The organism is Nocardia terrae, assembly GCF_009760405.1.
GTDB lineage: Bacteria > Actinomycetota > Actinomycetes > Mycobacteriales > Mycobacteriaceae > Nocardia > Nocardia terrae.
On sequence record NZ_WRPP01000001.1, the window covers coordinates 966697 to 1022422 of the forward strand.

Genomic DNA, 55726 nt, shown 5'->3' on the forward strand with positions numbered 1-55726 from the left:
CGCTGCCCTTGCGGTTGCGGGCCGGTGGCAGCTCGATTCCGTCCTCGGCGGCCCACCAGTCGAGCAGATCCGGAATCACCTTGCCCTGACTGCAGATCACCGGCACCGAGTCGGCGGAGACGAGGTCGCGGGCGCGTTTGCGGGCGGCGTCGGGGTCTGCCGCGTAACCGGATTCGGAGAACAGCGGTTCGAGTTCCACGTCCACACCGAGGTTTTCCGCCAGCGGGGTCACGGTTTGGACACAGCGGGCCGGTGGGGCGGAGACGATTTCGCTCGCGCCGAAGGCGAGCAGGTTGGGTACGAGCGCGCGAGCCTGTGCGCGACCGGCCTTTTCGAGCGGGCGGGCGTCGTCGTCACCGGCGAAACGGTCGCTGCGACCGGCCTTCCCGTGCCGCACCACCAGCAGATGCGAGGTCTCGGGCGGCTGGCGCAGGAAGTTCCGGACGATGGTGCGGTCCATCGGGTAGGACAGGGCGTCCATGACCCGGTCGAGCGGACACCACTCCAGCACATCGACTTCGGTATTGGACTGGAAGTCGCCGTCGAGGATGTGGGCGGCCCAGTAGTCCACCCGCTTGAGTTTGCGATGTCCGGTCACCGGATAGGTCACGTGGCCCAGATAGCGGCCCAGGCGCGTGTTCAGCCCGGTCTCCTCGGCCACCTCGCGCACGGTCGTGATCACCGGCGTCTCACCGGGATCCAATTTCCCCTTGGGCAGCGACCAGTCGTCGTATTTGGGCCGGTGCACGAGCGCGATCTCGATGGATCCGTCCGCGGACCCCGGTGCGGGGCGCCACAACACGGCCCCCGCCGCGAGGATGTTGGCCTTGACCGGTGGATCGGCGTAGTCGGCGGCGGAGTCGTTATCGAGTGGGCTCACTGGCGATCCGGACGTCGCAGTCGCATCAGGTACTCCTGGTGGTCGCGAATCTCCTCGGCCGGGATGTCGGGCCCCGGCTGCGCCTCCCAGCTGCCGTCGGCCCGCAGCACCCAGCATCGGGTCGCGGGGTGGGTGGCGGAATCGAACACCTGGCCCAGCTGGTCGGCCAGTTTGGGATCCTTGACCTGCGCCAGGACTTCCACACGCCGGTCGAGGTTGCGGTGCATCATGTCGGCCGAGCCGATCCAGTATTCGTTCTGGGCCTGGAAGTGCAGGATCCGTGAATGTTCCAGGTAGCGGCCGAGAATCGAGCGCACCTCGATGTTCTCGCTCATGCCGGGGACGCCGGGGCGCAGCCCGCAGATGCCGCGCACCACGATCTCCACCGGGACACCCGCCTGGGAGGCCCGGTACAGCGCGTCGATCACCTGTTCGTCAACGATGGCGTTGGCCTTCAGCCGGATTCGCGCCTTCTCGCCCTGGCGCGCCAGTTCGATCTCGCGTTCGATGCGCTCGATGATCCCGGCTCGCACTCCGACCGGGGCCACCAGCAGATTGCGGTAGTTGGCCTTTCGGGAGTATCCGGTCAGCGAGTTGAACAGGTCGGTGAGGTCCGCGCCGATCTCCGGTGCGGCCGTGAGCAATCCGACGTCCTCGTACAGGCGGGCGGTCTTGGGGTTGTAATTACCGGTGCCAATGTGACAGTAGCGACGGATGGTGGCACCCTCGCGCCGCACCACGAGGCAGGTCTTGCAGTGGGTCTTCAGACCGACCAGGCCGTAGACCACGTGCACGCCCGCTTGCTCCAGTGCCCGAGCCCATTTGATGTTGGCCTGCTCGTCGAAGCGGGCCTTGATCTCGACCAGCGCCACCACCTGCTTGCCCGCCTCGGCGGCGTCGATGAGGGCGTTGACGATGGGGGAGTCACCGGAGGTGCGATACAGGGTCTGCTTGATGGCCAGCACCTGCGGGTCGGCGGCGGCCTGTTCGATGAACCGCTGCACGCTGGTGGAGAAGGAGTCGTAGGGGTGGTGCACCAGCACGTCGCCCTCGCGCAGGGCGGCGAAAACGTTTCGGGGCGTTTCGCGTTCGCCGAAGGCCGGCGGGGTGGCCGGGACGTAGGGGGCGTCCTTGAGGTTGGGGCGGTCCACACCGTAGACCTGCCACAGGCAGGACAGGTCGAGCAGGCCGGGCACCTGGATGACGTCGGCGGGGTCGACGTCGAGTTCGCGCAGCAGCAGATCGAGCATGTGCTCGGTCATGTCGTCGGAGACTTCCAGCCGCACCGGGGAGCCGAAGCGGCGGCGCGCCAGTTCGCGCTCGAGGGCCTGCAGCAGGTCCTCGTCGCGGTCCTCCTCGACCTCCAGGTCGGCATTGCGGGTGATGCGGAACGAATGCTGTTCCACCACTTCCATTCCCGGGAACAGCTGATCCAGGTGCGCGGCGATCAGCTCCTCCATGGGCAGGAACGCGGCGGTGGAGGGAGCCTGCGTGGTGGCCGGGGTACGCCGGACCCGGACGAAACGATCGACGTTGTCGGGCACCTTGACTCGGGCGAAGTGCTCGCCGCCGGTCACCGAATCCTTCACCGTCACGGCCAGATTCAGGCTCAGGCCGCTGATGTAGGGGAACGGGTGGGCCGGGTCGACGGCCAGCGGGGTCAGCACCGGGAAGACCTGGTCCTGGAAATACCCGGACAGGCGCTGCTTTTCGCTGTCCTCGAGCTCGGACCAGCGGATGATGGCGATGCCCTCCGCGGTCAGGGCGGGCAGCACCTGGTCCAGGAAGACGCGCGCGTGGCGCTCGGCGAGCACCTGGGTGCGGGCGGCGATCATCTCGAGCTGCTCGGTGGGCGACAGGCCGTCGGCGGAGCGTACCGACAGTCCGGTCTCCGCGCGGCGCTTCAGTCCCGCGACGCGGACCATGTAGAACTCGTCCAGATTCGAGGAGAAAATGGCGAGGAATTTGGCGCGCTCGAGCAGCGGCTGGGAATGGTCCTCGGCGGCGGCCAGCACACGCGCATTGAAATCGAGCCAGCTCAGTTCCCGGTTCACGTACCGGTCCGCAGGGAGGGGCGCGGCAGCAGTGGGCGGAGGGGTTGCCGCTGGCGGCGCCGCCGGTAGTAGCGGCGATTGCTTGACGGTATCCGTATCGCTCACTCTCACGATCATTCCTTATGTCGCGGGTGGGGTGCCGAACTGACACCGTCCATTGCAGCGGAGATCACGCCGCGTCAGCACAGTGACGACCCGGCTCTGCGCATCTCTTCGGTTGCCCGACATGCCTGAGACACGCCGATTTCACGCAGTAGCGCGCCGGTGGCGGTTCCGACCCCGAGTGCGGCGGCGCGCTCGAGGTCCGCGGCGGTGTCGACGTCCTGCCGCAGTCCGGGCCACTCGCCCAGTAGCTCCACCGCGCCGTCGGCGATGTGGCGGCGGGCGGAGTCCGGACCGAAAAGCGGGTTGAGCGCGGCACTCAGTGGATTGTCACGGTCGCCGCGTACGAGCAGGGCTACCGTGCCGCTGCCCTCGTGATCGGCGACCACCGAGCGGCGATGGCCCGTGCTCGCGAGCATGTCGCAGAGTTCCGCCGGGCGCAGCGCGGGCAGATCCGCTTGCAGGGCAAGCAGATCGACCGGGCCGTGCCGGTGCCGGACCGCGGCCGCGCCCGCCGAGAGCGCGGCATTGAGGCCACTGGTGTGCGGCTCGGTGATCTCGGGCTCGGGATGCACGTGCGCGCCGAGGCCGTGCACGAGTTCCTTGACGGTCGGATCGGGCGTCACCACCGTCACCGACGCGATCCCCCGGGTAGCAGCCGTCGCCGTCACGGTGTCGGCCAGCATGGCCAACACCAGCCGCGGCCGGTGTTCGGCAGGCAACCCATCGGACAGCCGAGACTTGGCGAGTCCGAGACTCTTGACCGCGATGACCGCGTGCACGGACGGGTGCATGCCCGAATCCTCCCACTCCAAGATGACGCGCGTGTGAGCGGCGTCGGATTCTTCGTGATGCCACAACCGGCATGGCTGGTTTAGCGCGCGCATATATTGGGCAGATGGCTAGGGCAGCGGTGTTGGGAGCGGGGTCGTGGGGGACCGCGTTCGCGAAGGTGTTGGCGGAAGCGGGAACCGAGACCACCATGTGGGCTCGACGGCCCGAAGTGGCGAAGGTGTTGGCCACCGAGCATCGCAATCCCTGGTATCTGCCCGATGTCGTGCTGCCGCCGATCGGGGCCACCGATGATCCCGCCGTCGCTCTCGCCGGCGCCGACATCGTCGTGCTGGCCGTGCCGTCGCAGTCGTTGCGCGTCAATCTCGCGGCCTGGAAGGACCTGATTCCCGCCGACGCCACGCTGCTGAGCCTGGCCAAGGGCATCGAGACCGGAACCCTGCTGCGCATGAGCCAGGTCATCGCGGAGGTCAGCGGCGCGGATCCGAGCCGGGTGGCGGTGCTGTCGGGGCCGAACCTGTCGCACGAGATCGCCGCCGGGCAGCCTGCCGCCACCGTGGTGGCGTGCACGGACATGGCGCGGGCGGAAGCGGTCCAGCACGCCTGTGCCACCGGCTATTTCCGGCCGTACACCAATTCCGACGTGATCGGCTGCGAGATCGGCGGGGCCTGCAAGAACGTCATCGCGCTCGCCTGCGGTATCGCCTCGGGAATGGGGCTGGGCGACAACTCGATCGCCACCCTCATCACGCGCGGGCTGGCCGAGATCATCCGGCTGGGCGTCGCGGTGGGCGCGGAGCCGGTCACCTTCGCGGGACTGGCGGGGGTCGGCGATCTGGTGGCCACCTGCACCTCGCCGCTGTCGCGCAACCGCTCCTTCGGGCACGCGCTGGGCGCGGGCGGGACCATGGAGTCGGCGTTGGAGGCCACTCATGGCCAGGTCGTGGAGGGTGTGAAGTCCTGCACATCGGTGCGGGCGCTGGCCGCCGCGCACGGGGTGGAGATGCCGCTGACCAATGCGGTGCACCAGGTGTGCCACGAGGGCATGTCGGCCGTCGAGGCGATGGGCCAGCTGCAGGGGCGACGCCTGAAGTCGGAGTGAATCACCGCTGAGTCGACAGCGACCGGTCGCCGAGCCGAGGCGACCCCGGGGCGACCACGTAACACCGCGGCCACATTCGACCGGGTACGGTTCCGGGCATGACCAACAGGACCAGGGTGGCGGTGGTGTTCGGCGGCCGCAGCAATGAGCACGGGGTGTCGTGTGTTTCGGCGCGCACCGTGCTGGCGAGCCTCGATCCCGAACGGTACGAGGCGGTTCCGATCGGGATCACGCGCGACGGCACCTGGGTGCTCGGCGACACGGACCCGCGGGCGCTGACGGCCGGCGATCGCGCGCTACCCACGGTCGACGAGACGGGCACCGCGCTGGCGCTGACCGCCGACCCGTCGCGGGCCGGCGCGCTGGTGCCGCTGGACGGCGCGGACACGGTGCTGGGCACCGTGGACGTGGTGTTCCCGGTGCTGCACGGCGCGTTCGGCGAGGACGGCACCCTGCAGGGTCTGCTGGAGCTGGCCGAGCTGCCCTACGTCGGTCCGGGTGTGCTGGCCAGCGCGGCCGGGATGGACAAGGAGTTCACCAAGAAACTCCTTGCCGCCGAGGGGCTTCCGATCGGCGTGCAGGTGGTGCTGCGGCCGGGCGTGGCCACCGTGGCCGAGGCCGACCGCGAGCGGCTGGGCCTGCCGGTGTTCGTGAAGCCGGCCCGCGGCGGGTCCTCCATCGGCATCACCAAGGTGGACAGCTGGGACGAGCTCGACGCCGCCATCGCCGTTGCGCGCCAGCATGATCCGAAGGTCATCGTGGAGGCGGGCATCGTCGGGCGCGAAGTCGAGTGCGGCGTACTGGAATTCCCGGACGGCCGGGTGGAAGCCAGTGTGGTGGCGGAGATCCGGATGCCCGAGGACGACACCGAGGCGCCCGATTTCTACGATTTCGACACCAAGTACCTCGACGACGTCTGCGAGTTCGACGTCCCCGCCAAGCTGGACGACGATGTGTCCCAGGAGATCCGGGAGCTGGCCGTGCGCGCCTTCCGGGCGCTGGACTGCCAGGGCCTGGCCCGCGTCGACTTCTTCGTGACCGCCGACGGGCCGGTCATCAACGAGATCAACACCATGCCCGGATTCACCTCCATCTCCATGTACCCGCGCATGTGGGAGGCCACCGGCATCGACAACCGGACCCTGGTGAGCACCCTGGTCGAGACCGCCCGGGCACGTGGCACCGGCCTGCGCTGAGCTGATTTCGAAAGGACCCCGCCCGCGTGTTCGTCGCGGACGGGGTCCTTTTCTGTCGGCCTCGAAGAGATATCGGGCCTCGAAAGATATATCTGTCAGTTCGGGATCGGGTTCGGGTCGATCGGCTTGGCCGGGATCGCCTTGGCGATGGCCTCCGAAACATCCTGCAGCGGGCCCGATCCGACATTGTCGGGCACGGTCAGCGCGATGTAGGTGCCGCGATCGACCGCCCACCAGGTGCCCTGGCTGACGCCGCTGGTCTGATCCCGCACCTCGAACCAGTCCACCTCCGCGCCGCCCGCGACCTTGTTCTTCAGCAGGGGAGAGGTGACATTGAATTCCTGCGGGCGGTCCAGGCCGCAGCGCACCACGATGGGGTCGCCGCCGTCGGGCAGCTGCCAGGCGTGGGTGGCCGGGGGCGCGGGCTCCACCAGCGTGGAAGTGGTGTAATCGCCGATCTTCTCGGGCAGGGCCGACATGAGCGCCGCGCATTCCGCACTGGACGCGGTCGGTGCGGGCACCGCCCCCAGGACCAGCGCGTCCCGGCTGTGGTGCCGGTTGGCCAGCACACCCATGACGAGGATGCCGACGACGAGCGCGACCGGCAGCGCGACCGCGGTGGCGATGAGCGCGGGCGAGCGGCGAACCCCGTAGTCCTCCGAGTCCTCGGCTGTCGCAGCCCCTTCGGTCTGCTCGGTATCCGTGGGTTCCGCGGTGTCGGCGGCTGCCGCGTCGGTCGCTTCCGCCTGCGTGGCGTCCGGCTCGGTGCCGCGGGTGTCGTTGCTCATCCGGTCGTCGGTCCCCGATCGTGCCGTGCCGGGCACGCAGGTCGTGCACTGCCCGGCTGGTGGTCGTCGATTGCGGATTCGAGGGTACCGTCGAGCGGTCAGCCGCCCGCATCACACTCGCCCCGAAGGAGACCGTCATCACCGCCAGCAGCAGGCCGCAGCCCGACCAGCCCGCCCGGACCGTGGGTGAGCTCGGGGAATTCGGGCTCATCGCGCTGGTGAACCAGGGGCGGACGCAGACGCGGTCGGTCCTGCTCGGCCCCGGCGACGACGCCGCGGTGATCGCCGCGCCCGAGGGCCGGTTCGTGGTGACCACCGACATGCTGGTGCAGGACCGGCACTTCCGGACCGACTGGTCCAGCCCCCACGACATCGGGCGCAAGGCGATCGCGCAGAACGCCGCGGACGTGGTGGCCATGGGTGCGGTGCCGAGCGCGTTCGTGGTCGGGCTGGGTTGCCCGGCCGAGACGCCGGTCGAATTCGTGCGGGCGCTGGCCGACGGCATGTGGGCCGAGGCCGGACGTGCCGGGGCCTCCATCGCCGGGGGCGACATGGTGCGCAGCCCGATGCTCATCATCTCGGTGACGGCGTTCGGTGATCCGCGCCGGGCTCCGATCAAACTCTCGAGGTCGCGGGCGGGCGATGTGGTGGCCGTGGCGGGCAGGCTCGGGTGGTCGGGCGCGGGGCTGGCGGTGCTGTCCGCCGGGGCCGATGCCGACGAGTTCGCGGATCTGGTTGCCGCGCACCAGGTTCCGCAACCCCCGTACGAGGCGGTGCTCGAGTTGCCGGACACGGCCGAGATCACCGCGCTCACCGATGTCTCGGACGGTCTGCTCGCCGATCTCGGGCATATCGCCGAATCCTCCGGTGTCGCCATCGATCTCGACTCCGCCGCGCTGGCCGATCCCGAGCTCGAGGCGGCCGGGAAGGCGCTCGGCGTCAACCCCCTTGACTGGATTCTGGGAGGCGGCGAAGACCACGCATTCGCAGCGACTTTCGCCGATTCGGGCGATTTACCCGAAGGTTGGGTACGTGTGGGACGGGTTCTCGCAGGCTCGGGCGTTACGGTGGACGGCACCCACCGGACCGGACTCGGCGGTTGGGAATCCTTCGCATAGACGGGTGCGCTCACGCGATGAATCTCGACACGATAAGTTTTCCCGACATGGGTGCGAAACCACTGTCGGAAGTCATCGATACGGGCTGGGCCGAGGCCCTCGAACCGGTGGCCGACCGCATTGCCGCCATGGGCGAGTTCCTGCGAACCGAAAACGCCGAGGGGCGTGGCTATCTCCCCAAGGGGGAGAACGTGCTGCGCGCCTTCCAGCGGCCGTTCGACAAGGTCCGGGTGCTCATCGTGGGCCAGGACCCCTATCCGACGCCGGGGCATCCGGTGGGCCTGAGTTTCTCGGTGGCCCCGGACGTTTCGCCCATCCCGCGCAGCCTGTCCAATATCTACTCGGAGCTGACCAAGGACCTCGGCCTGCCGATGCCGTCCAACGGCGATCTGTCGCCATGGTGCGATCAGGGCGTGCTCATGCTCAACCGAGTGCTCACCGTGCAGCCGGGCCAGCCCGCCTCGCATCGTGGCAAGGGGTGGGAAGCGGTGACCGAGCAGGCGATTCGCGCGCTCGTCGCCCGTGACCAGCCGCTGGTGGCGATCCTGTGGGGCCGTGACGCCTCGACCCTGAAGCCGATGCTGGGCAGTACTCCGTACATCGAATCCGCCCACCCCTCACCGCTGTCGGCTTCGCGAGGTTTCTTCGGTTCTCGTCCTTTCTCACGCACCAACGAATTGCTGGGTACATTAGGGGCCGCGCCGGTGGACTGGCGTCTGCCGTAGCGCGAACCCCGATGACCTGATTCAGGAGCATGTGTATGCAGAAGAAGACTGCCCGTGGTGTTTTCGTGGCGTTGGCGGCCGGTGCGGCGCTGGCCGCGGCTCCGGCCGCCGCCAATGCCGAGGGCCTGCCGCTGGAGCCGTACTCGCCCGAGGCTCCCCACACCTCGGTCCAGCCCGTCGGCAGCCTGTTGGACACCAATAGCGTGAGCGGGCTGTCGTCGAACGTGACCTCGCGCCTGGCGTGCGTGGTGCAGTCGATCAGCCAGCAGGTGGACTGCCTGAACGGCGCGGCATAGGAATCGGCGCCGGGTCGCGCTGGGTTCAGCGCGTCGGGGCCCGGCGCACCATCCGCACTTGGATTGCGGGCGTGAAGGCTTCGACTCGGCGTTCGCCGTCGAGCTCGAAGCCATATTTTTTGTAGAAGGCGTGCGCGCGGGGGTTCTCCTCGAACACCCACAGCGAGGTGTCGGCCGCGTCGGACAGCACCGTGTCCATCAGGTCGGCGGCCAGGCCGGTCCCGTAGTAGGCGGCACGCACGTACATCGCGTTCAGTTCCAGTGGCGCGGGCGGGTTTTCCTCGCGCGACGGACCCGCGGCCGCGAAACCGACGACCGTATCGCCGACGACGGCCACCACCACGTGTCCCGGATACTTGACGCGGATGCGGTCCCACGCCGCCGCCCGCTGCACGACATCGAAGGCGTCCAGCACGTGCTGGGGGACCAGCCCCTGATACGCCTCACGCCAGCAGGCGACGTGACAGACGCCCAGACCGGCGGTGTGCTCGGGCCCCAGCGGGACCACCTGCCACTCACCCATGCTTTCCACCCGTCGTGTCATCGATTCCGGAAAGACGAAAGCCCCGGAACACCCATTCTGGGTGCCGGGGCTTCCGACGAAAAGCGTATTTCAGCCGCGAACGACCTTGCCGGCCTTCAGGCAGGAGGTGCACACGTTCATGCGGCGGGTGTTGCCCGGGGCAACCTGGGCGCGCACGGTCTGGATGTTCGGGTTCCAGCGACGGTTGGTGCGCCGGTGCGAGTGCGAAACCGACTTACCGAAGCCGGGGCCCTTGGCGCAGACGTCACAGACGGCAGCCATAGTCGCGAGCTCCTTCATGTCATAGTGGGACCCGCTGCACGATGCACAGCGTGTCCGAAAGCTTATGTCTTGGACGTACCTACCAGCTAATAGCTGGTCAACGCGGGCCGATACCTGAGAGGGCAGGACCGTGCCTGCGTGAGGCAACCGCACAAGAGTAGCCAACCGCTCCCGGGCGTGTCCAATTGGGTCCCCGCCGCCCGTTCCCTGTGCCCCGTACGAACACCAGGTGACAGCGCACTGTCGCCCCGCCCTACTAGGCTGGCGCAGGGATTCCATGACATGTGCGGAAGGACGGTGACGGTGCCCGGCGAACTCGACGCGCTCGACGGTACTGCCCTGCTGAGCTGGGGCCGCGCCACCCTCGCCGCCCTCGAACACCACCGCGACGAGATCAACGCCCTCAACGTCTTCCCGGTCCCGGATTCCGACACCGGCACCAACCTCCTCGCCACCATGCGCGCCGCCGTGCACGGGGCTGAAGACGCCACGGGTCCGCGAAGCGGCTCGGAAGATTCGCAGCGGCCGGATGTATCGCAGGTCACACCGGTTCGCGGCCCTGGCGGTGTGATGTCCGCACGGGAGATCGCCGCGGCCATGGCTCGCGCGGCGACGGTCGGGGCGCGGGGGAATTCGGGGATCATCCTGTCGCAGGTGTTGCGGGGGATCTCGGATGCGGTGGCGGATGGGCCGCTGACGGAGCGATCACTTCGGGTGGCGCTGCGGCAGGCGGCGCGGCTGGTTCGGGAGGCTTTGAGTTCGCCGGTCGAGGGGACGATGCTCACCGTGCTGGATCGGGCGGCCGAGCGGGCGGCCGACTGTGCGGAGGAAGATCTGGCGGCCGTGGCCTCGGCGGCGGCGGACGGGGCGGCCAAGGCATTGGGGGAGACGCCGACGCAACTCGGCGTGCTGCGCGAAGCCGGGGTGGTGGATGCGGGGGCGCGGGGACTGTTGGTGCTGCTGGACGAACTGGTGGCCATCGCGGGGGGCAGTGCGCCCACACGACCGGTCTACCGGCGTGATGCGCCGATGCGGCCGCGGACCTCGCCGGGAGGCTCGATAATTCCCGCCCCGGGCGGCGACCTGGGTGCGGCGGTCTCGGAAGCTGCTGCGGCGGTCCTGGATTCGGTCGCGGTCGGTATCTCCGGAGGCGGCGTGCCGCACTATGAGGTCATGTTCCTGGTGCGGGGGACCGATGAGCCGCGTATCGACAAGTTGCGGGATCGGCTTGCTGCACTGGGGGATTCGGTTGTCGTCGTTGGTGACGGCTCGCAAACCTGGTCCGCGCACGTGCATTGCGCCGATGCGGGGGCCGCGGTCGAGGCGGGGCTTGCGGCGGGCACGCTCAGCGGGATTCGGATCGAGACACTGACGCGTTCGGGGCATGCGATCGAGGGTGCTGCGGATCGGGCGATTCTGGCGGTCGCGTCCGGGGCGGGGGCGGTGCGGTTGTTCGAGGACGCAGGGGCCACTGTTCTGGAAGGTGACGTGACGTCGGAACTGCTGCTCGAGGCCATTCGGGGGGTGGCGCGTCGGGAGGTTCTGGTCTTGCCGAACGGTGCTCTGCCCGCGCACGAGTTGGTGGCGGTGAGTGTGGCGGCCCGGGATGGGCAGCGGGAAGTGTTGATGTTGCCGTGCGGGTCGATGGTGCAGGGGCTGGCGGCACTGTCGATGCATGATGCGGGGCGGGCGGCGGCCGATGATGCGTTCGCCATGTCGGAGGCGGCGGCCGGAACCCGGTGGGGCGCTTTGCGGGTCGCGCCGGAACGCGCCCTCACGATGGTGGGGATGTGTGAGGCGGGGGATGGGCTCGGGCTGGTCGGGCACGATGTCGTGGTCATCGATTCGGATGTGGCGGCGGCCGGGCGGACCCTGCTGGATCGGATGCTGGGACTGGGTGGGGAGCTGGTGACGATGCTGGTGGGATGTGCGGCGCCGGAAGGGCTTTCGGTGGAGCTGGCCGGGCATGTCGCGGCGGGGTTCCCGGGGGTGGAGGTTGTCGTGTATCCGGGTGGGCAGGTCGGTGACGTGGTGCAGATCGGGGTGGAATAACTTGCGGATCGGGGCGAAATAGATGGCTACGCTGGGTGATCGGCTCGATCACGTGCTCGGGGTGAAGACCGCCGAGGTGCTGCAGGAGAGCTTCGACATGCAGAGCGTGGAGGATCTGCTGCGGCACTATCCGCTGCGGTATGCCACGCAGGGTCAGCCGCTGACCGAGGAGGAGCCCGAGGAAGGGGCGCACCTCACGGTGATCGGGCGGATCACCAAGACCGATCTGCGGCCGATGAAGAATCGGCGCGGGAGTCTGCTCAAGGTGAGCTTGGACGCCGGTGGCGCGAAGCCCGTCGATATCACCTTCTTCAATGGTGACAAGGTGCGGCACCTGGTGAAAGAGGGTGCGCGGGCAATGATGTCGGGCACCGTGCACTACTGGCGGGACAAGCAGTGGAACCTCTCGCATCCGGATTATCTGATCCTGCCCGAGAAGGGTGAGGGGTCGGTGGAGAGCCTCACCTCCGTGCACGGCGGCGGCGCGCTGCGCGGTCTGGCGCAGAGCGCGAAGGGCGCCGGGGGCATCGACATGTCGTTCTTCGAGCGCGAGTTCATCCCGGTCTATCCGTCGACCGCGAAGGTGCAGAGCTGGACGATCCTGCGCTGTGTGCGTCAGGTGCTCGATCAGCTCGATCCGCTCGAGGAGCCGCTGCCGCAGGAGCTCTGCGCCGAGCATGATCTGTTGCCGGTCTCGGACGCGCTGCGCCTGATCCATCTACCCGAGCGCAAGTCCGATATCGAAGCCGCGCGCAATCGCCTGCGTTTCGACGAGGCCATGGCGCTGCAGCTGGTGCTGGCCGAGCGCCGCCACCAGACCGAGGGTCGCGTGGCCGAGCCGTGCCCGCCGCGCACCGACGGCATTGCCGCGGCCTTCGACAAGCGGCTGCCGTTCGAGCTCACCGAGGGGCAGCGGGCGGTCATCGACGAGATTTCCGCGGACCTGTCGCGCCCGCATCCCATGCACCGGCTGTTGCAGGGTGAGGTGGGTTCGGGCAAGACCATCGTCGCCCTGCACGCCATGCTGCAGGTGGTCGACAACGGGCAGCAGTGCGCGCTGCTCGCGCCGACGGAAGTCCTTGCCGCACAGCATTATCGGTCGCTGACGAAGATGCTCGGCGATCTGGGTGCGGCGGGCACGCTGGAGGCGGCCGAACAGTCCACCAAGGTGGTGCTGGTGACCGGGTCCATGTCGGCGGGCCAGAAGAAGGCCGCCCTGCTCGATGCCGTGACCGGCGAGGCGGGGCTGGTGATCGGCACGCACGCGCTGATCCAGGACAATGTGGAGTTCTTCGATCTGGGCATGGTGGTGGTCGACGAACAGCACCGCTTCGGTGTCGAGCAGCGAGATGCCCTGCGCGCCAAGGCGAAAGGCGGCACCAGCCCGCATCTGCTGGTCATGACCGCCACCCCGATTCCGCGCACCATCGCCATGACCACGCTCGGCGATCTGGAAACCTCGGTGCTGACCCAGCTTCCGAACGGCCGATCCCCGATCACCTCGAAGGTCGTTCCCGCCAAGGTGAAGCCGTCATGGGTGGATCGGGCGTGGGAGCGCATTCACGAGGAGGTCGCGCAGGGGCGTCAGGCCTATGTGGTGTGCTCGCGCATCGGCGACGAGGACGAGAAGGCCAAGGGCGGCAAAGCCAAGGGCAAGGCCAAGTCCGAGGAGGAGAAGGAAGGTCCCACCACCCACTCCGCCGTGGACATGTACGAGATGCTCGCCGCCGGTCCGTTGAAGGATCTGCGGGTGGGTCTGCTGCACGGCCGCCTGCCCGCCGATGAGAAGGACCAGGTCATGCGGGCGTTCAATGACGCCGAGATCGATGTGCTGGTCTGCACCACGGTCGTCGAGGTCGGTGTCGACGTCCCGAACGCGACGGTGATGGCGATCGTGGACGCGGACCGCTTCGGCGTGAGCCAGCTGCATCAGCTGCGCGGCCGGGTGGGCCGCGGTAAGCACGCGGGGTTGTGCCTGCTGATCACCGAGACCAATCCGGTCGGTACGGCGATGGCCCGGCTCGAGGCCGTGGCCGGGTCCACCGACGGGTTCGAGCTCTCCGTGCTCGATCTGCGGCAACGCCGCGAGGGTGATGTGCTGGGTTCGGCGCAGTCCGGCACCGCGCGCAGCCTGCGCCTGCTGTCGTTGCTCGACGACCTCGAAGTCATTACCGCCGCACAGCAATTGGCGCGCGAGATCGTGGCGTCCGATCCGGGTTTGAAGAACCATCCGGGCCTGGCGAGCATGATGCGCGCGGCCGTGGACGGCGAACGCCTGGAGTATCTGGCGAAGTCCTGACGGCGGCTACTCGGCGGGTTCGTCCAATCCGGCCAGGGCCGCCCAGCGCGCGAGTTCCTCGTGATGGGAACCGGTCCGGGTGGCCTCGGCGACGTCGACCGCCGCCGCGTCGTCGTCACTGTCGCCGTGGCGGGTCAGCAACATGAGCGGCCAGGCGGGTTCCGCACCCGTCGCGCCGTCGAAAGGCTCCCACTCCCAGGCGGATTCGAAACGCCATACTCGCGCCCGGGCGTCGGCGACCTGATCGCCGGGTTCGAGGAACGCGTACGGCCGGAACCGCACCTCGAGGGTGCGCGGGATGCCGTCCTCGGGGTCGAACGGCAGCCGCTGTTCCTCGGTCACCCGCAGCATGGTCGGGGGAATCCCGATGCGGCACATCGCGTCCGCGGTGAGTGTTCTCGGCTCGGGCCGGATCCGGAACAGCTCGTGTTCCGGATCCGGCTCGAGGGCCAGCGCCATCACCACACCGTCCTGCCACGGTGAATCGACGAAGATCTCGTCGTCGGTCACCTCGTCCACCCGTGTCTCGGTGAACGGACAGGACACGTCGATGATGTCCCCGACCCGGTATTCGAACGCCACAGCCATCGAACCTAATGGGTCGGGGGTCTCGTGTTCGGGTACGGCTATCCGACAGCGGGGAATTCGTCCGCTTTCACGCCCTTGATGAAGGCTTCCCACTCGCGTCGGGTGAAGAGCAGAACCGCGCCATTCTTACCCTCCTTGCTGTGGGCGACCACTATGCCGCGGCCGGGCCAGTACCCGACCTGAACGCAACTGCCGTTCGGGCCGCTGGCCGTGCTCGTTCGCAACGAGAGTGCGGAAGGCAGATCTGCCTTGGTGATCATGATCGCTTGCCCTTTCCTTTCATCGGTTTTGTCCGGGTTCGGGGCAAGGGAACCGCCGGACGGGTCCGCGATGCGGGACAGCGCCGTCAGGCATCGACTGAATGAAATGTGATCACTGCGCGCCCCCTTGCAGGCGTGATCGCTACGAGCGATCCACCGGGGGCTCGGGCGGAACAAGCATTTGCCGGATGGAAGCTCCGGCGCGGGGTGTTCGACGCCGATCACACTACCGAATGGATGCTGAGCGCGTGCCCGGTATCGCCGCAGAACGGTGATCCGTCATGAGGATTCACAATTGAAGGCCCGTTTCGATTATCGCGTGCGCAACCGTGCGCAGCCGCAGCTGCCGGGCGCGCGCATGCTGGCGGATCAGGGCGAACGCTTCATCGGGGGTGATTCCCTTGGCATTCGAAATGACCCCTTTGGCCTGTTCTATGAGCACCCGGGATTCCAGCGCCTGTTGCAATTGCCCGGTCAATGCCAGCTGCCGATCGCGTCTATCCGCGTTGACGAGGTAGCCGACGGCCGTGTCCGCGAGCACCCGCGCCACCTCGAGATCCGGTTCGGCCCACGTTCGGGGGCGAGCCTCGTAGAGGTTGACCGCGCCGATCGGGTTGTCGCGCAACCGCATCGGAATCCCGGCCACCGCGGCGATCCGATCCTGCCGCGCCACTGCGACGTACTGCGGCCACCGCTGCGCACAGCCGGCGAGGTCTCCGACCGCCACGACCGTGCCGCTGCGGTGCGCGTCGACACACGGGCCCTGCTGACGTTGTTCCTGACAGCGCTCGGCCGCGAGCACGTGCCTGCCCGCCGCCTTCTGCATCCGCAATCGGCCCTGTGACAGCATCACCACGCCGACGCCCGTCAGCCCCAGCACCGAGCTCTCCGCGGCGACGAGCTCCTCGAGCGCCTCGTCCGCGCCGTATTCGGTGGGCAGCAGGCGCGCGAATCGCGTCAATGCCGCTATCAGGGCCGGGCCGTCGTAGCTCATCGCTTTCTCCGTCGCCCTTGTCGTGCCGGTCATTTCCCGGCATACCCCGCCCCTCCGCGTTCGAACATCGCGGCGGGCGCGTGGTGGGGAGCGATGGTGACGCAGGTCGGAATCGAACCGACGGAGATCCTGAGTGAAAATCAGGCTGCCCATATGCCAGCAGAGCAACTGCGCCTCAGGCTGAGCGACGGGACTCGAACCCGCTGAACCCAGTACCACGAACTGGGGCCTCGACCACTTCGGCTTCGCACAGCATGCCCGCGTACGGGGTGGAACCGTACGCGCGATCAGCGTCGTTCTCGGAAGGCGCGCGACGACGCGGCGGCGGGAGTCGAATGATGATGCACTGCCGGTCCTTTCGTCGTCGGGGATGATGCGTAAACGCTAACCCCGCCGCACGGCCGACGCCACCGATTATTGCTAGACCTCGAGGTCCTCCTCGATGCCCTTGAGCCGGTGGCGGGCCATGGCGAGGTTGGCGCGGCCGCGGTCGAGGGCCAGATACAGGAACAGTCCCTTGGACTTTCGGCCGGTCATGGGCCGGATGACGTGGTACTGGCCGGTGAGCGTGATGAGGATGTCCTCGATGTCCTCTTTGATGCCCAGCTGGTCGATGGTGCGCATCTTGGCCCGCACCACCTCGGTATTGCCGGCGGCGGCGATCTGCAGATCCAATTGCTTGGAGCTGCCCAGCATGCCGAGGGCCATGCCGCTGTTGTAGTCGACCACCGCCGCGCCGAGCGCGCCGTCGATCACCATCATGTCCTTCAGTGCGATATCCATGTTGGACATGGGTATTCCTTTCAATCGGTGTTTCACTTGGGGTCGGAAGTCTGGTTGGGATCGCCGGCCACGGTGGTGAGCTGTTCGGCGATGGTGCGGGCGGCCGGCCGTGATTCCAGATGCACGCGGCCGATATTGGTGCCGGGGCCGGCCAGCACGGTCAGCGATGCGGTCCAGCCCACCGCGTAGATCACCACGTCGCCGCCCTCGCCGTGCACCACCACCTCGTGGAAGCCGCCGCCATTGGCGGTGGCGGCCAGGCGATGCGAGAGCGACAGTTGCGCGGCGGTGAGCGCGGCCATGCCGGACGGTTCGATGTGGGCGGGCAGATCGTGTGCGATGAGCAGCCCGTCGGTGGACGCCACCAGCGTCCCGATCAGCTGCGGCACCCGGTCCCGCAGCGCTTTCAGCTCCATGAGTACCTGCGTGTTCGGTTCTGGGCCGGACATCGCCACTTTGGTCAACCTTCCTATCAATCCACCGAGCCGCCTTCTCCGCGCGGTCACGCGAGCTCCTCCAAGGCCGCCTCCTTATTCTTTTGAGTGGCACATCCCTTTTGAGTGGCACTGCCCTTGTGCCCGTGCCGTCGCAGCGTGTGGTCAGGCCAGTTCCTCCAGTGCTGCCCGCAGTCGGATGAGCACGTCCCGGTCGGGCGGCTCCCAGCGGTCGGGGACCGCGACCGCGGCGGCCTGCCGGACCCGGCGGCGCAGCGGCGGCGTGGAATCGGTTGCGGCGGTGGGGTTCCGGACCGGCGCGGGTGCCGAGGCAGGTGCGGGGGCGGTGGTGATCGGGTCGGCCAGCGCGACCATGACCGGCGGTTCGATCAGCCCCGCCCCGGTGAGTTCGCGCACCGCGAGCAGGCAGCCGTAGGTGGTGCGGCCCAGATGCTCGGCGACCCCGGTGATGCTGCGCCGGGCGTCCACGGCGGCGAGCACCTCGGCCTGTCCGCCGGTGAGGACCACCCGCCGACGGCGGACCCGGTGGACCGGCACCACGGCGACCCGGTCGACGAGATCGATCGGCCAGGGCCCGGTGTGGGGATCGCCGCGACGCGTGCACTCGTGGAGGAGCGCGCCGGGGGTGATGCGGCAGGTGCTCGTGAGCCAGTGCGGAGGTCCGGGATGGAAGGCCAGCGGGACGGGCGCGGCCAGCAGCAGGTAGGCGGCGTCGAAGACCGACAGCAGCGCAAGGGTTTCCAGCCGCGGCCCCTGCAGCGATCGGTCCTCGCCGCCCGCGCGAGCACGGCGCCACGCCTCGGTGGTAGCCACTCCGGATGCCACCACCATGCGGTCCAGCGGTGTGGTGCGTGCGCATTCCGCAGCCACGATCGCGCCCTCGACGAGATGAAATGCGCCGTCGCCCACGATGAGTACACCGGTGCCGCGCTGCTGTTCGAGACGGCGCAGTTCGATGACGAGTTCATTGTCCATGATCGTCCTCGGCAAATTCGGCGAGAATTGCCCGCAGTTGGTAACGGGCCATGGCGAGATTGCCGGTGTCGCCGTCGAAGAGTATGTGCACGAAAAGGCGTGCCTCGAAATCACCGTTGATCAAATTCAACAGGTGATATCCGCGGGTGCCGACAATGATGATCTCGGTGATGTCGTCGCCGGGGCGGCCGGTCGCCACGGCCGGTGAGGTGAGCACGCTGTGTACGACATCGGTTGCGGCGGCGGCGTCTTCATGCTGGTCGAGCAGGTCGTGCCGCCCGGCCGCCGCGATGGCCAAGCCGCTCGCCCCGTCAACGAGGGTGACGCTGCACGCGCCGGGAATGTCCATGATGCGTTTGAGACATCCATCAATACCGATCACCGCGCCACCGTTTGTCATCGAGATACTCCGAGCGAATCCAGACGCTACACATGATGTGCTCGTGATGTGTGGCAAACGCTGGTCAATACCTATTGGTATTTGATGTGGTGTGGCGCAATGGATATCCACAATGGATGGTGGAGTTGCCCTTTATCGCAATGGCTTTCCTCGCGATAGGGTAGAAAGTCACCTGGGCATGCGGGGGTACGGCAGATCCGAGCTGGTGTGTTCGCTGATGGCCAGCGGCCGCCCGATCTGCGGGAAGGCGCGCTGGGCGCAGTTGGGGCGCTCGCACACCTTGCAGCCCGCGCCGATGGGCACCGCGGCCGAGGGCTCGTCGAGTTCCAGCCCCCGCGAATACACCAACCGGTCGGCGTATTCGATGTCGCAGCCCAGCCCGATGGCGAATTCCTTACCGGCCGCACCGAATCCGGTGGCGGGAGGCGTGGTGGTGCGCGCCACCCACAGATAGCGGCGGCCGTCGGGCATGGCGGCGATCTGGGTCAGCATCCGGCCCGGATGGTTGAACGCCTCGTGCACCACCCACAGCGGGCAGCTGCCGCCCACCCGGGAGAAGTGGAAGGCGGTGGCGGACTGGCGCTTCGAGATATTGCCCGCGCGGTCGGTGCGGATCAGGAAGAACGGCACGCCGCGCTGGCCCTGGCGCTGCAGGGTGCTCAGGCGATGGCAGACGGTCTCGAAGCCGACCTCGAAGCGCAGGCTGAGCAGATCGATGTCGTAGTGCAGTTCCTCGGCCGAGCGCAGGAACTTGCTGTACGGCAGGATGAGCGCGCCCGCGAAGTAGTTGGCCAGCCCGACGCGGGCCAGGGTGCGGGATTCGTCGGTGAGCGAGGGGCTTTCGTCGAGCACCTCGTCGAGCAGCGCCCCGTGCAGCAGGAAACCGAGGGTGGTGGCGATCTGGAAGGCGCGCTGCCCGGGGCGCAACCGCCGGGCCAGGGTCAGCGTGCGGGTCTCGGGTTCGTAGTGGCGCTTGGGAATGCTCGGGTCGGCCCCGTCGCCGCGCACCAGGACGGTGACACCGGCGCGTTCCTCGGCCACGCGCGCCAGCTGCCGGTCCAGCGAGCCGATGGTGAGCCCGCTCTCGTCGAACAGCCGCTCGGCCGCGAGATCCAGCTGGGCGATGTGATTGTGGTGATCGTAGAAGAAGTCGCGCACGTCCTCGTAGGGCATGGGGACGCCGGGTGCGCCGGTGGGAGTGGCCACCTTGGACGACAAAAGATCCAACTGGTCGGTCGCCGCGCGTAGTCGTCGGTGCATGGCCACAACGATTTTCGCGACCTCGGGCATGCGGGTGGCCAGGTCCTCGACCTCGGCCACCGGCGCGGCATTGCCGCCCGCGGCCTCCACCAGGATCTCGTGCAGATCCGACACCAGGCGCGCGTCGGAGTCCGCGGCGAAGAACTGCACATCCAGATCGAAGGTGGAATTCAGTTTCAGCAGTACGGGAATGGTGAGCGGCCGCTGATCACGCTCGAGCTGGTTGAGGTAGCTGGGGGACAGATCCAGGGATTTGGCCAAGGCCGCCTGGGTCATCCGCCGTTCCTCGCGCAACCGCCGTAGTCGGGCTCCCGCATACATCTTGCGCACGTGCAGGATGGTACCGATTCGGCTTCGCAAACATCGCAATTTGGGGAGACTCGCCGCAACTTCGCGGACCCTGCGTGGCACTTCGTCAATCCGGCGGTGCTGCGTAGCATGCGAATTCGGTGCTATGGGTGGTTTTGCGCGCGAGTCCCCATCGTACGACCATGCCCGCGCCACCGAGGTGGAACGACGTCCGGAATCCGCGCCGAAATCGGCGGGCTCACCCCAAAATCAGGTGAACCTGGAGTTCGCCGACCAGAAATCCGAGCACCGCGCCGATGGCGACCAGCTTCCATTCATCCTGTTTGAACGCCGGGCGCAGCAGACCCTCGTACTCGTCGTCGGTCAGTTGCTTGGTCTTCTCGATCACCAGGTTCCGGACATCGAGCGCCTCGAGGGCGTGCTGATCGAAACCGGAGTGGGCGGCGGCCCTGACGTGGTCGAGGACGAAGGTGACGGCATCGCGCTCGATGGCGGTGTAGCTGTCGCCGGCGACCAGCATGACCAGCGGGCGGGCCGGGCCGGTCTGCAGTTCCAGGAACTCGCTGACGTGGTGGCTCAACATAGAAGCCAACCGGTCGGCGCGTTCACCATTGAGAACGGCCTCGAGAATGCGTGCGGGGGTGAGGATCTCGGTGGCGATGAGGTCGCCGTAGTCGGCGCAGACCTGGTCGCGGCGCTTGTGGAACAGGCCCTGCCACTTGAAGGGGCCGATACCGACCGGACGAATCGGTCGGAAGATCATCTGCAACGCCAGCCAGTCGGTCACCAAACCGGTGAAACCGCCGAAAGCGGGCATGAGCCAAGGGGAATGGGTCAGCGCCCAGGTGATCATCTGCACGAAGCCCAGCACCGTGCCGAAGATCAGGCCCGACCGCACGATGAAGCGCAGTTCGTTGCCGCCGACCCGGCGCACCATGCTCACCAGCAGCGACTTGTCCTCGACCAGCGCGGTGATGGCCATGCCGCGCAGGTCCATCACCTGGTCGATATTGGTGCGCAGGTCGAAGACGATGTCCTCGATGAGCTGCGGCAGATCCCGTTGCGCGCGTTCGATGATGGCGCGCTGGGCGGACTCGGGCATGTTCACCCACAGCCGCGGCTCGTGCTTCATCATCATGGCGCGGACCATGTGGTCGACACCGGCGTCGAGCGGTTCGCGCAGGCGCGTGGTCAGTTCCGCGATATCGATGCGGGCGATGATGTCCTGCGGATCGATGAGCTTGCCGAACATGAGGTCCACGGCGATGGTCGCCATGCGCGGGGCGGCCCGGGGGATCACGCCCTGCCAGCCCAACCACGGTGGGATGCCCTTGAATTCGAGCGGATACATCAGCATCTGCACGGCCGCGATCTTGGTGATCCAGCCGATGAGGGCGGCGACAACGGGAATGGAGCAGTAGAGCAGCCAGTGGTCGGCGAAATCCTGGATCACGACCGGCCCTGCGTCGCTGTCCTCGAGGAGGCACCTGGCCCCTGTGCCCACATGGTTGCCACGACCCACTCCTCGGTGCGATTATCCGTATCCAGCGATACGGGTATTCGTATCGAGGCTCAGGCTAGGAGACCCGTGTGCCCGATGGCAAGACCCGGTCGGTCCCGAGCTCCCCGCCCACCCAACGGGTGATCTCCATCGTGGAGTTGCTGGCGGCCGGACCCGGGCCGCGTACCTCCGCCGAAATCGCCGACGGCCTGGGACTGAACCGGTCCACCGCGGGCACGATCCTGGCCGCGCTCGCCGAACGGGGCTGGGTGCACCGGCTGCCCGATCTCAGCTACGAACTGGGTCCGGCCCTCGCCGCGCTCGGGAGGCAGAGCTCCGGCACCGGCGACCGCGCCTGGCTGGAAAGGGAATTGGAGCGATTGGGCGATCGCGTCGACTGCGGCGCGGCGCTGACCACCATCACCCTCGACCATCTGGAATTCCTGGCCGTCACCCGCGACCGCTACACCGTCGGCATCGAATCCGGCGCGCGCATCCCGCTGCTGGCCCCCGCCGGGGCGGCCATCATCGCGCACTGGGGTTCTGCGCGCCAGCAGGATTGGCTCCACACCCGCGGACCCGAGCGGCGGGCGGAGTACCGCGAGGTGCTGGCGACCCTGCGCGCCACCGGGTTCTGTGCCTGGCGGCTCGAATCCGACAGCCTCCCCAACGCCCGGGTGCTCTCCGAGGTCGCCGACCACCTCGCCGACCAGCCGGCCAGCAAGGAACTCCGCGGCCGCGTGCTGGCCCAGCTGGCCGCGATCGGCGGCAGCGCCTACGACCGCGCCGCCTTCGACCGTGAGGGTCCACTGCCGGTGAGTTACATCAGCGCACCGGTTTTCGACGGCGGCGGGCACGCGGTGATGGAACTCCAGATCGGGCCCTTGCGCGACGAGGTCACCCGGGTCGAGCGTCGCCGCTACCTGGCGGAGCTGTCGGCCGCCGCGCGCCGCATAGGCGAGGGCCTGGAGTCGGCGTCCTCCCGTCGCCCGTGAATCGGCGCCTCACGAGATCCGCGGAATCTGCTGATGGCGCGGCGGGATTCGTCCGGTCGTTCTAGCCCTGGTCCCACACCACCGCCTGCGCGGCGATGACCGAGGCGCCGTTGAAGGTGACGGCGGGCGAACCGTGCAGCCGGTAGCCCTCGTCCAGCAGGGCGCTGATGCGTTCGCAGAACGTCGCGTCATCGGGGCCGGTGATCAGGCGGTAGCGCAGGCGCGTCGGGTCGGTCATGGCGCCAGCCTAGGACGGTGCGGGAGGCCGAATCCACCCGCCTGGTTCATGGCGTGAAAAGTCCCTGATCTGGCGTATTCGGCCCCGACCCTGCCGCTTGGGGCACCAGAACTTTCGGCTGTTCCGGTCGGGTCCGTCTTGACAAGGTTGCCAGCGTTCGACAAACCAGCAGAAGGAGTTCGACGTCATGAGCACAATGCGCCATGCATTCCGTACCGGCCTCGTCGTGACCGCGGCGGCCGTCGCGATCGGTGCGGGTTCCGGGGTCGCGGCCGCGGCACCCGAACCCGCCACCGCCCAGCCGATCTGGTACACCTCGACCGGCAGCGCCGGCCTCGATCTGCTCGGCCTTCTCACCGGCCTGCTCCCGTGGGGGCCGGAGTGCCCGATCGTCAGCTGCCACTGACCTCCTCCCGGCCCCTCTCGGTCACGGGTGGGTGGTGCGCCGGAAGCGGGCCGGGGGAATGTCGTAGCGGGATTTGAAGGCGCGGCCGAAGGCGGCTTCGGAGGTGTAGCCGACTCTTTCGGCGATTTGCGGGATGGGGAGGGTGGTGGTGCGGAGGAGGGTGGTGGCGGTGTCGAGGCGGACCTGGGAGAGGTAGGTGGCGGGCGGGGTGCCGACCCGGGTGGTGAAGCGGGCGGCGAAGGCGGAGCGGGAGAGGTTGCAGGCGCGGGCCAGTTCTTCGACCGTCCAGTCGTGGGCGGGGTTTCGGTGGATGGCGGTGAGGGAGGGGGACAGCTCGGGGTCGAACGCGCCTGCGAGCCAGTTGGGTTCGGCGTTCTCGCGGGCGGCCCAGGTGCGCATGATCTGGATGAACATCAGATCCAGGATGCGGGAGATCATGACCGCGGATCCCTGGGAGGGGGAATGGATTTCGATCTGGAGCATGTGGCGGGCGACGGTGAGGCCCTCGGGGACCGGGGTGCCCGCGCGGCCGAGAAGGACCACGGCGGGCAGGCTTCCGAGCAGGTGATCGGCCTGCGGGTCGCCGATCGCGAAGGCGCCGCAGAGCCAGCGCGCGGGAGTGGGGCCGACATTGGTGAGGCGGTGGGCGTCGCCGCGGGGAAGCAGGACCATATCGCCGGCGCCCGCCCGCACGACGTCGCAGCGCCCGTCGATCCGGAACTCGAGCTCACCGTCCTCGAGCAGATGGAGACGGCCCGTTCCGGCGAAGTCGAGCGCGAGCTCCGATCGCACGGCATGCTCGGCGACCCCTTCCCCGCTGAGCCGGACGCTGCGCAGCAGCTCCGAGAGCAGGTCGAGCGAATCACCTTGCGTCGCTGGACGATCTGCAGGTTTTCCGGGCGGAGCGGTCATGGTGGGCCAGCCCTTCCTCTCACTACTGTCGACAACCGTGAGCGGGCCCACTCACGGAACTCGAACCGCAAAACTAGCCGAGAGGTCTGTCATGCCGGAGCAGGGCAACCCCACCAAGATCACCTTCGTCTATTCCGACCCCGCCGACCCCGATGCCTTCGAGGCCGCCTACACCGACCAGCTCACCCTGGCCCGCAAACTCCCCGGCCTGACCCGCCTCCAGGCTTCGAAGGTCTGGCCCAAGGAGGACGGCAGCCCCACCCCCGCCTACCGACTGCTGGACCTGTACTTCACCGACTACGCGTCCGCGAGCGTCGCCGCGGCGGAGGCGGGCCCCCTCGTCGCCGCCACCCGCGAACACGCCACCGGAGGCTTCATGATCGCCTTCGCGGAAATCCTCGAGGACGCCTGACCGGGCCACTCCACGAAGGCCCGCTGGACCGCTCGGCGGTTCAGCGGGCCTTGAGGATCGCCGGGATCACGTGCTGGGCGAGCACGTCGGGGGAGCGGTCGGTCCAGTTCTGGAAGGACTGCGCGGTCGCCGGATCATCGACGATGACGAGTTTGGCGTGGGTGAGCCCGGAGGAGAGGAATCCGGAAGGCAGGCCGCGTAATCCGCCGTTGCCCGCTTGCTTGTCGGTGCGGATGACGACGACCAGATCGATGTCCGGAATCAGCGCATCCGAGGGGGACAGCGGGCGGGGCGAGGTCTCGCCGGATTCGGCGCGCAGGTCGGTGGCGTAGCGAAATCCGATGTCCTGCAGGAACTTGGCCTGCTCGCTGGTATCCAGATCGGCCGACAGCGAATTGTCGCCGAAGTTGTACACCGCGATGGTCTGGTTCTGGAACTCCGGGTGCGCCGAACGCAGCGACGCGCGGGGATCGGAGGAGGTGGTGGTGACGGTGGTGGAGCCGCGCGTGCCGTTGTCGGTCGCCAGGTAGAGGGCACCGGCCGAAAGGCCCAGCAGCACAACGATGGCCGCGATCGCCAGCGACAGGCGGTGGTGCCCGGTCGGCCGGCGCGGACCCGGCGGCTCGACGCTCACGGTGGGCGGCTCGTCCTCGACAACCGGTGGGGTCCAGGGCAGTCGGCCCCGCATGGCGAGTTCGGCGTCATCGGTGAACGCGCGGCAGGTGTCGTAGCGCCGCGCCGGATCCTTGGCGAGTGCCTTCGCGATCACCACGTCCAATGCGGGCGGCAATCCGGGGCGCAGACTGTTCAGGGCCGGTGGCGGCTCCTGCAGGTGGCCGATCATCGCCTGCGCCAGGGAATCCAGCGGGAACGGTGTGCGACCGGTGAGCAGCTTCACGAACGCGCACCCGAGGCTGTAGATGTCGCCGCGGTGGTCCATCGGTTCCGCCGCCAGGCGCTCCGGGGCCGCGTAGGCCACCGTCGCCATCAGATTATCGGTCGCTGTCAGCTCGCGATTGTCCGAAATCGACTTGGCCACACCGAAATCGGTGAGCAGCACCCGTTCCTCGTCCACGATGGCCTGGTGGCCCGCCCCGCGGGAGAGCAGGAAGTTGGCGGGCTTCACGTCCCGGTGCAGCAGTCCGCACCGATGCGCGTAATCGAGGGCCTTGCCGACCTCGGTGATGATGCGCAGCGCCCGCTGTGGCGTCATGCCCTCCGGGTGCCGTTCGAGCTCGATCGCCGCGTCGGTGCCCGGCACGTACTGCATGGCGATCCACAGCCGTCCGTCCTCCTCGCCCCGGGCGTAGACGGTCACGATATTCGGATGATCCAGCTCCGCGGCGAGATTCGCCTCGCGCTCGAATCGGGCCCGATAGGTCTCGTCGTGGGAGAGGTCGGTGCTGAGCACTTTCAGCGCGTCCTGACGGCCCGGGAAGATCGGGTCCTGCACCAGATACACGGTGCCCATCCCGCCGCTGCCGAGCACCCCGATCACCCGGTAACCGCCCACGATGGTGCCGGGCCGCAATGGCATTCACACACTCCTCATCAGATGTGACCGTAGGCGAGCAGAGCGTACTGCGCCGAAAGTCGTTGGCGCAGAACCTGGGACTGGTCGGCGTACACCTCGGCCACATAGTGCTCGTAGGGCAGGTAGCACAGGAATTTCGCGCCCGCTCCGTCCTCGTCCTTGCGCTGCAGGCACCGCGCGGTGGCCAGGCCGGGCGGCGGGTCCGCGGCCTTGTACCGGTCGGACAGCTCGTCGGAGAAGGCCCCGGCGAGCTTCACCGCGCCCACCGCGTCCCTGGTCCGATAGATATTGCTGAGCGAGCGCGCGACCAGATCGACGCCCGCGTCCTCGTAGGCGCGCTTGGAGGCGACCGGGCGATCGTCACCGGTGAGGGCGGCGTGCGGTGGATACAGACCCTCCGCCGACGCCGGATCACCCTGTTCCAGTGGAAGTGTGCGGCCGAGCAGGTCCTCCGGATCGGCGGCCAGGCCCGCGAGCCGGTCGACCGGGGTGGGCTGGTAGCCCTTCATCGACTCGATCGTCCGATCCAGCGAGTCGCGGGTCGCGTCGAGCAGGGAACCGGGACCGTCGGGAACGGTCAGGTCATCGTTGACCCAGAGCCAGTACAGGTAGTTGTCCTGCGCGTACAGGGTTTTCACCGAGTCGAGGTGGCCGAGCACGGATTTCGCGGCCGGATATCCGGGCACCGTCAGCGGGCCCTTGTCCGGGAACTCCGGATTCTGCCGGCTCGCCAGGAAATCCCTGGCGCTCACGGCCTGCTCGGGCTTCAGGAACCGCAGCACCGTGAGATCGATCTCCAGGCCGAAGGTCCGCTCCGCCCGGTGCCGCCCGCCGGTCTTCCACCCGGCGATCAACCCCGGTGTCCCGGCGGCGAAGTTGTCGATGTCCGGGTCCGGGTAGTCCGCGGTGACCGCGCCCGCGAACTCGCCGATCACCAGCCGATCGTCGATCTCGAACGGCAGCGGCATGTGCTCGGCCATCCGGATCGATTCCTGCACCAGATCACCCACGGTGATATCGGTGCCCTTGCCCGGGATCGTCCACGGCGTGACCGGGTAGTTGCCCGGATCCAGTTGGGAGACATCGACGACGGGAACCTTGGCCGCGGGCGTGGCGGGCGGGTGCCCGCCGGACCCGCACGCGGCCGCCAGCACGGCCGCCAACGCCAGCAACAGGATTCGCCCGGGCCGGGATCTCGATCGCGCGATACTCATGGCCCGCCGCTATCCGCTCTTGACCAGCATCGAATACTGGGCGGCCACCCGCTGCACGAACGAGGCCGGGACCGCACCGCCGAAATCGGCCACCGCCCCGATCACCGCGACATAGCGGCCGTAGACCACCGCGCAGAGATAGGTGTAGTTCCGGATCGGCTCGGGCTCGTCCAACTGCACGCACTGCGAGTCGGTGATGCCCGGCGGGTTCGGGAACTCGTCGTCGTCGCGGCCCAGCGTGGTCAGTGCCGTCTGCAGGGCGAACGCCGCGGCCAGATCCCTGGTGCGATAGACCGTGGCCGCATTGCGGGCGACGAGATCGACCCCGGCCGCCGCGAACGCCCTGCGTGCCGCGACGCCGTCGCGTTCGAAGTGCAGCGCGCCCGCGGCGCTGTAGATCTCACCGGACTGGCCGAGGCCACCGCTGGGATCGGAGTCGCCGGTGCCGAACCGGTTCGGCAACGTGATGCCCATGATGTTGTCCGGGTTGGTCGGCAGGTCCGGAATATCCTCGAGCGGAGTGGGTTTCAGATCCGCCATCTTGTCGAGCTGAGCACGCGCCATGGCCCGCAAGCGCTCGGCGAGGGCGTCCGCCTGCTGGACCATGGCGTGGCCGACGATCGCGTACACGCCGTGCACCGCGAAGACCTGACCCTTCACCTCCGTGGTCGACGAGGCCCGCGCATCGATGCCGTCCAGTGGTATCGGGTGGATCCGGGGGCCGCTCAGCGCTCCGAAGAAGCCGTCCACGGCGGCTTGGGCCTTCTGCTCGGTCGGGAAGCGCAGGATCGCGAGCGCGATGTACTTGCGATGGCGAATGCTGTCGTTGTTCCGCGAAACATAAGCGCCCGAGATCAACTGGTTCTGCTGGGCGATCGACTGCCAAGCCTTCGGGAACGGCGCGTCCGCGGCGAAGATGTCGCCCGGGTCGGCGAAATTGGCGTCAGAGGTGTCCAGCGTGCGGGCGCCGTCCAGGTACCTGACGTCCGGATCGATCTCGTCCGGGCTCACCAGATAGGTGAGCATGCGCCGCGACTCCATCCGGTAGGCGTCCGCGGCCCCGTCGTAGAGCGGGTCGTAATCGATCGGGGCCGAAGGATACGGTCCCACTTGGAGTTTCGACCAGTCCGGAGGTGTCATGCCGGGCACCGGATGCCCCGGGACGGTGGACGAGGCGACCGCGACACCGACGGCCAGCACCGCCGCCACCAGGGCTGCCACCGGCAAACCCGTTCGCCACCCGAGGATTTCGCGGACCCGCCGTAGCTGTTTCATCGGCTCGTCACCAGCACGTACTCGGCGGCGGTCTTCTGGTACAGCTCCGTCTGATTGAGCGCGACGGCCTGCACGTTGTACCGGTCGACGTGAAAAGTGCACTGCTTGTACCCGGGCTGCCCGTTCACCAGGTGCGCGAAGCAGCCGATATCGCCGGTCATCCCCGGCGGCGGGGCGATGGCCCGCTCGTTCTCGGTCAAGGTGGTGGCCGGATTTCGCTTGTCCCACAGCGCGCGTGCCGCCGCGCCGGTCCGGCTGTGGAAAACCAGCGCGTCGCCGTAGCCGACCAGATCGATGTCGCCGATCGTCAGATAGTCGAGATCGCCGGTGTCCAGGCTCTGGATCGAACCGCGCCCGGTGTACGCGCCGTCCGGGTCCGGACGCCACGGCTCTTCGGGATTCGTCGGCAGGGTGCGCCCGAGAATGCCGTCCGGGTCGAGCGGCATGTGCTCGAACTTGTCCGCCGGGGTCGGCTGGAACTTGTCCAGCAGCGGCAGCGCCACATCGAGCATCCGCTCGGTGCGTCCGGTCAGATCCGTGAGATCCGGTGTGGCGGCCAGCTCGTCGACGATCTTGATGAAGACGACGTAGCGGTCGTGCACGGTCCACGCCCCGATCGAGGCCACGTTCGGACGCCAATGCGCCTTGGTGTCAGGGTATTTCGCGAGCGTGACCGCCCGGTTGTCGGTGTTGTAGGTGAAGTCGTCGTGCTCGAGCGCCGGACCGACGGTCGCGGCCCGATCGGCGTCGGGCAGTTCCAGCACCGCGAGACTGAGTTTGCGGTGCAGGTCGTCGGCGTCCGAACCGCTGCACCAGGTATTGACCCAGCCGCCGCGCAGGTCGTGGGCGACGTCGTCGAAGGTGTCGTTGATGAGCAGGTCGCCCAGACCCTTGTGATTGGTCACCACGTGCGGGCGCACACCGTCGGAACACTCGAAGGTGTAGCCCGGATCGGACTCGAACGGCAGCGCCACATAGTCCGACAGGCGCTGTGACTCGCGGACGCGGGATTGCTTGTCGGTCTTGGCGTTTCCCACCACGCGCGGCGTGATCTGGTAATTGCCGACCTCGAGGCTCGCGGGATCGGTCTGCTGGCGGACCGGGGTGCCCTCGACGGTGGTGGTGCACGCGGTGGCCGCGGCGAGGACGAGCGCGACGAACACCCACAGCGGTGCCCGTGACGCGAAAACTCTCAACGTCCCCTCCTCGGCCCGGAATTTTACCGTCGCTCAACACTTCTCGCGCGAGATTGCGGCGCGCCGCCGGATCGCGGGCGCCGCGCGGCTGTGTGCTCGGACACGATCGCGCGGCGATCCGGACGCGAGCGCGTCTCGGGATGCGGGACCGTACCGGCGGGTCCTGTCCCGGCTTCGCTTAGCAAGTCGGCGAATTCCGTGGTCGGAGAGGCGCGACCCTCACCGGCAGGCATGTATCGCGGTGATTAACACAAATTCGCAACAGAGAAGTCCGGACTGTGAAGATTGCACCGAACGGGACTTCGATGCCCGATCCGTATCCGCGGGCAGGTACCTTCTACGCATGTTCTCCAAAGTCCTGGTCGCCAACCGCGGCGAGATCGCCATTCGCGCCTTCCGCGCGGCCTACGAACTCGGCATCGGTACCGTCGCGGTCTTTCCGTACGAGGACCGCAACTCGGTGCACCGGCTCAAGGCCGACGAGGCCTACCAGATCGGTGAGCCCGGACATCCGGTGCGGGCGTACCTGTCCATCGAGGAGATCATCAAGGCCGCCAAGAGCGCCGGCGCGGACGCCGTCTACCCGGGTTACGGATTCCTGTCGGAGAACCCGGACCTGGCCGCCGCCTGCGCCCGCGAGGGGATCACCTTCATCGGCCCGTCCTCGACCGTGCTGGAACTGACCGGTAACAAGGCGCGTGCCATCGCCGCCGCCAAGGCCGCCGGACTGCCGGTGCTGCGCTCGAGCGAACCCTCCTCGGATGTGGACGCGCTCGTGGCCGCCGCCGAGGAGATGGAGTTCCCGCTCTTCGTCAAGGCCGTCGCCGGCGGTGGCGGGCGCGGCATGCGGCGCGTCGCCGACCCGGCCCAGCTGCGCGAGTCCATCGAGGCCGCCGCGCGCGAGGCCGAATCCGCCTTCGGCGACGCGACGGTGTTCCTCGAGCAGGCGGTGGTCAACCCCCGCCACATCGAGGTGCAGATCCTCGCCGACCAGCAGGGCAATGTCATCCACTTGTTCGAGCGCGACTGCTCGCTGCAGCGCCGCCACCAGAAGGTGATCGAGCTCGCGCCCGCGCCCAACCTGGATCCCGCACTGCGCGAACGCATCTGCGCCGACGCGGTGGCCTTCGCCCGGCAGATCGGCTACTCCTGCGCGGGCACCGTGGAATTCCTGCTCGACGAGCGCGGCAATCACGTGTTCATCGAGATGAACCCGCGAATCCAGGTGGAGCACACGGTGACCGAGGAGATCACCGACGTCGACCTGGTGCAGTCGCAGCTGCGCATCGCGGCGGGGGAGAGCCTGGCCGATCTGGGACTGAGCCAGGACGGCATCCACATTCGCGGCGCGGCCCTGCAGTGCCGCATCACCACCGAGGACCCGGCCAACGGCTTCCGGCCCGACACCGGCCGCATCACCGGCTACCGTTCGCCCGGCGGCGCGGGCGTGCGCCTCGACGGCGGTGCGAACGTCGGTGCGGAGGTCGGGGCCTACTTCGACTCCATGCTGGTCAAGCTGACCTGCCGCGGACGCGATTTCGCCACCGCGGTCGCCCGGGCCCGGCGCGCGGTCGCCGAATTCCGTATCCGGGGCGTGACGACCAACATTCCGTTCCTGATGGCGGTGCTGGACGATCCGGACTTCCGCGCGGGCAAGGTGACCACCTCGTTCATCGACGAGCGGCCGCAGCTGCTCACCCTCAAGAGCTCGGCCGACCGCGGCACGAAGATCCTGAACTACCTCGCCGACGTCACCGTGAACAAGCCGCACGGCTCGCGGCCGACCAAGGTGTACCCGCACGACAAGCTGCCCGCGCTCGATATGACCCAGCCTCCGCCGCCGGGCACCCGGCAGAAGCTGCTGGAGCTCGGGCCGGAGGGGTTCGCACAGTGGCTGCGTGATCGCGAGGGCGTGGCCGTCACCGACACCACCTTCCGTGACGCGCACCAGTCGCTGCTGGCCACCCGCGTGCGCACCAACGGCCTGCTCGATGTCGCCGGGCATGTGGCGCGGCTGACCCCGGAGCTGCTGTCCATCGAATGCTGGGGCGGCGCAACCTATGACGTGGCGCTGCGGTTCCTCTTCGAGGACCCGTGGGAGCGCCTGGCCGCGCTGCGCGAGGCCGTGCCCAATATCAACCTGCAGATGCTGCTGCGCGGGCGCAACACCGTCGGCTACACGCCGTACCCCGAGAAGGTCACGCGCGCATTCGTTTCCGAGGCCACCGCCACCGGCATCGACATCTTCCGCATCTTCGACGCGCTCAACAATGTCGACCAGATGCGCCCGGCCATCGACGCGGTGCGCGAAACCGGTACGGCCCTGGCCGAAGTCGCGATGAGCTACACCGGCGACCTGTCCAACCCGAACGAGAACCTCTACACCCTCGACTACTACCTCAAGCTCGCCGAGGAGATCGTCGACGCCGGGGCGCACGTCATCGGCATCAAGGACATGGCCGGACTGCTGCGCGCGCCCGCCGCGCACACCCTGGTCACCGCGCTGCGCCGGGAATTCGATCTGCCCGTGCACGTGCACACCCACGACACCCCCGGCGGCCAGCTCGCGACCTATCTCGCCGCCTGGCAGGCCGGGGCGGACGCGGTCGACGGTGCGTCGGCGCCCATGGCGGGCACGACTTCTCAGCCTGCTTTGTCGGCCATCGTTGCGGCGGCGGCCAATTCGCCCTACGACACCGGGCTGAACCTGCAGCACGTGTGCGACCTCGAGCCGTACTGGGAGGCGCTGCGCAAGGTGTACGCGCCCTTCGAGTCCGGGCTGCCGGGCCCGACCGGCCGCGTCTACACCCACGAGATTCCGGGCGGGCAGCTGTCGAACCTGCGCCAGCAGGCCATCGCGCTCGGACTGGGTGACCAGTTCGAGGAGGTCGAGGCGAAATACGCTGCCGCCGACCGGATGCTGGGCCGCCTGGTCAAGGTCACCCCGTCCTCCAAGGTGGTCGGCGACCTGGCGCTGGCGCTGGTCGGCAGCGGCGTCGACGTCGAGGACTTCGCCTCCGACCCGGGCCGCTACGACATCCCGGACTCCGTGATCGGTTTCCTGCGCGGCGAACTCGGCACCCCCGCCGGCGGCTGGCCCGAGCCCTTCCGCAGCCGGGCGCTCGCGGGTCGCGGACCGGCCAAGCCGGAGACCCAGCTGACCGCGGTCGACGAGGCCGGACTGAACGGCACCGCCGCCGAGCGCCGGGCCACCTTGAACCGGCTGCTGTTCCCCGGACCCGCCTCCGAATTCCTCGCGCACCGTGAGAAGTTCGGCGACACCACTGGGCTGTCGGCGAACCAGTTCTTCTACGGCCTGCGCCACGACGAGGAACACCACGTCCAGCTCGACAAGGGCGTCACCCTGCTCATCGGCCTGGAAGCCATCTCCGAGCCCGACGAGCGCGGCATGCGCACGGTCATGTGCATCCTCAACGGGCAGCTGCGCCCGATCATGGTGCGCGACCGGTCCATCGCCAGCGAGATCCCCACCGCCGAGAAGGCCGACAAGACCAACCCGGGCCATGTCGCCGCCCCGTTCGCGGGTGTGGTCACCCTCGCTGTCTCCGAAGGCGATTCGATCGCCGCCGGTGACACCATCGGCACCATCGAGGCCATGAAGATGGAGGCGGCCATCACCGCCCCGCGCGGCGGTACCGTGCGCCGCGTCGCCATCGCCAAGGTCCAGCAGGTGGAGGGCGGCGACCTGCTCGTCGACGTCAACCTCACCGAGGCCGCCGCCGAATGACCCGCATCGTGGCAGGTACCGCCGGGGGCCGACGCCTACGCGTCCCCCCGGCGGGCACCCGCCCCACCTCCGACCGCGTCCGCGAGGCGCTGTTCTCACTCCTGCACGCCCGCATGGACTTCGACGGCCTGCACGTCCTCGACCTCTACGCGGGCTCGGGCGCGCTGGCCCTGGAAGCGTTGTCGCGCGGCGCTTCCCACGCCCTGCTGGTGGAGGCCGACCGCAAGGCCGCCGCCATCATCCGCGGCAATATCGGCGACCTCGGCCTCCCCGGCGCGGAACTGCGGCAGAACTCGGTGACCAGCGTGCTGACGGGCACCCCGCCGGAGCGCTACGATCTCGTCTTCTCCGACCCGCCCTACGACCTCGACGTGGCCGAAGTCCACTCCGACCTCCGGGCTCTGGCCGGCAACGGCTGGCTCCACGACGACGCCCTCATCGTCGTCGAACGCTCCACGCGCTCCCCGGAACTCGCCTGGCCCGACGGCTACTCACCCCTGAAATCCCGCACGTACGGCGAGACTCGAATCGACCTCGCCGAATACGGCGATCAGCCCTGACGGGCCAGTGCCGCGCGCACCGGACGCCCGGTGACGTTCTGCAGCAGTGGGATATAGATCAGCGGTACGGCCAGTTCGACGACGATCATGGCGATGTAGAACGGGTGCGGCCAGCCGACGTACGCGACGGTCAGCAGGCGTACCAGACCGCCGGCGAAGAACACCAGCATCAGTAGGTGGATCAGGCCGGCGTGCCGGTCCAGATCGCTTGCGGCCCATACGCAGAGGACGCCGTAGGCCAGGAACAGCACCATGGAGAACCGCACGTCGCCGTCCAGGGTGGCGTTCGGGGTGTTCGCCCCGATGATCGTGCCCGGCCCGATCAGGATGTGCGCCAGGGCGATCAGGATGTCGGCGATACCGAAAACAACGAGAAACCAACGCAATACGGCCTTCATGACCGCCTCCTCGAGGTGGCGTCGACACTAGTACACGTGTGTCTACTAGTGAAGATCAGCCTAAGCGCGTTAGTACACACGCGTCAACTATGGTGGAGCGATGCCGCCGCGCCGCCGACTCACGCCCGACCAGCGCCGAGCCGAGCTGCTCGACGTCGGCGCGCGGATGTTCGCCGAACTGCCCTACGAACAGGTCCAGATGGACCAGATCGCCGACCGCGCGGGCATTTCCCGCGCCCTGCTCTACCGGCACTTCCCCAAGAAGAGCGCCCTGTTCGCGGCCATCTACCAGCGCGCCGCCGAACAGCTGCAAGCCCAGGTCCGCATCGATCCCGAACGGCCCCTGGCCGACGAGGTAGCCGCCGGACTCGACGCCCACCTCGACTACTTCGCCGCCAACCGCCACACCGTCCTGGCCGCCAACCGCGACCTGTCCGGCGACCCGGTCGTGCAGGCCATCGTCTTCGGCGACCACACCGCCATGCACGACGCCGTCCTCGCCGCCACCGGCCTGACCGGCCCCCAACGCGCCGCCATGTCCGCGGTCCTCACCTCCTGGCTCATGTTCGTCCACACGCTGTGCCTGGAATGGCTCGAACACCGGAACCTCACCCGAGACCAGGTCCACGCGGCCTGCCTGGGCGCGCTCACCGGAACCATTGCCGCACTCCAGGACTCATCACACCCCTGACGCGGGGCAGCGGAACGCCGCTGCCGACGGGTTCTCGGGCTACCCGCCGACCGAATCTCGGTGCTCGAGGCCGCGCTCGAAACGTGTGGTGTCGGATTCCAGGCGGTCAGGCGATCCGCCGCAGACCCGCCAGCATCCGCTTCACATCGGCGGCGGATACCGCGTAGTCCTGCTCCTCCTCGCTGATGCCTTCGTCCACCCAGCCGCGAATGAGTGTCGCGAGGTCGGTGCCACGCTTGGTCGCGATCTCCTCGGCGCGGCGTCGCTGTCGCACGGTCAAACGGACCGTAGTGACGACGAGCGTGTCATCGGCCTTCGTGGGCGCTTCGCTACGCGAAGGCAACACCGCATCCGCGTCGAGTGTCTCGCCGAAGACGAGTTCCCCGGACGCAGCCGCAGTGGCGAGTTCCTCTGCCTCCGCTAGTTCGCGAAACTCAGTGTTTTCCGAGGTCATTGCTTCGCCTCCCAATCTTCGAATGCAGCTACCTGCTCCGGCGTCATTCGCGCGGCGTACACGATCTGATGATCGAATCCGCCGAGCGGTCGCAGGACTGCAAGTATCGGTGTGCCGCCAGGTGTGCGAGTCCACACGGCCAGCCCGGGCGCGCCGGTCTTGGTGGAGACGGTCTGCACGCACCTGGCTCTACAAGATCGCCACCATGGCGTGCCTGACCGCCCTCGACGGACGTTCCCGCAGACCCCTGCCGTCGGGACTGGCCGCGCCGCAAGACGATCACCGGGTGACCGTCGCCGCCCGGGAACCCACGGTGCCCTGGCTGCAGCCCGCCCCCGACGCCCTGTTCGGGTTCGACGATCCGGCCGTGATCGTGGCCGGGCGGACCGGCGTGCGACTGGCTTTCATCGCGGCCCTGCAACTCCTGCCCGCCCGCCAGCGCGCGGTCCTCACCCTGCGAGATGTCCTGTCCTTCCGGACCGCCGAGGTCGCCACCATGCTCGACACCACCCCGACGGCGGTGGACAGCGCCCTACGGCGAGCCCGAGCCCGCCTCGCCCAGGCCGGACCGGTCGAGACCGACCTGGCCGAACCGGACGAACAAGCCCAGCGGCAGGTGCTGGACGACTACGTCGACGCCTTCACCCGCGCCGACCACGCCGCCCTGCTCGCCCTGCTGCGTGCCGACGTCGAAATGGAAATGCCCCCCATCCCAACCTGGTTCACCGGCCGCACCGCCGTACACGGCTTCCTCACCGCCCGCGTCATCCGCCCGGACCTGTGGCACCTCACCCCCACCCGCGCCAACGGCCAACCCGCCCTCATCGCCCACAAGCGCACGGGAGATCACTACGAGGCGTATGGAATCCAGGTCCTGACCCTGATCGGCGCCAGGATCGCCCGCATCACCTCATTCAACGACCCAACCCTGGTCCCGGCCTTCGGCTTCGCGCCCGTCCTCGAAACCTGAACCGCGAGCGGCGAATACGACCGAAGCGCCATGAAAGACGGCGATGCCCGCCGTGCGTGGCACGGCGGGCATCGTTCGAAGGCGTCGGGAACGTCAGTTCTCGAACAGGTCCTTGAAGGACTCGGGGGCCTTGTGCTGGCAGGTGTTGGCCAGACAGCCCAGGTCCCAGAGGTGCTCGATGGACGACAGGACCGAGTAGTGGTCGGTGACGTCGGTCGAGACCTTGTGGTGCGGAGCGGGCTTGCCGGGCTCGCCCTTCTCCTTGTGGACCTTGTCGGAGTTGATCACCAGCAGCGGGGCGTCGCCGCCGCCGAGGACCACGCCGTTGGCGCCGACCGGGCTGCCCGGGCCGCCGGAGAAGCCGGAGTAGTCGTTCTCGTCCCAGGCGACCACGATGCTGGACCGGGTCTTCTTCCAGGTGTCCGAGTTCATGATCTTGGTGATGGTGTCCTTCAGGTAGGCGTCACCGGTCTGAATCGGACCGTGCGAGACACCGGAATCCGGGTACGCGCACTTGGGCTGGTTGATCTTCGCGGCGTTCGAGGCCGACATGCCGTGCATGTCCTGGCACAGGTCGGGGCTGATCCAGGTGAAGGCGGGCACATTGCCGCTCTTCAGGTCCGCGTCGAAGTTGTTCTCGAAGGGAACCACCTTCTGCAGGCGGGCATTGTCGGACGTGACATCCGAGAAGTACATGAACGGGTTGTGCTTCTGGGCATACAGCGAGACCCCGGTGTCGCCGATCGGTGCGGTCGCACCCGCGAAGCCGGCCGAGGGCATGGCGCCCATGTAGGCCTTCCAGGACTTGCCCTTGCCCTCGAGCTCGTCGACCAGGTTCTTGCCGGCGAACATGTGCGGCTTGTTGGTCGCGGAGGTGATCTGCTCGGGGGTCAGCGCGGCGCCGGAGGTGCCGTCGCCGGAGTTGGGGACGAATTCCTCAGGGGCGCACTTGGAGTCGGCGCCGGCCTTGCAGTCGTCCCAGATGCCCTGGAAGTCGCCCGAGAACATGGACAGGTAGTTCGGCAGCGACGGGTGGGTCACGCCGTGGAAACCGGTCGAGACGCCGTAGTCGTTGGCCAGCTGGTTGATGAAGGGGGCGTCGGCGGTGTTGCCGAGGATGTCGTCGTCGCCCTGGTTCTCCATCATGATGTAGAAAATATGCTCCGGGGCGGCCCCCTGGCCGTGTCCCGGGTCGGCGGACGCGGTCGCGCCCACCAGGCCGCTGAAGGCGCTCACGGTCGCAGCCACGGAGACTGCGATCTTGCGACCCAACGATGCCGATGCCATGTGTGTACTTCCTGATCGATCGAAATTGCCGGTGCAGCTTCGCAATCGATTGCGAACGATCATGGCGAGCAAACCGAACAGTATGCAAACAGGTGGCGGCCAGATGCGGGGTTGCAAAACCATAGCTGACCAGGCATGACTGAAATGTCCGTTTTGGGTTCGCGCGGCGGCCGGACGGCGATGCGGTAGCGTGCGGCCATGGCTGGAGCACTGTGCCCGGGGTCTTTCGACCCGGTGACCAACGGACATCTCGACGTTTTCTCGCGCGCCGCCGAACAATTCGACGAAGTGGTCGTGACCGTCGTCGTGAACCCCAATAAACAGGGCATGTTCACCGTCGAGGAACGCATGGAGCTGATCCGCGAGGTAACCGCCCATCTCCCCAACGTCCGCGTGGCATCGTGGCGCGGCCTGCTCGTCGACTTCGCCAAGCGAGAGGGCATCACCGCCATCGTCAAGGGCCTGCGCGACGCCACCGACTACGCCTACGAGCTCCAAATGGCCCACATGAACCGCAAACTCAGCGGCGTCGACACCTACTTCATCGCCTCCGACCCCGCCTACACCTACGTCTCCAGCTCCCTGATCAAAGAGGTCGCGGCCCTCGGCGGCGACGTCGCCGAATTCCTCCCGCCGGTCGTCCACAAGCGCCTGCTCGCCCGGATCGCCGAACGCAAAAGCTGACGCCGCACCCGTAGGGGCGCAACCCCTTTCGCCCCTACGGGTATCGAGCGGTCACAGCGCGCGAACGGAGGGACTCCGCGGCTCCGGCGCGGGAGCGGGCTCGACCCGCCCGTCCGCCGGCCGCCGGTGCGCGCCCAGCGCGGCCCGCAACCGGCCCGCCACGCGGTCGTGCACCAGGTCGTCCCAGGTCCAGCGCACCACCTCGAAACCCAGGGTGCGCAGGTAGGTTTCACGGATCCGCTCGCGATGCACGAGGGTCGAGAGGTCCTGGCCGGGCCGCAACAGGCGGCCGTACGCGACCGGCCCGTCGAATTCGCACACCACCCCCGCGCCCGCGTAATAGAAGTCCACCCGCCCGACGAAGCGCCCGTCCGGGGTGAAGACATTGCCCTGGGAGCGCGGCGCCGGTAGCCCGGCCCGCTGAATCATGATGCGGCTCAGCGATTCACCGATACTCTGGCTGCGCCCGTCGAGCATCGACAACACCTGCTTCGCCTGATTGATGCCGTATCGCCCCTTGGCCCGCGCGAGCTCCCCGGCGAGTTCGGCGGTCCCGAGCCCGAAGGACCCCGCCAGCGCGTCGCCCGCCACCACGGCCACCTCCAACGGCAGTGTCAACGCCAGGTCCACCACCGTCCGTGCCGGAGTGGTGACCAGCATCCCCTCCACTGCCACCGCCGAATCCACCGGCGAGCCGTGCACTTTCACCAACGGCCTGGTCCGCCCACCCCCACGGCGATTGCGGGTGACGCACACCCGCTCCAGCGGCGCACGCCACACGGTCGTCCCATAGAGCACCGCCGCCGACTGATGGCTCACCACCGCCCCGGCCGCCATCTCCGCCACCACCGCCGCCACCATCCGCCGATGCCACTCCCTGCGCCCCAGCCCCGAATCCCCGCACCTGGGCGTTGTGCCGCCACGTTCGGGCGTCGTGTCATCACCTTCGCGCGTCGTGCCGCCATGCCCGGAAGTCGGATCGCTGTACCTGGGTGTTGTGTCGCCGCACCCGGCTGTCGGACCGCCACGTTCGGGCGTCGTGTCACCACCTTCGCGCGTCGTGCCGCCACGCCCGGAAGTCGGGTCGTTGTACCTGGGTGTTGTGTCGCCGCACCCGGATGTCGGACCGCCACGTTCGGGCGTCGTGTCACCGCGTCCGTAGCCGGTAGTACCGCGCTCGAGTGTTGTGTGGCTGCGCCGGGGCGTCGTGCCTACGGTCCGCCCCTGTGGGCTCGGGCGACCGGCGTTGTGCGGCCCGGGTCCCCGCCGTACGCCGTACCCCTCGTGCGGCGTAGGGCGGGTTCCGCCTGCGGCGCACTGCCGTCCGTTACTCGAGCTCACGTCGGTGCCGGTACTCGCGTCCGCGCTGGTGTCCGCGTGTGCGCCGGTGCCCGCGCCCGCGGTGGTTGCGGCTTCGGCCGTCGCGGGTCCGGTGGTCATTCGTCCTCCTGCCGGGGACGCGGTGTGCGGCGGTTGCGGACGCAGGATCCGCATACTCGGCCCAGTGGTCGCCGTGGCCCCGGGGCGGTCGTATCCCGCCGTCCGCCAAGGCATCCGCGCCTTCGATCCATGTCGAACCCCTCTCATCGATCGGATGCTTAGTTGGACGCGGACATTCCGAGAGGGGTTCCGTCGATTCCGGGAACGACGAAACCTCGCACCGAGTGGCGGATTTCACTCCGGTGGTGCGAGGTTTCGGGGGAGGGTGTCAGAAGACCCAGAGGCGCAGGGTCAGGAAGCGCATGGTGCCGACGGCGGCGGTAATGGCCAGCACGGCAACGGCTTCGGCGATGTCGCCCATGCCGGGGGCGGTGACCTCCAGGATGGCCAGCGCGCCGGAGGTGATGGCGAGCCCGGCCAGCGCCAGCGCGCCGCCCTCCAATTGCGCTGTATACCACCGCACCCGGTCCGCGGCCTGGAAGGTCAGGCGGCGGTGGAGTTCATTGGCGAGCGCGGTGCTCACGATGGATCCGGCCAGATTGGCCACCTGCGGCCCGCCGCCGTAGAGGGCCAGGAACAGCAGCACGTAGCCGACATTGCTCAACCCACCGACCAGCGCGAACCGAATCAGCTGAGCGAGCGCCGATTCGCCGCGGCGCAACCAACTGCCGAGCCGCCCGAGTCCCTGTGACAGCATCTCGTACAGGGCCTGCGAGCCATGGGCATAGGTGTGCACCAGTTCTGGTACGGGCATCGTGACCCGCTCCGGAATCTCGTGGACAGCCATTGTCTTTCCCCATCTGCGTTCTCGTCCCTACAAGTAAACACCAAGCGGAGTTATTCCCTCCACTTGTTTTTGCCGTCTGTGAAACAGGCCATGTTTCGGAAAACCCGCGACACGCCGTGTCGGACCTTGTTGACAGCGCTGAGATTGGCAGACTGGCGGGAGCGGAGAGTCTCGCCGTGAGTCCTGGCTAGAGAGTGGGGTAGCACATGTACCGGGTATTCGAAGCGCTCGACGAACTGGTGGCCATCATCGAAGAGGCCCGCGGCATCCCGCCGACCCGCAACTGCATCGTGCCGCGCGGCGAGGTCCTCGAACTGCTCGATGACGTCCGCGAGGCCCTGCCCGGCGAGCTCGACGACGCCCAGGACGTCCTCGACCACCGCGACAAGATCGTCACCGACGCCCGCACCGGCGCCGAGACCACCGTCAAGACCGCGAACGAGCAAGCGCACCACACGGTTACCTCCGCCCGCGACGAGGCCGACCGCATCCTGGCCGACGCCAAGGCGCACGCCGACCGCATGGTCGCCGAGGCCCGCGCCCATGCCGAGCACCTCGTCGCCTCGGCCGAGGAAGAGGCCGAGCGCACCGTCGCCGACGGACAGAAGGAATACGACTCCGTCACCGGCCGCGCCCGCGCCGAGGCCGACCGCCTGGCCGCCGCGGGGCAGGCGTCCTACGACCGCTCGGTCGCCGACGGCAAGGCCGAACAGGAACGCTTGGTCTCCCAGACCGAGGTGGTCCGCGCCGCCCACGCCGAATCCGCCCGCCTCATCGACTCCGCCCAGGCCGACTCCGACCGTCTCCGTCAGGAATGCGACGACTACGTCGACGGCAAGCTGGCCGACTTCGAGGAGACCCTCTCCAATACCCTCCGCATCGTCGGCCGCGGCCGCCACCAGGTCCGCTCGGGCTCCTCGATCCCGGATTACGCCTCCGAATTTCGTCGCTGAGGCCAATTTGGGCCGCGAACGGGCCTTTCGGTAAGGTGGGGTGGTTGCCCATTCCACACCTAGTCGTGAGGTAGTTCGTGATGTCCGCCGATTCCGGTAATGGCTCGCGTCATCGTCAGAAGCTGACGGACGCGGGTTTCGTGCTGGACGTACGCAGTCTCGGACGCGCCCCCGGATCCATGCGCGAGCTGCACCGCACCTTCACCGCCGACGAGAAGATCGGTCTCGATCTGGTCGGGGTGCCCGCGGGTGCGGAGATCGAGATGGATCTCACGCTGCAGTCGGTCTCCGAAGGTGTGCTCGTCACCGGCACGGTCTACGCCCCCATCGAGGGCGAATGCTCGCGCTGCCTCGAATCGTTCACCGACGAACTCGAATTGCAGCTCACCGAACTGTTCGCCTACCCGGACAGTACGACCGAGCAGACCACCGAGGAAGACGAAATCCATCGCCTCGTCGACGATTTCATCGACCTCGAACCGGTGGTCATCGACGCCGTCGGCCTGGAGCTGCCGCTGCAGCCCCTGTGTGAACCCGACTGCGCCGGTTTGTGTCCGGAATGCGGCGTCAAGATGGCGATTGCGGGTTCCGGCCACGGTCATGAGATACTTGACCCTCGCTGGGCCGGACTCGCGAATTTCGCCGCTGAGTCCACCGATACGGAATCCGTGTCGGACCCATCAACCGATTCGACTCTTGCGGGACACAACGGTGCCGCAAGCAAGACAGAGGAGAGCTAGTCGTGGCCGTTCCGAAGCGCCGGATGTCCCGTGCCAACACCCACGCGCGTCGCAGCCAGTGGAAGGCCTCCGCGCCGACCCTGATCACCTGCCCGAACCGCGCCTGCGGCCAGAAGACCCTGCCGCACATCGCGTGCCCCTCCTGCGGTACCTACAAGGGCCGTCAGGTCACTTCCGCGATCTGATTCGCGTCCAGCCGACCGTGACCGCCAGCAAGGACGCGGCGGATCTTCCCGCCGTAGGTGATGCAGCAGACCATGCCAGCCTGCTCGAGGCTCTCGGCGTGGACGTACAACCGGAGCTTTTGCGCCTAGCGCTGACGCACCGGTCGTACGCCTACGAGAACGGTGGCTTGCCGACCAACGAGCGCCTGGAGTTCCTCGGCGATTCGGTGCTCGGACTGAGCATTACCGAACGCCTCTATCTGGAGCACCCGGACAAATCCGAGGGCGAGCTGGCCAAGTTGCGCGCGAGCGTGGTCAACATGCACGCGCTGGCCGAAGTGGCCCGCTGTCTCGGTGAGGGCGGTCTCGGCCGCCATCTCCTGCTCGGTAAGGGCGAGGAGCTCACCGGCGGGCGGGACAAGCCGAGCATTCTCGCCGACGGCATGGAGTCGCTGCTGGGTGCGGTGCACCTGCAGCACGGCATCGACGTGGCACGCACGGTGGTCCTGCGGCTGTTCGCCGATCTGCTCGAGCGCGGTCCCCGCATGGGGGCCGGGCTCGACTGGAAGACCAGCCTGCAGGAGTTGACCGCCGAGCGTGGCATCGGCGTGCCCAGTTACGAGATCACCTCCACCGGGCCCGACCACGACAAGGAGTTCACCGCCACCGCGGTGATCGGTGGTCAGGGTTACGGCCAGGGGGTGGGCCGCTCCAAGAAGGAAGCGGAACAGAAGGCCGCGGGCGCGGCCTACAAGGCGTTGCACGCCGAGAACGCGTCCGAGGGTTCGGCGGACGGCTCCAAGAGCTAGATGCCCGAACTCCCCGAGGTCGAAGTCGTCCGGCGCGGGCTCGCCGAGCATGTGGTGGGCCGCGTACTGGACCGGGTGACCGTCAAGCATCCGCGCTCGGTGCGCCGGCACGAGCTCGGCGGGGACGATCTCGCCGCCCGATTGGCCGGTCTGCGCGTCGACGGCGCGCAGCGGCGGGGCAAATTCCTGTGGCTCACCTTCGACGAGCCCGATACCTCTCTCGTCGTGCACCTCGGCATGTCCGGGCAGATGCTGGTACAGCCCGCGACCGCGCCGCTGGAGAAGCACGCGCACATCATCGCCGCGCTCGACGACGGCAACGAACTGCGGTTCGTGGATCAGCGCACCTTCGGCGGCTGGATGCTCTCGGATCTGGTCGAGGTGGACGGCACCTGGGTGCCCGAGTCCGCCGCGCACATCGCCCGCGATCCGCTGGATCCGCTCTTCGACGCGGACAAGGTCGTGAAGACGTTGCGCGGCAAGAACTCTGAGATCAAGCGGCTATTGCTGGATCAGACCGTGGTGTCCGGGGTCGGCAACATCTATGCCGACGAGGCGTTGTGGCGGGCCAAGATTCACGGTGAGCGCCCCGCGGCCAAGCTGACCGGGCCCGCGCTGCACGCGCTGCTCGCCGAGACCCGGCACGTCATGGGGGAGGCGTTGCAGGCCGGGGGCACCTCTTTCGACGCGCTCTACGTGAACGTCAACGGGCAATCCGGGTACTTCGAGCGGTCGCTCAACGCCTACGGGCGCGAGGACGAGCCGTGCCGGCGCTGCGGCGCGATCATGCGCCGGGAGAAGTTCATGAACCGTTCGTCTTTCTCCTGCCCGCGCTGCCAACCCCGCCCGCGCGGCTGAGACCAGCAGGTTTTCTTCGCGGTCCGGCCATCCGGTGCGACTCGAGCCTCCCTATCGAGCGCGATTAGGCGCTACCTTTTTCACTAGCGGCATGCAGTTGTGCCGACTGGAGGAAATTGATGCGCAAACTGACTTACTACGTCGCGGCCACCATCGACGGGTTCATCGCCACCGATGCGGGCTCGGTCGACTTCTTCCCGGTCGGGGGTGACCACGGGCCGGCGATCATCGCGCAGTATCCCGAGACCCTCCCCACCAAGGTTCGTCAGGTCCTGGGCGTCGACAAACCCTGCCAGAACTTCGACACCGTCCTCATGGGCCGCAAGACCCACGACTTCGGCGTCCGCACCGGCACCTCCAGCCCGTATGCGCACCTGCGCCAGTTCGTGGTGTCCACCACGCTGCCGGAGAACCCGGCCCCGGATGTGGAGTTGATCTCCGAGGATCCGATCGCGCGCGTGCGGGAACTCAAGCGCGAGAAGGGACTCGGCATCTGGCTGTGCGGCGGCGGCGAACTCGCCCAGTCCCTCATGCCGGAGATCGACCAGGTCTTCCTGAAGCTCTATCCGATCGTCCTGGGCCACGGCCGCCCGCTCTTCGGCACCGGCTCCCGCCTCCCGGAACCGTCCAAGTTCCGCGTGATCACCAGCCGTGTCTTCGAAGACGGCGTCGCCTTCCTCAAGTACGCCCGCGTGCGCTAGAGGATCGCTACCGCGACGACCAGGCCGATAGCGAGGTGGGCGGCGGAGACGACGACGGCCTCGGTGCTGAATTCGGGGTTCTTCAGGACCGCGCCGATCTGGATGCCGAGGACGAATTCGAGGCTGCGGACGGCGATCACCTGGGCGATGATGCCGACCAGGCCGTAGACGGCGGTGGCGATCAGGCCCTCGGCCAGTTTGCCCGCCTGGGCGTAGATGGCCAGGACCACGATGAACGCCGTGCTCAGCATGGCCGCGGCGCTGACGATGATGGCGTTCGGCAGGCCGCGCGCCACCATGGCGCGCAGGCTGCCGGGCGTCGTCCAGTCCACGGTCTGGAAGCCGATGAGCAACAGCACCAGGCCGAGCAGGGCGTAGAGCAGGATCGCGCCTACGCCGCGGCCGAGGGAGTGCCAGTACCCGGCTTCGAGGGCGAGTGCGGTGGTCATCGGTGATCCTCCGGGTCGGGTGAATCAGGGCCTATTGCGGTATGCGGTGCGGGACGAAGGTGGAGCTGTCGTCGGTGATGAGGCCGACGGTTTCGCGGATGCCGAGTCCCGCCGAGGTGTCGCCCACGATCCAAGCACCCAGTACCGGTCGCATGCCGTCGAATTCGGGGAGCGGGTCGAGCAATTGGTAGACGTAGCCCTCGTCGCCGTAGACGCCGCCGGTGGCGGTTTCCAGGCCCGCGCCGACAATGGTCATGTTCGCGCCCTCGCGGCCCAGTTTGGGCTTGCGGATGTACTCGGTGAGCTCGTGCGGGTCGTCGAGGTAGCAGGGCAGCAGGTTGGGGTGGCCGGGATACATCTCCCACAGCACGGCCAGGATCGCCTTGTTGGACAGCAGCGTCTTCCACAGCGGCTCGATCCACATGGTTTCCGGGAGCGACTCGACCACGCGGCGGCCGAAGTCGTCGTCGAGGGCCCATTCCCACGGGTACAGCTTGAAGATGGCCTCGATGGGCGCTTCGGCCAGATCCACGAAACGGTGGAGTTCCGAGTCGAATCCGACGTCCTCGATGGGCAGGGCGACGGTGTCGAAGCCGGCCTCGGCGGCGGTCTCCTGCATGTAGGCGGTGGTGACGTTGTCCTCGCCGGAGGAGTCCGCGCTCGACCAGCTGAAGTGCAGCTGACTGCCCGGCAGCACCTCGAGCATCTCACCCCAGCGTTCGACCAGCTTCTCGTGCAGGGAGTTCCACTGGTCGTCGTCGGGGTGGGTGTCGGTGAGCCAGTGCCACTGCACGATCGCCGCCTCCAGCAGGGAGGTGGGCGTATCGGCGTTGTACTCCAGCAGTTTCGCCGGTCCGCGGCCGTCGTAGCGCAGGTCGAAGCGGCCGTAGATGTGCGGGTCGGAGCGGTGCCAGGATTTGGTGATGTGTTCCCAACTCCATTGCGGCAGACCGAAATCCGCGAATCGACCGGTCACCACCACCTGTTCGACGGCGTGCAGGCACATGGAGTGCAGCACCTCGACCTGTGCCTCCATCGCCAGGATCTCGGCCATGTCGAACTCGTAGTGCACCGATTCGTCCCAGTACGGGCGGGGCTGGCCGTTCGCGTACTGCCCCGGAGAACCGTAGACCAGACCCTGGCCCTCGATGATCCGCTGCCAGCCCGGCCGGGGATTGCTGCGCACCCGCCGCACTAGGAACCGCCCTTTCCGTGCACCTTCGCGCCGAGTCCGCCGCGTTGAATCGTGCTGCCGCTCTTGGTCTTCACCGTCGCGCCGCTGGGTATCGACGTGCTGCCGCCACTCGGGGCGTGCCCGATGGAGCCGCTGCCGCCGTAGTAGTAGCGGTACGAGTGTCCCGCCAGGAAGAAGAAGCCGGGGTGAATTCCGCTGTCCCCGTGGTCGGTCGCGTCCGAACAGTAGTTGTCCGGAACCACGACCTCCTGATTGTCCTGCGTCGCGGTGACGGTCTGCCCGTTCCCGATCGGCACCGTCTCACCCTTGTTGGCCACCACCGTGCACATGGCCGTCACCTCGGGCCCGTTCCACGCCTCGGCCACCAGATACCCGCCCCCGACCAGCGCCGCGATACCCACCACGGCCGCACCGCCGACCAGCAGCCGCTTCTTCTTGAGCCGCTTGGCTTCCGCGGCCTCCGCCTCGGCCCGCTCCTGCTCCTCGGCCCGCTTGCGCGCCTTCTCCCGCGCCCGCGCCTCGGCCACCGTGGGCGGCCGCGGCTTGGTGATCCCCTCCTCCTGGGTGGTGATACTCCCGCGCCGCCGCGGCGGCGCCTCCTCGACGGGCGCGGGCACCGCCGCCCCCTCCGGCTCCACCGACGGCACCGGCAACACGAGCCCGGCCCCGCCCAGCAGCGGCGGCCCATCGCTCACCCCGGACGCCGGGCCACCGCTCCCGAAAGCCCCGGAACCGCCATGAAATTCACCCGCCAGACGATGATGCGGCTCCCCACCAGCCTGCTCGGTCCCGAAGCCCGCGGGAAACGGAAGCGTCGGCTGATGCCCGCCCGGTTCCCCGGGCTGCCCGGCGCCACTACCGGTTTCACCGGGTGTCTCAGGAGTCCGCCACGGCTCACCGGCACGGCCCGATGCGGGTTCATGAGGCAATCCGGACGCGGATTCGCCTCCGCCGGAGCCGAAGTCGCCCGGAAGCGCGAGGGTGGGCTGATAGCCACCGGGAGGGGGCTGGCTTCCGCCCGAGGCGGGTTCGCCGGACGATCCGGACGCGGATTCAGTACTGGCGGGCCCGAATTCGCCTGGTAGGGGGAGTCTGGGCTGATGGCCGCCAGGCGTCGGACCGCCGGATAGCGGGGGCTGGTGGCCTGCGCCGGAACCCGGCTGGAATCGGACGGTGGGGTCGTTGCCTCCCGCCGCATGGACCTCGTCACCGGAACCGCCGGTGCCGGAGGCGGGCTGGGTGGTCCGTGCCCGGGTGGGCTCGGATCCGGCGGCGAATCGGATGGTCGGCTCGTTGTGGCTGCTGGAGGGGTCGGGGAACTGGACGGTTGGGTCCGTTTGGGGTGTGGGGGATTCGCCTGGAGTGAATCGGACGGTGGGCTCGTCGCGGCCGCCCCGCGCTGGATCGGTGGCGGGGTTGCGCACCGTCGGGTCGGCTCCGACCGGCGGGTCGGATTCGCTCACCACGGGGTAGTGGAATTCGCCGGGGTGGGGGGAATCGGCTGGGGTGGTGGGCGGTTCGGCGGGGTCGGGTGTGGGGCGGTCCGGGGTGTCCGGGCTGCCGGGACGATCAGTGGGCATTGGTCGACTCCGTGGGCTCGCCGCTCGCTAGCGTTCTTCGAATCCTGTCATGCCGCCCTGGGCGGTGTTCCAGTCTTCCACCACCAGGTTTACCCGACCCGGTGTAGTACCGGAACGTAGCAGGTCGAGCAGGGTTTCGCAGCGGTCGCGGGGACCTTCGGCGACGACGTGGACCCGACCGTCGCGGTGATTGCGGGCGTAGCCGGTCAGGCCCAGTTCCAGGGCGCGCGAGCGGGTCCACCAGCGGAAGCCGACGCCCTGGACGAACCCGTGCACCCAGGCGCTGAGCCGGACCGGATCACCGCTCATGCCGTGCCCATTCGCGAATGAACGGGGCGATGCGCCGCAACCTCCGCGCCTGACCGCTCATTCGTCGACGCGGAAGGTGAGGTTCACGGTGGTGCCGGCCTTCAGGGTGCGGCCGACCGTGCACACCTTGTCGATGGCGCGCTGCGCGGCGACCAGCAGGCGCTCGCGCGATTCGGCGTCGAGTTCGCTGAGGTCGAGTTCGACCTCCTCGTTGAGCTCCGGGTACACCTCGTTCTCGCGGTCGGCGTCGCCGGAGACGTGCACGGTGGCGTCGAAGCTGTCGCCGAGGCGGCGCGAGAGGGTGAAGTCGGCGCTGAGCCCGGTGCAGCCCGCGAGCGCGATCTTCAGCAGCTCACCCGGGGTGAAAGCACCCGGCACGCCCGCGGACGCGATGGACACCTCGGCGCCACGGTTGTTGCGGCCGGTGTAGGCGCGGGTGCCGGTGCGTTCGGCCCACAGCTTGACCGGTTCGTCGGCCTGAGCGGTGGCGGCGGTGGTCGGTGCGGCGGTCTGTTCGGACATGAGGAAGATCCTCCCATTGGGTCACCCGGGACAACCATCTGGTTGCCGATCGTTCGGAACGCTGCCGTCGTCAGCGGAATTCCGCCAGCAGCTCTGGGGTGACGTCCTTCAGGCTGTCGGCGACGAACGATGCCTTCGCGATGGCGTCGGCGGCGGGCGGGTACTTGGGATGCGGGACCGCGATGACGGTCATGCCCGCGGCGTGCGCGGCGCGCAGGCCATTGCTGGAATCCTCGATGGCCACGCACAGTTTCGGGTCGATGCCGAGCCGGGCCGCCGCCTCGAGGTACCCGTCTGGCGCGGGCTTGCCGCGCTCCACTTCCTCGGTCGAGACGGTCGCCGCGAACAGCTCGGCCACACCCATGTGCTCGAGCACCACGTCGATGAGCCGCCGCGGTGAGGAACTGGCCAGCCCGAGCGTGTAGCTTGCCCCCAACCGCCGCACGGTGTCGACCGCGTCCGGCATGAGCGGCAGATGCTCGGCATACCGGTCGGCCATGCGCGAGATCACATCCTCGGCGACCTGCTCGGGCGTGCGGCGGCCATCGAGAAGATCCTTGCTCGTGTACTCCGACCATTCGGCGGTGCTCATCCCCATGAACCGATCCTGGGTGTCGGCCAGCCATCGCCCGCCCAGCTCGTCGATGTACTCGCGCCGTACCTCCTCCCAGATGGGTTCGGTGTCGATGAGTACGCCGTCCATGTCGAAAACGATCGCCGCGATAGCCATGGCTTTCATCGTCCACTGACTGGGATCGGGGTGTGGAACCGGGTCGGGCTGTCCTGCGCAGGGTTTAGCGTCCGAATGGAAGACCTGTTGCTGCAAGTGAATACCGAGGTGGACCGTGGGCACGGTGACCGACATCTACGATCCGGAGCTCTATGTGGCCGGGCCGATTCACGAGATCTTCGCCGAGTTGCGGCGCACCGATCCCGTGCACTGGCAGGAGATGCCGGGGGAGCCGGGGTATTGGGCGGTGCTCAAGCACGCGGATGTGGCTCATGTGGCGCGGAATCCGGAGTTGTTCTCTGCCGAGCGGCAAGGCGTGCTTCTGGAGAATCTGCCGCCCGAGCGGCTCGAGCAGACCCGGAACATGATCTTGATGATGGACCCGCCGCGGCACACCGAATACCGCAAGCCGCTGGCCGAGCATTTCAAGGCGCGGGTGATCGGTGAGATGGAGGACAGGGTTCGGGAGCTGAGCCGGGCTCTGCTCGAAAGTGCCGACGGTGATGTGGAATTCGTGCACGATGTGGCGGGGGTGTTGCCCAGTCAGGTGGTGGGCGGGTTGTTCGGGATTCCGGCGGAGGATTGGCCGAGTATTCGGCAGTGGGCCGAACAGTCCACGAGCCAGCAGGATCCGGAGCTGGTCGGGGATTTCGACGTGACGGCCGAGCTGACCAAGATGGCCATCTACGCGATTCAGTTCGCCATGGCGCGGCGCGCCCAAGAGCCGAAGGCCGACCTCACCTCGCTCATCCTGGCGGGAGAGTTCGGTGGAAAAGCCATGTCGGATTTGGAGTTCGGCAGTTTCTTCACGCAGTTGGTGACGGCGGGCAACGACACCACCAAGACCATGCTGTCCTCGGGGCTGGAACTGCTGTTGCAACATCCGGAGCAGCTCGCGGCGTTGCGGGCGGACCCGTCGCTGATTCCCGGTGCGGTGGAGGAGATCCTGCGCGTCGCCAACCCGATCCACTACTTCCGGCGCACCGCCACCGCCGACACCGAGATCCGCGGCGTCCCGATCAAGGCGGGGGACAAGGTGGCGATGTGGTACACCTCGGCCAACCGTGACGAGGACGTCTTCGCCGACGCCCAGCGCTTCGACATCCGTCGCAACCCCAACCCGCACTTGTCCTTCGGCCTGGCCCAGCACTTCTGTCTGGGTGTGCACCTGGCGCGGCTGGAGGGCCGGGTGTTCCTCGAGGAGCTGCTGGCCCGTTTCCCGAAGATCGAGCAGACGGGTGAGTCCCGGCGCATCCGCTCGAACCTGAACAATGGCCTCAAATCGCTGCCCCTGCGCCTGACGCGGTAACCGCCGCGGGGCAATGTTCGCGTCCCCATCACCGGGCCGACGCCCGCTCGTTACCCGCGCCCGCAACCCTTTCCGGATCTCGGTTCACTCGTTCGGGTGGCCGGTGGTGAGGAAATGGAGTTGAGCTAGGTGCGCAAGGTGGGTTACCGGCTGGCAGCGGCCGGTGCGTGTGCGGTGATGGGTTTGGCCGTCGCCGGGTGTGGCGGTAGCGGGGATTCGGGCAAGCACGACCAGCATGTGCTGTTGCTGTCGATCGACGGTATGCACCAGTCGGATCTGGCCGATTATGTGGCGGCGCATCAGGATTCGGCGCTGGCCAAGCTGGTCGCGCGCGGCGCGCAGTACACCAACGCGCAGGTGCCGACCCCGGCCGACTCCTTCCCCGGCACGATCGCCATGATCACCGGCGGCAGCCCGAAGACCACCGGCGTCTACTACGACGACACCTGGGCCCGCGATCTGCTCCCGGCCGGCACCAAGGACTGCGCCACCGCCAAGAAGGGCGCGCAGGTCCCGCTGACCGAGGAGATCGACAAGAACACCGACGCACTCGACGGCGGCCAGGGCCTGTCCGGTCTGCCCGACGGCATCACGGCCATGACCGACGACCCGAGCGCCGTGCTGGATCCGGCCAAGCTGCCGGTGGATCCGGCCACCTGCAAGCCGATCCAGCCGTCGGACTACCTGAAGGTGAACTCCATCTTCTCGGTGGTGCACGCGGCCGGTCAGCGCACCGCGTGGTCGGACAAGCACCCGGCGTACCAGATGATGAACGCCAAGGGCGGCAAGGCGATCGACGACCTGTTCACCCCGGAGATCGACAGCAAGTCGCCCAAGGGCGACGCCTGGACCAAGGACCCCGACCAGACCAAGCGCTACGACACCTACAAGGCCGACGCTGTCGTCAACGAGATCGACGGCAAGGACCACTCGGGCGCGAAGCAGGTCGGCGTACCGGCGGTGTTCGGCATGAACTTCCAGGCGGTATCGGTCACCCAGAAGCTGGCCGCGTCGATGGGCTACTCCGCGGACGGGAAACCCGGTGCGCTGCTGGCGGGTTCGCTGGACTTCGTGGACCAGCAGATCGGTCGTTTCGTGGCCGCGCTGGACAAGGCGGGACTGAGTGAGAAGACCACGATCGTGGTGACCGCCAAGCACGGCCAGTCTCCGATCAAGCCGGACGCCCTGACCCGCGTCGACGACAAGCCGATCATCGACGGGATCGACAAGGAGTGGGCCGCCACCCATCCCGAGACCCCGAAGCTGATCGCGCACTCCCTCGACGACGCCGCCATCCTGTGGTGGCTCAACGACCGCTCGCCCGAGGCCGTCGCCTTCGCCAAGCGAAAGCTGCTGGAGGCCAACGGAACCGGCACCGACATCAACGGCAACCCGAAGCCGTTCACGGCCGCGGGCGTGGACGCCGACCAGGTGTACGCGGGTGCGGACGCCGTCAAGTTCTTCGGCGCGAACGCGGACGACGCGCGCGTCCCCGACCTCTTCGCGGGCACCAAGGGCACGGTCTACACCGCGGGCAAGTCCAAGATCGCCGAGCACGGCGGCTCCAGCCCCGAGGACCGCCACGTCCCCCTGCTGATCATCGGCTCCGGCATCACGAAGCACGATGTCCCCGACCAGGTTTCGATGACCCAGGTGGCCCCCACCATCCTGACTCGCCTCGGCCTGGACCCCGACAAACTCGACGCCGTGAAATCCGAACACACGGCGGCCCTGCCGAGCTGAGGGGTCCGACAGATCGGGGGGCTCTCGCATGTGAGAGCCCCCCAATCTATTGCCCAGCATGTGACACTGCCCCGTCATTCCGGCGTGCTTCTGGCCGGAATCCACTGCAGCCGTGTGGATCCCGGCTAAAATATACCGGGATGACGAGGAGGGGCATGCCGGGATGGCGAGGGGTGGGCTATGACTGGAAGCGGTAGCCCATGCCCGCCTCCGTGAGCAGATGCTTCGGCTGGGAGGGGTCGTCTTCGAGTTTGCGGCGGAGCTGGGCGAGATACACGCGCAGGTAATGGGTTTCGGTGGCGTAAGACGGACCCCACACCTCGCGCAGCAGTTCCCGGCGGCCGACCAGCTTGCCCTTGTTGCGGACCAGCATCTCCAGCACGCCCCATTCGGTCGGGGTCAGGTGCACGTCGTGCCCATGCCGGGTCACCTTCTTCGAGGCGAGATCGACGGTGAAGGAGGCGGTTTCGATGACCGGCTCGGCGGCGTCGGCGGTATTGGCGGAACGGCGGACCGCGGCGCGCAGCCGGGCCAGCAGCTCGTCCATGCCGAAGGGTTTGGTGACGTAGTCGTCCGCGCCCGCGTCGAGCGCCTCCACCTTGTCGGAGGAGTCGGTGCGGGCCGAGAGCACGATGACCGGTGCGGTGGACCAGCCGCGCAGGCCCGCCAGCACCTCGATGCCGTCCATGTCGGGCAGGCCGAGGTCGAGAATGATGACCTCGGGATGCTTCTCGGCGGCGGCCCGCAGTGCCGCGGCCCCGGTGGAGGCCGTGGTCACCTCGTAGCCGCGCACCGACAGATTGATGCGCAGGGCGCGCAGAATCTGTGGTTCGTCATCGACCACAAGCACTTTGATCGGCGCTGCCGCCGCGTTCGTCACCCGTTCTCCTCTGTCGTGCCCGCTGGGTCGTCGCCCGCGGGCAGCTCGATCACCATTGTCAATCCGCCGCCGGGGGTCGGCTCCGCGTGCACGGTGCCGTCCATGGCGTCCACGAAACCGCGTACCACCGACAGTCCCAGCCCCACACCGGTGGAGGTGTCGCGGTCGCCCATGCGCTGGAACGGTTCGAAGAGCTGATCCTCGAGGCCGGTCGGTACGCCCGGACCGGTATCGACCACCGTAACGGCCACCCGCTTCCCGACCTGCTCCGCCGCGACCCGCACCACCGAATCCCTGGGCGAGTAGCGGGCCGCGTTGTCGATCAGATTGGCCAGGACCCGTTCCAGCAGACCGGGATCGGCGCGCACCGAGAGCGCGTCCACCTCCACCTTGACCCGGTCCATGGTGGTGCGGCGCATGCCGCGGGTGCCCATGCCCATGAGCGCGTGATGCACCACCTCGTCCAGGTACACCTTGCGCACCTGCGGTTTGATCACCCCGACCGCCAGCCGCGAGGAGTCCAGCAGATTGCCGACCAGGGCGGTCAGCTGATCCACCGATTCCTCGATGGTTTCCAGCAATTCGGCGGTGTCCTCGGGGGAGAACTCGACATCGTCGCTGCGCAGGCTCGACACCGCCGCCTTGGCCGCGGCCAGCGGGGTGCGCAGGTCGTGACTGACCGCGGAGAGCAGGGCGCGGCGCAGTTTGTCGGCCTCCATGACGGCCTGCGCGGCGCTGGCCTCTTCCTGCAATTGCGTCTGATGCACCAGTCCGGCCGCCTGATTCGCGACCGCGCCGAGTACGAGGCGGTCCCCGGAGGTCACGGGACGTCCTCGCAACAGCAGCCAGTGCATGTCATCGCCCGCCTCCAATGCGGTCAGCGAATCGTCGACCTTGGACGGCGGGTCCTCGCCCGCCGAGGCGACCACCTCGTCGTCGGCGATCAGGCTGACCGCCTCCTGCCCCCAGGTCTCGCGGGCGCGCTCGAGCAGATCCTGCAGGTCCGCGCCGTGCAGCACCGAGCCCGCGAACAGGGCCAGCAGTTCGGCCTGCCGGGAAGCCTTGCGCGCCTCCCGGGTTCGCTTGGCCGCCACGTCGACCAGCGCCGCCACCGCGACGGCCACGAACAGCAGCACCACGATGGTGAGGAAGTTGTCCAGCTGGGCGATGGTCAGGCTGTAGCGCGGTTCGGTGAAGAACCAGTTCAGCAGGACGCCCGACAGGATCGCCGAGAGCGCCGCGGGGGCCACGCCGCCCAGCAGCGAGACGGCGATGACGCCGGTGAAGAACAGCGCGCTCTCACCACTGAGATCCAGCAGCCGATCGAGCCAGAAGTAGGTGACGGCGCAGATGGCCGAGGGCACCAGGAAGGCCGCCGACCACGACGTGACCTTGCGCTCGCCCCGGGTCAGCGAGGACCAGCGGAATCCGCCACCCTTGTTGGATTCCTCGTGGGTCACCATGTGCACGTCGATCTTGCCGGACGCCTGCACCACGGTGGCGCCGATGCCCTCGTCGAGCATGCGGGCCCAGCGTGAGCGCCGGGAGGTGCCCAGCACCAGCTGGGTGGCGTTGACCTGGCGCGCGAAATCCAGCAGCGCCGAGGGCACGTCCTCGCCGGTGACGGTGTGCAGGCTGGCGTCGAGGCTGGTGGCCAGGTCGCGCAGGCGGCCCAGGCGCTGCGAGGAGACGCCGGCCAGGCCGTCACCGCGCACGATGTGCAGCACGATCAGCTCGGCGCTGGACTTGGCGGCGATGCGGCTGGCGCGTCGCACGATGGTCTCGGATTCGGGGCCGCCGGTCACCGCGACCACGACGCGCTCGCGCGCCTCCCAGGTCTTGGTGATCT

Annotated in this window: 57 protein-coding genes and 1 tRNA gene (2 of these 58 running past the window's edge); 23 read left to right on the forward strand and 35 right to left on the reverse strand. The window is 68.2% G+C overall.

The genetic code is table 11. The features are described from left to right. The 3 genes from GPX89_RS04400 to cofC all read right to left on the reverse strand — a co-directional run. Nucleotides 1–880, reverse strand: the 5' portion of a protein-coding gene (locus tag GPX89_RS04400; protein WP_198347352.1) for an NUDIX hydrolase. The gene continues 89 nt to the left of window position 1, outside the view; the window shows 880 of its 969 coding nt (coding positions 1–880); its start codon is at nucleotides 878–880; its stop codon lies beyond the left edge, outside the window. Beyond that, nucleotides 877–3051, reverse strand: coding sequence for an RNA degradosome polyphosphate kinase (locus GPX89_RS04405; RefSeq protein ID WP_157355262.1), 2175 nt, complete (start codon nucleotides 3049–3051; stop codon nucleotides 877–879). Before GPX89_RS04405 ends, GPX89_RS04400 begins: the two co-directional genes overlap by 4 nt. A gap of 62 nt (nucleotides 3052–3113) precedes the next feature. Then, nucleotides 3114–3830, reverse strand: a complete 717-nt coding sequence (cofC, locus tag GPX89_RS04410) for a 2-phospho-L-lactate guanylyltransferase (RefSeq protein ID WP_157355263.1) — start codon at nucleotides 3828–3830, stop codon at nucleotides 3114–3116. A gap of 104 nt (nucleotides 3831–3934) precedes the next feature. Here cofC and GPX89_RS04415 point away from each other — a divergent pair, with 104 nt between their 5' ends. After that, nucleotides 3935–4930, forward strand: coding sequence for an NAD(P)H-dependent glycerol-3-phosphate dehydrogenase (locus tag GPX89_RS04415; protein WP_157355264.1), 996 nt, complete (start codon nucleotides 3935–3937; stop codon nucleotides 4928–4930). A 98-nt stretch (nucleotides 4931–5028) separates the two neighbouring features. Next, nucleotides 5029–6126: a D-alanine--D-alanine ligase family protein gene (locus tag GPX89_RS04420; protein WP_157355265.1), complete on the forward strand. Its 1098-nt coding sequence runs from the start codon at nucleotides 5029–5031 to the stop codon at nucleotides 6124–6126. Nucleotides 6127–6221: 95 nt separating this feature from the next. On the opposite strand, the gene GPX89_RS04425 is transcribed toward GPX89_RS04420, so the two are convergent. Continuing rightward, nucleotides 6222–6914, reverse strand: coding sequence for a DUF3515 domain-containing protein (locus GPX89_RS04425; protein ID WP_157355266.1), 693 nt, complete (start codon nucleotides 6912–6914; stop codon nucleotides 6222–6224). 182 nt (nucleotides 6915–7096) lie between these two features. Here GPX89_RS04425 and GPX89_RS04430 point away from each other — a divergent pair, with 182 nt between their 5' ends. The 3 genes from GPX89_RS04430 to GPX89_RS04440 are packed head-to-tail and all read left to right on the forward strand — an operon-like array spanning nucleotide 7097 to nucleotide 9053. Continuing rightward, nucleotides 7097–8032, forward strand: coding sequence for a thiamine-phosphate kinase (locus tag GPX89_RS04430; protein ID WP_407939355.1), 936 nt, complete (start codon nucleotides 7097–7099; stop codon nucleotides 8030–8032). Nucleotides 8033–8079: 47 nt separating this feature from the next. Continuing rightward, a complete protein-coding gene (locus GPX89_RS04435; RefSeq protein WP_071811706.1) occupies nucleotides 8080–8757 on the forward strand; it encodes a uracil-DNA glycosylase in 678 nt (225 codons plus the stop codon). 35 nt (nucleotides 8758–8792) lie between these two features. After that, nucleotides 8793–9053 carry a hypothetical protein gene (locus GPX89_RS04440; RefSeq protein WP_157355267.1) on the forward strand — a complete coding sequence of 87 codons (261 nt, stop codon included), beginning with the start codon at nucleotides 8793–8795 and terminating at the stop codon, nucleotides 9051–9053. 25 nt (nucleotides 9054–9078) lie between these two features. On the opposite strand, the gene GPX89_RS04445 is transcribed toward GPX89_RS04440, so the two are convergent. Beyond that, nucleotides 9079–9576, reverse strand: coding sequence for a GNAT family N-acetyltransferase (locus GPX89_RS04445; RefSeq protein ID WP_157355268.1), 498 nt, complete (start codon nucleotides 9574–9576; stop codon nucleotides 9079–9081). 90 nt (nucleotides 9577–9666) lie between these two features. Further along, nucleotides 9667–9858, reverse strand: a complete 192-nt coding sequence (rpmB, locus tag GPX89_RS04450) for a 50S ribosomal protein L28 (RefSeq protein ID WP_011210730.1) — start codon at nucleotides 9856–9858, stop codon at nucleotides 9667–9669. 282 nt (nucleotides 9859–10140) lie between these two features. Between rpmB and GPX89_RS04455 the strand changes: the two genes are divergently transcribed. Beyond that, entirely contained in the window at nucleotides 10141–11910 is a 1770-nt protein-coding gene (locus tag GPX89_RS04455; RefSeq protein ID WP_157355269.1) for a DAK2 domain-containing protein, read from the forward strand. Nucleotides 11911–11932: 22 nt separating this feature from the next. Beyond that, entirely contained in the window at nucleotides 11933–14209 is a 2277-nt protein-coding gene (gene recG, locus GPX89_RS04460) for an ATP-dependent DNA helicase RecG (protein ID WP_157355270.1), read from the forward strand. A gap of 6 nt (nucleotides 14210–14215) precedes the next feature. Here recG and GPX89_RS04465 read toward each other — a convergent pair whose 3' ends face one another. From GPX89_RS04465 to GPX89_RS45760, 10 genes are all read right to left on the reverse strand, one after another. Next, nucleotides 14216–14797, reverse strand: coding sequence for a hypothetical protein (locus GPX89_RS04465; protein ID WP_157355271.1), 582 nt, complete (start codon nucleotides 14795–14797; stop codon nucleotides 14216–14218). A gap of 38 nt (nucleotides 14798–14835) precedes the next feature. Further along, nucleotides 14836–15282 carry a DUF397 domain-containing protein gene (locus GPX89_RS45755; RefSeq protein WP_198347255.1) on the reverse strand — a complete coding sequence of 149 codons (447 nt, stop codon included), beginning with the start codon at nucleotides 15280–15282 and terminating at the stop codon, nucleotides 14836–14838. Nucleotides 15283–15346: 64 nt separating this feature from the next. Then, nucleotides 15347–16051: a GAF and ANTAR domain-containing protein gene (locus GPX89_RS04475; RefSeq protein ID WP_157355272.1), complete on the reverse strand. Its 705-nt coding sequence runs from the start codon at nucleotides 16049–16051 to the stop codon at nucleotides 15347–15349. A 94-nt stretch (nucleotides 16052–16145) separates the two neighbouring features. Then, nucleotides 16146–16226 (reverse strand) — tRNA-Glu (locus GPX89_RS04480). Between the two features lie 245 nt (nucleotides 16227–16471). Continuing rightward, nucleotides 16472–16843 (reverse strand): hypothetical protein, encoded by a 372-nt coding sequence (locus GPX89_RS04485; RefSeq protein WP_157355273.1) that lies wholly within the window; start codon nucleotides 16841–16843, stop codon nucleotides 16472–16474. A 23-nt stretch (nucleotides 16844–16866) separates the two neighbouring features. Next, a complete protein-coding gene (locus tag GPX89_RS04490) occupies nucleotides 16867–17250 on the reverse strand; it encodes a roadblock/LC7 domain-containing protein (RefSeq protein ID WP_235946653.1) in 384 nt (127 codons plus the stop codon). 183 nt (nucleotides 17251–17433) lie between these two features. After that, the gene (locus tag GPX89_RS04495) at nucleotides 17434–18264 is read right to left on the reverse strand and encodes a hypothetical protein (RefSeq protein ID WP_157355275.1); all 831 of its coding nucleotides are present in this window, start codon (nucleotides 18262–18264) and stop codon (nucleotides 17434–17436) included. Continuing rightward, a complete protein-coding gene (locus GPX89_RS04500) occupies nucleotides 18254–18664 on the reverse strand; it encodes a hypothetical protein (protein WP_235946654.1) in 411 nt (136 codons plus the stop codon). The genes GPX89_RS04495 and GPX89_RS04500 overlap by 11 nt, the downstream gene beginning before the upstream one ends. A 168-nt stretch (nucleotides 18665–18832) precedes the next feature. Then, on the reverse strand, nucleotides 18833–20254 hold the full coding sequence (locus GPX89_RS04505; protein WP_328601498.1) for a short-chain fatty acyl-CoA regulator family protein: 1422 nt from the start codon (nucleotides 20252–20254) through the stop codon (nucleotides 18833–18835). 217 nt (nucleotides 20255–20471) lie between these two features. After that, nucleotides 20472–21686, reverse strand: a complete 1215-nt coding sequence (locus GPX89_RS45760; protein WP_198347256.1) for a DUF445 family protein — start codon at nucleotides 21684–21686, stop codon at nucleotides 20472–20474. A 137-nt stretch (nucleotides 21687–21823) separates the two neighbouring features. Here GPX89_RS45760 and GPX89_RS04515 point away from each other — a divergent pair, with 137 nt between their 5' ends. Then, entirely contained in the window at nucleotides 21824–22729 is a 906-nt protein-coding gene (locus GPX89_RS04515; RefSeq protein WP_157355276.1) for a helix-turn-helix domain-containing protein, read from the forward strand. Nucleotides 22730–22790: 61 nt separating this feature from the next. Here GPX89_RS04515 and GPX89_RS04520 read toward each other — a convergent pair whose 3' ends face one another. Next, nucleotides 22791–22967: a DUF1737 domain-containing protein gene (locus GPX89_RS04520; RefSeq protein WP_157355277.1), complete on the reverse strand. Its 177-nt coding sequence runs from the start codon at nucleotides 22965–22967 to the stop codon at nucleotides 22791–22793. A gap of 187 nt (nucleotides 22968–23154) precedes the next feature. Here GPX89_RS04520 and GPX89_RS04525 point away from each other — a divergent pair, with 187 nt between their 5' ends. Next, nucleotides 23155–23373, forward strand: a complete 219-nt coding sequence (locus GPX89_RS04525; RefSeq protein ID WP_157355278.1) for a hypothetical protein — start codon at nucleotides 23155–23157, stop codon at nucleotides 23371–23373. 21 nt (nucleotides 23374–23394) lie between these two features. On the opposite strand, the gene GPX89_RS04530 is transcribed toward GPX89_RS04525, so the two are convergent. Then, on the reverse strand, nucleotides 23395–24285 hold the full coding sequence (locus tag GPX89_RS04530; RefSeq protein WP_157355279.1) for an AraC family transcriptional regulator: 891 nt from the start codon (nucleotides 24283–24285) through the stop codon (nucleotides 23395–23397). Nucleotides 24286–24376: 91 nt separating this feature from the next. Between GPX89_RS04530 and GPX89_RS04535 the strand changes: the two genes are divergently transcribed. Then, complete coding sequence (locus tag GPX89_RS04535) at nucleotides 24377–24697, forward strand: EthD family reductase (protein ID WP_157355280.1); 321 nt, start codon at nucleotides 24377–24379, stop codon at nucleotides 24695–24697. Nucleotides 24698–24737: 40 nt separating this feature from the next. On the opposite strand, the gene GPX89_RS04540 is transcribed toward GPX89_RS04535, so the two are convergent. The 4 genes from GPX89_RS04540 to GPX89_RS04555 are packed head-to-tail and all read right to left on the reverse strand — an operon-like array spanning nucleotide 24738 to nucleotide 29916. Then, nucleotides 24738–26234 carry a serine/threonine-protein kinase gene (locus GPX89_RS04540; protein ID WP_157355281.1) on the reverse strand — a complete coding sequence of 499 codons (1497 nt, stop codon included), beginning with the start codon at nucleotides 26232–26234 and terminating at the stop codon, nucleotides 24738–24740. Between the two features lie 14 nt (nucleotides 26235–26248). Beyond that, nucleotides 26249–27445: a DUF7373 family lipoprotein gene (locus GPX89_RS04545; RefSeq protein WP_157355282.1), complete on the reverse strand. Its 1197-nt coding sequence runs from the start codon at nucleotides 27443–27445 to the stop codon at nucleotides 26249–26251. Nucleotides 27446–27454: 9 nt separating this feature from the next. Further along, nucleotides 27455–28720 (reverse strand): DUF7373 family lipoprotein, encoded by a 1266-nt coding sequence (locus GPX89_RS04550; RefSeq protein ID WP_157355283.1) that lies wholly within the window; start codon nucleotides 28718–28720, stop codon nucleotides 27455–27457. Beyond that, on the reverse strand, nucleotides 28717–29916 hold the full coding sequence (locus GPX89_RS04555; RefSeq protein WP_157355284.1) for a DUF7373 family lipoprotein: 1200 nt from the start codon (nucleotides 29914–29916) through the stop codon (nucleotides 28717–28719). The genes GPX89_RS04550 and GPX89_RS04555 overlap by 4 nt, the downstream gene beginning before the upstream one ends. A 343-nt stretch (nucleotides 29917–30259) precedes the next feature. Here GPX89_RS04555 and GPX89_RS04560 point away from each other — a divergent pair, with 343 nt between their 5' ends. Further along, nucleotides 30260–33664: a pyruvate carboxylase gene (locus tag GPX89_RS04560; RefSeq protein WP_157355285.1), complete on the forward strand. Its 3405-nt coding sequence runs from the start codon at nucleotides 30260–30262 to the stop codon at nucleotides 33662–33664. After that, a complete protein-coding gene (gene rsmD / locus GPX89_RS04565; RefSeq protein ID WP_157355286.1) occupies nucleotides 33661–34224 on the forward strand; it encodes a 16S rRNA (guanine(966)-N(2))-methyltransferase RsmD in 564 nt (187 codons plus the stop codon). The genes GPX89_RS04560 and rsmD overlap by 4 nt, the downstream gene beginning before the upstream one ends. On the opposite strand, the gene GPX89_RS04570 is transcribed toward rsmD, so the two are convergent. Beyond that, complete coding sequence (locus GPX89_RS04570; RefSeq protein ID WP_157355287.1) at nucleotides 34215–34622, reverse strand: DUF4345 domain-containing protein; 408 nt, start codon at nucleotides 34620–34622, stop codon at nucleotides 34215–34217. The two genes, rsmD and GPX89_RS04570, sit on opposite strands and share 10 nt — an antisense overlap. Nucleotides 34623–34722: 100 nt before the next feature. Here GPX89_RS04570 and GPX89_RS04575 point away from each other — a divergent pair, with 100 nt between their 5' ends. After that, nucleotides 34723–35313: a TetR/AcrR family transcriptional regulator gene (locus GPX89_RS04575; protein WP_157355288.1), complete on the forward strand. Its 591-nt coding sequence runs from the start codon at nucleotides 34723–34725 to the stop codon at nucleotides 35311–35313. Between the two features lie 106 nt (nucleotides 35314–35419). Here the strand turns inward: GPX89_RS04575 and GPX89_RS04580 are convergent, their stop codons facing one another. Next, nucleotides 35420–35767: a hypothetical protein gene (locus GPX89_RS04580; protein WP_157355289.1), complete on the reverse strand. Its 348-nt coding sequence runs from the start codon at nucleotides 35765–35767 to the stop codon at nucleotides 35420–35422. Nucleotides 35768–35789: 22 nt separating this feature from the next. On the opposite strand from GPX89_RS04580, the gene GPX89_RS04585 reads away from it, so the two are divergent. Beyond that, on the forward strand, nucleotides 35790–36737 hold the full coding sequence (locus GPX89_RS04585) for an RNA polymerase subunit sigma-70 (protein ID WP_268893246.1): 948 nt from the start codon (nucleotides 35790–35792) through the stop codon (nucleotides 36735–36737). A 93-nt stretch (nucleotides 36738–36830) separates the two neighbouring features. Here GPX89_RS04585 and GPX89_RS04590 read toward each other — a convergent pair whose 3' ends face one another. Next, on the reverse strand, nucleotides 36831–37985 hold the full coding sequence (locus GPX89_RS04590; RefSeq protein ID WP_157355291.1) for an alkaline phosphatase family protein: 1155 nt from the start codon (nucleotides 37983–37985) through the stop codon (nucleotides 36831–36833). A 237-nt stretch (nucleotides 37986–38222) separates the two neighbouring features. Between GPX89_RS04590 and coaD the strand changes: the two genes are divergently transcribed. After that, nucleotides 38223–38708, forward strand: coding sequence for a pantetheine-phosphate adenylyltransferase (coaD, locus tag GPX89_RS04595; protein WP_157355292.1), 486 nt, complete (start codon nucleotides 38223–38225; stop codon nucleotides 38706–38708). Between the two features lie 51 nt (nucleotides 38709–38759). On the opposite strand, the gene GPX89_RS04600 is transcribed toward coaD, so the two are convergent. Both GPX89_RS04600 and GPX89_RS04605 read right to left on the reverse strand, forming a co-directional pair. After that, the gene (locus GPX89_RS04600) at nucleotides 38760–39569 is read right to left on the reverse strand and encodes a PDDEXK family nuclease (protein WP_157355293.1); all 810 of its coding nucleotides are present in this window, start codon (nucleotides 39567–39569) and stop codon (nucleotides 38760–38762) included. 847 nt (nucleotides 39570–40416) lie between these two features. Next, nucleotides 40417–40845 (reverse strand): GtrA family protein, encoded by a 429-nt coding sequence (locus GPX89_RS04605; RefSeq protein WP_456237923.1) that lies wholly within the window; start codon nucleotides 40843–40845, stop codon nucleotides 40417–40419. 296 nt (nucleotides 40846–41141) lie between these two features. On the opposite strand from GPX89_RS04605, the gene GPX89_RS04610 reads away from it, so the two are divergent. From GPX89_RS04610 to GPX89_RS04635, 6 genes are all read left to right on the forward strand, one after another. Beyond that, the gene (locus tag GPX89_RS04610; RefSeq protein ID WP_157355294.1) at nucleotides 41142–41888 is read left to right on the forward strand and encodes a DivIVA domain-containing protein; all 747 of its coding nucleotides are present in this window, start codon (nucleotides 41142–41144) and stop codon (nucleotides 41886–41888) included. A gap of 80 nt (nucleotides 41889–41968) precedes the next feature. Further along, nucleotides 41969–42628: a YceD family protein gene (locus tag GPX89_RS04615; RefSeq protein WP_157355295.1), complete on the forward strand. Its 660-nt coding sequence runs from the start codon at nucleotides 41969–41971 to the stop codon at nucleotides 42626–42628. 2 nt (nucleotides 42629–42630) lie between these two features. After that, a complete protein-coding gene (rpmF, locus tag GPX89_RS04620; RefSeq protein ID WP_040811046.1) occupies nucleotides 42631–42813 on the forward strand; it encodes a 50S ribosomal protein L32 in 183 nt (60 codons plus the stop codon). A 17-nt stretch (nucleotides 42814–42830) separates the two neighbouring features. Next, nucleotides 42831–43601: a ribonuclease III gene (rnc, locus tag GPX89_RS04625; RefSeq protein WP_328601499.1), complete on the forward strand. Its 771-nt coding sequence runs from the start codon at nucleotides 42831–42833 to the stop codon at nucleotides 43599–43601. Further along, entirely contained in the window at nucleotides 43602–44459 is an 858-nt protein-coding gene (gene mutM / locus GPX89_RS04630; RefSeq protein ID WP_157355296.1) for a bifunctional DNA-formamidopyrimidine glycosylase/DNA-(apurinic or apyrimidinic site) lyase, read from the forward strand. A 119-nt stretch (nucleotides 44460–44578) separates the two neighbouring features. Continuing rightward, complete coding sequence (locus GPX89_RS04635; RefSeq protein ID WP_157355297.1) at nucleotides 44579–45160, forward strand: dihydrofolate reductase family protein; 582 nt, start codon at nucleotides 44579–44581, stop codon at nucleotides 45158–45160. Here GPX89_RS04635 and GPX89_RS04640 read toward each other — a convergent pair. The 6 genes from GPX89_RS04640 to GPX89_RS04665 all read right to left on the reverse strand — a co-directional run bounded on the left by GPX89_RS04640 (nucleotide 45157) and on the right by GPX89_RS04665 (nucleotide 49945). Next, a complete protein-coding gene (locus GPX89_RS04640) occupies nucleotides 45157–45609 on the reverse strand; it encodes a DUF350 domain-containing protein (RefSeq protein WP_157355298.1) in 453 nt (150 codons plus the stop codon). The genes GPX89_RS04635 and GPX89_RS04640 overlap by 4 nt on opposite strands. Nucleotides 45610–45640: 31 nt before the next feature. Then, nucleotides 45641–46804 carry a glutathionylspermidine synthase family protein gene (locus tag GPX89_RS04645; RefSeq protein ID WP_328601500.1) on the reverse strand — a complete coding sequence of 388 codons (1164 nt, stop codon included), beginning with the start codon at nucleotides 46802–46804 and terminating at the stop codon, nucleotides 45641–45643. After that, complete coding sequence (locus GPX89_RS44310; RefSeq protein WP_157355299.1) at nucleotides 46804–48384, reverse strand: hypothetical protein; 1581 nt, start codon at nucleotides 48382–48384, stop codon at nucleotides 46804–46806. Before GPX89_RS44310 ends, GPX89_RS04645 begins: the two co-directional genes overlap by 1 nt. A gap of 27 nt (nucleotides 48385–48411) precedes the next feature. Next, nucleotides 48412–48693 (reverse strand): acylphosphatase, encoded by a 282-nt coding sequence (locus GPX89_RS04655; RefSeq protein WP_157355300.1) that lies wholly within the window; start codon nucleotides 48691–48693, stop codon nucleotides 48412–48414. A gap of 57 nt (nucleotides 48694–48750) precedes the next feature. Beyond that, nucleotides 48751–49215, reverse strand: a complete 465-nt coding sequence (locus tag GPX89_RS04660) for an OsmC family protein (RefSeq protein ID WP_157355301.1) — start codon at nucleotides 49213–49215, stop codon at nucleotides 48751–48753. Nucleotides 49216–49285: 70 nt separating this feature from the next. Then, complete coding sequence (locus tag GPX89_RS04665; protein WP_157355302.1) at nucleotides 49286–49945, reverse strand: HAD family hydrolase; 660 nt, start codon at nucleotides 49943–49945, stop codon at nucleotides 49286–49288. Between the two features lie 124 nt (nucleotides 49946–50069). On the opposite strand from GPX89_RS04665, the gene GPX89_RS45765 reads away from it, so the two are divergent. Together GPX89_RS45765 and GPX89_RS04675 are read left to right on the forward strand one after the other, a co-directional pair. Continuing rightward, complete coding sequence (locus GPX89_RS45765) at nucleotides 50070–51254, forward strand: cytochrome P450 (RefSeq protein WP_198347257.1); 1185 nt, start codon at nucleotides 50070–50072, stop codon at nucleotides 51252–51254. A 129-nt stretch (nucleotides 51255–51383) separates the two neighbouring features. Continuing rightward, on the forward strand, nucleotides 51384–52997 hold the full coding sequence (locus GPX89_RS04675) for an alkaline phosphatase family protein (protein ID WP_328601501.1): 1614 nt from the start codon (nucleotides 51384–51386) through the stop codon (nucleotides 52995–52997). Between the two features lie 178 nt (nucleotides 52998–53175). Here the strand turns inward: GPX89_RS04675 and GPX89_RS04680 are convergent, their stop codons facing one another. Together GPX89_RS04680 and GPX89_RS04685 are read right to left on the reverse strand one after the other, a co-directional pair. After that, nucleotides 53176–53877 carry a response regulator gene (locus GPX89_RS04680; RefSeq protein ID WP_328601502.1) on the reverse strand — a complete coding sequence of 234 codons (702 nt, stop codon included), beginning with the start codon at nucleotides 53875–53877 and terminating at the stop codon, nucleotides 53176–53178. Continuing rightward, nucleotides 53874–55726: the 3' portion of a sensor histidine kinase KdpD gene (locus tag GPX89_RS04685; protein WP_328601503.1), read on the reverse strand. 667 nt of this gene lie beyond the right edge of the window; 1853 of the gene's 2520 nt are visible here — the last part of the coding sequence; its start codon lies off the right edge, out of view; its stop codon occupies nucleotides 53874–53876. The genes GPX89_RS04680 and GPX89_RS04685 overlap by 4 nt, the downstream gene beginning before the upstream one ends.

Bases quoted from the DNA above. Each gene is read 5' to 3' on its own strand.
- GPX89_RS04405 (WP_157355262.1), bottom strand. From the start codon at position 3,051: ATGATCGTGAGAGTGAGCGATACGGATACCGTCAAGCAATCGCCGCTA.
- cofC (WP_157355263.1), bottom strand. From the start codon at position 3,830: ATGCACCCGTCCGTGCACGCGGTCATCGCGGTCAAGAGTCTCGGACTC.
- GPX89_RS04415 (WP_157355264.1), top strand. From the start codon at position 3,935: ATGGCTAGGGCAGCGGTGTTGGGAGCGGGGTCGTGGGGGACCGCGTTC.
- GPX89_RS04420 (WP_157355265.1), top strand. From the start codon at position 5,029: ATGACCAACAGGACCAGGGTGGCGGTGGTGTTCGGCGGCCGCAGCAAT.
- GPX89_RS04425 (WP_157355266.1), bottom strand. From the start codon at position 6,914: ATGAGCAACGACACCCGCGGCACCGAGCCGGACGCCACGCAGGCGGAA.
- GPX89_RS04435 (WP_071811706.1), top strand. From the start codon at position 8,080: ATGGGTGCGAAACCACTGTCGGAAGTCATCGATACGGGCTGGGCCGAG.
- GPX89_RS04440 (WP_157355267.1), top strand. From the start codon at position 8,793: ATGCAGAAGAAGACTGCCCGTGGTGTTTTCGTGGCGTTGGCGGCCGGT.
- GPX89_RS04445 (WP_157355268.1), bottom strand. From the start codon at position 9,576: ATGGGTGAGTGGCAGGTGGTCCCGCTGGGGCCCGAGCACACCGCCGGT.
- rpmB (WP_011210730.1), bottom strand. From the start codon at position 9,858: ATGGCTGCCGTCTGTGACGTCTGCGCCAAGGGCCCCGGCTTCGGTAAG.
- GPX89_RS04455 (WP_157355269.1), top strand. From the start codon at position 10,141: ATGTGCGGAAGGACGGTGACGGTGCCCGGCGAACTCGACGCGCTCGAC.
- recG (WP_157355270.1), top strand. From the start codon at position 11,933: ATGGCTACGCTGGGTGATCGGCTCGATCACGTGCTCGGGGTGAAGACC.
- GPX89_RS04465 (WP_157355271.1), bottom strand. From the start codon at position 14,797: ATGGCTGTGGCGTTCGAATACCGGGTCGGGGACATCATCGACGTGTCC.
- GPX89_RS04475 (WP_157355272.1), bottom strand. From the start codon at position 16,051: ATGAGCTACGACGGCCCGGCCCTGATAGCGGCATTGACGCGATTCGCG.
- GPX89_RS04485 (WP_157355273.1), bottom strand. From the start codon at position 16,843: ATGTCCAACATGGATATCGCACTGAAGGACATGATGGTGATCGACGGC.
- GPX89_RS04490 (WP_235946653.1), bottom strand. From the start codon at position 17,250: ATGGAGCTGAAAGCGCTGCGGGACCGGGTGCCGCAGCTGATCGGGACG.
- GPX89_RS04495 (WP_157355275.1), bottom strand. From the start codon at position 18,264: ATGGACAATGAACTCGTCATCGAACTGCGCCGTCTCGAACAGCAGCGC.
- GPX89_RS04500 (WP_235946654.1), bottom strand. From the start codon at position 18,664: ATGACAAACGGTGGCGCGGTGATCGGTATTGATGGATGTCTCAAACGC.
- GPX89_RS04520 (WP_157355277.1), bottom strand. From the start codon at position 22,967: ATGACCGACCCGACGCGCCTGCGCTACCGCCTGATCACCGGCCCCGAT.
- GPX89_RS04525 (WP_157355278.1), top strand. From the start codon at position 23,155: ATGAGCACAATGCGCCATGCATTCCGTACCGGCCTCGTCGTGACCGCG.
- GPX89_RS04530 (WP_157355279.1), bottom strand. From the start codon at position 24,285: ATGACCGCTCCGCCCGGAAAACCTGCAGATCGTCCAGCGACGCAAGGT.
- GPX89_RS04535 (WP_157355280.1), top strand. From the start codon at position 24,377: ATGCCGGAGCAGGGCAACCCCACCAAGATCACCTTCGTCTATTCCGAC.
- GPX89_RS04540 (WP_157355281.1), bottom strand. From the start codon at position 26,234: ATGCCATTGCGGCCCGGCACCATCGTGGGCGGTTACCGGGTGATCGGG.
- GPX89_RS04545 (WP_157355282.1), bottom strand. From the start codon at position 27,445: ATGAGTATCGCGCGATCGAGATCCCGGCCCGGGCGAATCCTGTTGCTG.
- GPX89_RS04550 (WP_157355283.1), bottom strand. From the start codon at position 28,720: ATGAAACAGCTACGGCGGGTCCGCGAAATCCTCGGGTGGCGAACGGGT.
- GPX89_RS04560 (WP_157355285.1), top strand. From the start codon at position 30,260: ATGTTCTCCAAAGTCCTGGTCGCCAACCGCGGCGAGATCGCCATTCGC.
- rsmD (WP_157355286.1), top strand. From the start codon at position 33,661: ATGACCCGCATCGTGGCAGGTACCGCCGGGGGCCGACGCCTACGCGTC.
- GPX89_RS04570 (WP_157355287.1), bottom strand. From the start codon at position 34,622: ATGAAGGCCGTATTGCGTTGGTTTCTCGTTGTTTTCGGTATCGCCGAC.
- GPX89_RS04575 (WP_157355288.1), top strand. From the start codon at position 34,723: ATGCCGCCGCGCCGCCGACTCACGCCCGACCAGCGCCGAGCCGAGCTG.
- GPX89_RS04580 (WP_157355289.1), bottom strand. From the start codon at position 35,767: ATGACCTCGGAAAACACTGAGTTTCGCGAACTAGCGGAGGCAGAGGAA.
- GPX89_RS04585 (WP_268893246.1), top strand. From the start codon at position 35,790: ATGCAGCTACCTGCTCCGGCGTCATTCGCGCGGCGTACACGATCTGAT.
- coaD (WP_157355292.1), top strand. From the start codon at position 38,223: ATGGCTGGAGCACTGTGCCCGGGGTCTTTCGACCCGGTGACCAACGGA.
- GPX89_RS04600 (WP_157355293.1), bottom strand. From the start codon at position 39,569: ATGGTGGCGGCGGTGGTGGCGGAGATGGCGGCCGGGGCGGTGGTGAGC.
- GPX89_RS04605 (WP_456237923.1), bottom strand. From the start codon at position 40,845: ATGCTGTCACAGGGACTCGGGCGGCTCGGCAGTTGGTTGCGCCGCGGC.
- GPX89_RS04610 (WP_157355294.1), top strand. From the start codon at position 41,142: ATGTACCGGGTATTCGAAGCGCTCGACGAACTGGTGGCCATCATCGAA.
- GPX89_RS04615 (WP_157355295.1), top strand. From the start codon at position 41,969: ATGTCCGCCGATTCCGGTAATGGCTCGCGTCATCGTCAGAAGCTGACG.
- mutM (WP_157355296.1), top strand. From the start codon at position 43,602: ATGCCCGAACTCCCCGAGGTCGAAGTCGTCCGGCGCGGGCTCGCCGAG.
- GPX89_RS04635 (WP_157355297.1), top strand. From the start codon at position 44,579: ATGCGCAAACTGACTTACTACGTCGCGGCCACCATCGACGGGTTCATC.
- GPX89_RS04640 (WP_157355298.1), bottom strand. From the start codon at position 45,609: ATGACCACCGCACTCGCCCTCGAAGCCGGGTACTGGCACTCCCTCGGC.
- GPX89_RS44310 (WP_157355299.1), bottom strand. From the start codon at position 48,384: ATGCCCACTGATCGTCCCGGCAGCCCGGACACCCCGGACCGCCCCACA.
- GPX89_RS04655 (WP_157355300.1), bottom strand. From the start codon at position 48,693: ATGAGCGGTGATCCGGTCCGGCTCAGCGCCTGGGTGCACGGGTTCGTC.
- GPX89_RS04660 (WP_157355301.1), bottom strand. From the start codon at position 49,215: ATGTCCGAACAGACCGCCGCACCGACCACCGCCGCCACCGCTCAGGCC.
- GPX89_RS04665 (WP_157355302.1), bottom strand. From the start codon at position 49,945: ATGGCTATCGCGGCGATCGTTTTCGACATGGACGGCGTACTCATCGAC.